The 56,891-nt window shown below is 73.8% G+C and carries 49 protein-coding genes (1 of these 49 running past the window's edge); 22 read left to right on the plus strand and 27 right to left on the minus strand.

The window, feature by feature from the left end; genetic code table 11:
- Positions 1 to 114: 114 nt before the first annotated feature.
- The 4 genes from AB0E98_RS30995 to AB0E98_RS31010 form a co-directional block, all read right to left on the minus strand.
- The gene (locus AB0E98_RS30995; protein ID WP_311606848.1) at positions 115 to 486 is read right to left on the minus strand and encodes a DUF937 domain-containing protein; all 372 of its coding nucleotides are present in this window, start codon (positions 484 to 486) and stop codon (positions 115 to 117) included.
- Between the two features lie 90 nt (positions 487 to 576).
- The gene (locus AB0E98_RS31000; RefSeq protein WP_361709117.1) at positions 577 to 1,866 is read right to left on the minus strand and encodes a benzoate/H(+) symporter BenE family transporter; all 1,290 of its coding nucleotides are present in this window, start codon (positions 1,864 to 1,866) and stop codon (positions 577 to 579) included.
- 150 nt (positions 1,867 to 2,016) lie between these two features.
- A complete protein-coding gene (locus AB0E98_RS31005; RefSeq protein ID WP_361709119.1) occupies positions 2,017 to 2,961 on the minus strand; it encodes an aminoglycoside phosphotransferase family protein in 945 nt (314 codons plus the stop codon).
- Between the two features lie 56 nt (positions 2,962 to 3,017).
- Positions 3,018 to 4,784 carry a fatty acid desaturase gene (locus AB0E98_RS31010; protein ID WP_361709121.1) on the minus strand — a complete coding sequence of 589 codons (1,767 nt, stop codon included), beginning with the start codon at positions 4,782 to 4,784 and terminating at the stop codon, positions 3,018 to 3,020.
- Positions 4,785 to 4,943: 159 nt separating this feature from the next.
- Here AB0E98_RS31010 and AB0E98_RS31015 point away from each other — a divergent pair, with 159 nt between their 5' ends.
- Positions 4,944 to 5,318 carry a metalloregulator ArsR/SmtB family transcription factor gene (locus AB0E98_RS31015; protein ID WP_361709123.1) on the plus strand — a complete coding sequence of 125 codons (375 nt, stop codon included), beginning with the start codon at positions 4,944 to 4,946 and terminating at the stop codon, positions 5,316 to 5,318.
- Positions 5,315 to 5,797, plus strand: coding sequence for an SRPBCC domain-containing protein (locus AB0E98_RS31020; protein ID WP_361709125.1), 483 nt, complete (start codon positions 5,315 to 5,317; stop codon positions 5,795 to 5,797). The genes AB0E98_RS31015 and AB0E98_RS31020 overlap by 4 nt, the downstream gene beginning before the upstream one ends.
- Before the next feature lie 131 nt (positions 5,798 to 5,928).
- Here the strand turns inward: AB0E98_RS31020 and AB0E98_RS31025 are convergent, their stop codons facing one another.
- The gene (locus AB0E98_RS31025; protein WP_361709128.1) at positions 5,929 to 7,332 is read right to left on the minus strand and encodes an amino acid permease; all 1,404 of its coding nucleotides are present in this window, start codon (positions 7,330 to 7,332) and stop codon (positions 5,929 to 5,931) included.
- 141 nt (positions 7,333 to 7,473) lie between these two features.
- On the opposite strand from AB0E98_RS31025, the gene AB0E98_RS31030 reads away from it, so the two are divergent.
- Together AB0E98_RS31030 and AB0E98_RS31035 are read left to right on the plus strand one after the other, a co-directional pair.
- Positions 7,474 to 7,833 carry an MmcQ/YjbR family DNA-binding protein gene (locus tag AB0E98_RS31030; RefSeq protein ID WP_361709129.1) on the plus strand — a complete coding sequence of 120 codons (360 nt, stop codon included), beginning with the start codon at positions 7,474 to 7,476 and terminating at the stop codon, positions 7,831 to 7,833.
- 26 nt (positions 7,834 to 7,859) lie between these two features.
- Positions 7,860 to 8,645, plus strand: a complete 786-nt coding sequence (locus AB0E98_RS31035; protein WP_361709131.1) for an alpha/beta fold hydrolase — start codon at positions 7,860 to 7,862, stop codon at positions 8,643 to 8,645.
- A 19-nt stretch (positions 8,646 to 8,664) separates the two neighbouring features.
- On the opposite strand, the gene AB0E98_RS31040 is transcribed toward AB0E98_RS31035, so the two are convergent.
- From AB0E98_RS31040 to AB0E98_RS31050, 3 genes are all read right to left on the minus strand, one after another.
- A complete protein-coding gene (locus AB0E98_RS31040) occupies positions 8,665 to 9,129 on the minus strand; it encodes a hypothetical protein (RefSeq protein WP_361709133.1) in 465 nt (154 codons plus the stop codon).
- A 124-nt stretch (positions 9,130 to 9,253) separates the two neighbouring features.
- A complete protein-coding gene (locus AB0E98_RS31045) occupies positions 9,254 to 9,955 on the minus strand; it encodes a GNAT family N-acetyltransferase (protein ID WP_361709136.1) in 702 nt (233 codons plus the stop codon).
- A gap of 232 nt (positions 9,956 to 10,187) precedes the next feature.
- Positions 10,188 to 10,661: a MarR family transcriptional regulator gene (locus tag AB0E98_RS31050; protein ID WP_361709138.1), complete on the minus strand. Its 474-nt coding sequence runs from the start codon at positions 10,659 to 10,661 to the stop codon at positions 10,188 to 10,190.
- A 94-nt stretch (positions 10,662 to 10,755) separates the two neighbouring features.
- Here AB0E98_RS31050 and AB0E98_RS31055 point away from each other — a divergent pair, with 94 nt between their 5' ends.
- A complete protein-coding gene (locus AB0E98_RS31055; RefSeq protein ID WP_361709139.1) occupies positions 10,756 to 12,288 on the plus strand; it encodes an FAD-dependent monooxygenase in 1,533 nt (510 codons plus the stop codon).
- 28 nt (positions 12,289 to 12,316) lie between these two features.
- Here the strand turns inward: AB0E98_RS31055 and AB0E98_RS31060 are convergent, their stop codons facing one another.
- The 3 genes from AB0E98_RS31060 to AB0E98_RS31070 form a co-directional block, all read right to left on the minus strand.
- Positions 12,317 to 12,700: a hypothetical protein gene (locus tag AB0E98_RS31060; RefSeq protein WP_361709141.1), complete on the minus strand. Its 384-nt coding sequence runs from the start codon at positions 12,698 to 12,700 to the stop codon at positions 12,317 to 12,319.
- A gap of 136 nt (positions 12,701 to 12,836) precedes the next feature.
- Positions 12,837 to 13,865, minus strand: a complete 1,029-nt coding sequence (locus tag AB0E98_RS31065) for an aldo/keto reductase (protein WP_361709144.1) — start codon at positions 13,863 to 13,865, stop codon at positions 12,837 to 12,839.
- A gap of 48 nt (positions 13,866 to 13,913) precedes the next feature.
- A complete protein-coding gene (locus AB0E98_RS31070) occupies positions 13,914 to 15,200 on the minus strand; it encodes an alpha/beta hydrolase (protein ID WP_361709147.1) in 1,287 nt (428 codons plus the stop codon).
- Between the two features lie 128 nt (positions 15,201 to 15,328).
- On the opposite strand from AB0E98_RS31070, the gene AB0E98_RS31075 reads away from it, so the two are divergent.
- From AB0E98_RS31075 to AB0E98_RS31100, 6 genes are all read left to right on the plus strand, one after another.
- Positions 15,329 to 16,321, plus strand: coding sequence for a winged helix-turn-helix domain-containing protein (locus AB0E98_RS31075; RefSeq protein WP_361709150.1), 993 nt, complete (start codon positions 15,329 to 15,331; stop codon positions 16,319 to 16,321).
- Between the two features lie 207 nt (positions 16,322 to 16,528).
- Positions 16,529 to 17,770, plus strand: a complete 1,242-nt coding sequence (hemA, locus tag AB0E98_RS31080; protein ID WP_361709152.1) for a 5-aminolevulinate synthase — start codon at positions 16,529 to 16,531, stop codon at positions 17,768 to 17,770.
- 56 nt (positions 17,771 to 17,826) lie between these two features.
- A complete protein-coding gene (locus tag AB0E98_RS31085) occupies positions 17,827 to 18,987 on the plus strand; it encodes an MFS transporter (protein WP_361709154.1) in 1,161 nt (386 codons plus the stop codon).
- A gap of 111 nt (positions 18,988 to 19,098) precedes the next feature.
- A complete protein-coding gene (locus tag AB0E98_RS31090) occupies positions 19,099 to 20,472 on the plus strand; it encodes an MBL fold metallo-hydrolase (RefSeq protein WP_361709155.1) in 1,374 nt (457 codons plus the stop codon).
- A 31-nt stretch (positions 20,473 to 20,503) separates the two neighbouring features.
- Entirely contained in the window at positions 20,504 to 20,671 is a 168-nt protein-coding gene (locus AB0E98_RS31095) for a hypothetical protein (protein ID WP_361709157.1), read from the plus strand.
- The gene (locus AB0E98_RS31100; RefSeq protein WP_361709160.1) at positions 20,668 to 21,555 is read left to right on the plus strand and encodes a sulfite exporter TauE/SafE family protein; all 888 of its coding nucleotides are present in this window, start codon (positions 20,668 to 20,670) and stop codon (positions 21,553 to 21,555) included. Before AB0E98_RS31095 ends, AB0E98_RS31100 begins: the two co-directional genes overlap by 4 nt.
- Positions 21,556 to 21,596: 41 nt before the next feature.
- Here the strand turns inward: AB0E98_RS31100 and AB0E98_RS31105 are convergent, their stop codons facing one another.
- Positions 21,597 to 21,878 carry a metal-sensitive transcriptional regulator gene (locus AB0E98_RS31105; protein WP_361709161.1) on the minus strand — a complete coding sequence of 94 codons (282 nt, stop codon included), beginning with the start codon at positions 21,876 to 21,878 and terminating at the stop codon, positions 21,597 to 21,599.
- A gap of 114 nt (positions 21,879 to 21,992) precedes the next feature.
- On the opposite strand from AB0E98_RS31105, the gene AB0E98_RS31110 reads away from it, so the two are divergent.
- Complete coding sequence (locus AB0E98_RS31110) at positions 21,993 to 22,562, plus strand: NUDIX hydrolase (protein ID WP_361709164.1); 570 nt, start codon at positions 21,993 to 21,995, stop codon at positions 22,560 to 22,562.
- On the opposite strand, the gene AB0E98_RS31115 is transcribed toward AB0E98_RS31110, so the two are convergent.
- The 6 genes from AB0E98_RS31115 to AB0E98_RS31140 all read right to left on the minus strand — a co-directional run bounded on the left by AB0E98_RS31115 (position 22,498) and on the right by AB0E98_RS31140 (position 27,924).
- Positions 22,498 to 22,788, minus strand: coding sequence for a hypothetical protein (locus AB0E98_RS31115; protein ID WP_361709167.1), 291 nt, complete (start codon positions 22,786 to 22,788; stop codon positions 22,498 to 22,500). The two genes, AB0E98_RS31110 and AB0E98_RS31115, sit on opposite strands and share 65 nt — an antisense overlap.
- Positions 22,764 to 24,017: a hypothetical protein gene (locus AB0E98_RS31120; protein WP_361709170.1), complete on the minus strand. Its 1,254-nt coding sequence runs from the start codon at positions 24,015 to 24,017 to the stop codon at positions 22,764 to 22,766. Before AB0E98_RS31120 ends, AB0E98_RS31115 begins: the two co-directional genes overlap by 25 nt.
- A gap of 51 nt (positions 24,018 to 24,068) precedes the next feature.
- A complete protein-coding gene (locus tag AB0E98_RS31125; protein ID WP_361709173.1) occupies positions 24,069 to 24,677 on the minus strand; it encodes a hypothetical protein in 609 nt (202 codons plus the stop codon).
- Positions 24,678 to 24,717: 40 nt separating this feature from the next.
- Positions 24,718 to 25,683 carry an AraC family transcriptional regulator gene (locus AB0E98_RS31130; protein WP_361709174.1) on the minus strand — a complete coding sequence of 322 codons (966 nt, stop codon included), beginning with the start codon at positions 25,681 to 25,683 and terminating at the stop codon, positions 24,718 to 24,720.
- A gap of 45 nt (positions 25,684 to 25,728) precedes the next feature.
- The gene (locus tag AB0E98_RS31135) at positions 25,729 to 26,670 is read right to left on the minus strand and encodes an NADP-dependent oxidoreductase (protein WP_361709176.1); all 942 of its coding nucleotides are present in this window, start codon (positions 26,668 to 26,670) and stop codon (positions 25,729 to 25,731) included.
- Between the two features lie 105 nt (positions 26,671 to 26,775).
- Positions 26,776 to 27,924, minus strand: coding sequence for a diaminopropionate ammonia-lyase (locus tag AB0E98_RS31140; RefSeq protein ID WP_361709178.1), 1,149 nt, complete (start codon positions 27,922 to 27,924; stop codon positions 26,776 to 26,778).
- Positions 27,925 to 28,022: 98 nt separating this feature from the next.
- Between AB0E98_RS31140 and AB0E98_RS31145 the strand changes: the two genes are divergently transcribed.
- The 4 genes from AB0E98_RS31145 to AB0E98_RS31160 all read left to right on the plus strand — a co-directional run bounded on the left by AB0E98_RS31145 (position 28,023) and on the right by AB0E98_RS31160 (position 39,114).
- Positions 28,023 to 28,922 carry a LysR substrate-binding domain-containing protein gene (locus AB0E98_RS31145; protein WP_361709181.1) on the plus strand — a complete coding sequence of 300 codons (900 nt, stop codon included), beginning with the start codon at positions 28,023 to 28,025 and terminating at the stop codon, positions 28,920 to 28,922.
- A gap of 232 nt (positions 28,923 to 29,154) precedes the next feature.
- Positions 29,155 to 35,223, plus strand: a complete 6,069-nt coding sequence (locus AB0E98_RS31150; protein ID WP_361709182.1) for a beta-ketoacyl synthase N-terminal-like domain-containing protein — start codon at positions 29,155 to 29,157, stop codon at positions 35,221 to 35,223.
- A gap of 16 nt (positions 35,224 to 35,239) precedes the next feature.
- The gene (locus AB0E98_RS31155) at positions 35,240 to 37,525 is read left to right on the plus strand and encodes a 3-hydroxyacyl-ACP dehydratase (RefSeq protein ID WP_361709185.1); all 2,286 of its coding nucleotides are present in this window, start codon (positions 35,240 to 35,242) and stop codon (positions 37,523 to 37,525) included.
- Between the two features lie 23 nt (positions 37,526 to 37,548).
- Entirely contained in the window at positions 37,549 to 39,114 is a 1,566-nt protein-coding gene (locus AB0E98_RS31160) for a PfaD family polyunsaturated fatty acid/polyketide biosynthesis protein (RefSeq protein ID WP_361709188.1), read from the plus strand.
- Between the two features lie 27 nt (positions 39,115 to 39,141).
- Here AB0E98_RS31160 and AB0E98_RS31165 read toward each other — a convergent pair whose 3' ends face one another.
- On the minus strand, positions 39,142 to 39,999 hold the full coding sequence (locus tag AB0E98_RS31165; protein WP_361709189.1) for a maleylpyruvate isomerase N-terminal domain-containing protein: 858 nt from the start codon (positions 39,997 to 39,999) through the stop codon (positions 39,142 to 39,144).
- Positions 40,000 to 40,079: 80 nt separating this feature from the next.
- Positions 40,080 to 40,595, minus strand: a complete 516-nt coding sequence (locus tag AB0E98_RS31170; RefSeq protein ID WP_361709192.1) for a DUF6314 family protein — start codon at positions 40,593 to 40,595, stop codon at positions 40,080 to 40,082.
- A 169-nt stretch (positions 40,596 to 40,764) separates the two neighbouring features.
- On the opposite strand from AB0E98_RS31170, the gene AB0E98_RS31175 reads away from it, so the two are divergent.
- Genes AB0E98_RS31175 through AB0E98_RS31185 form a run of 3 tightly spaced genes read left to right on the plus strand, consistent with a single transcriptional unit; the run spans position 40,765 to position 43,651 of the window.
- Positions 40,765 to 41,826, plus strand: a complete 1,062-nt coding sequence (locus tag AB0E98_RS31175) for an NAD-dependent epimerase/dehydratase family protein (RefSeq protein ID WP_361709193.1) — start codon at positions 40,765 to 40,767, stop codon at positions 41,824 to 41,826.
- Between the two features lie 40 nt (positions 41,827 to 41,866).
- The gene (locus AB0E98_RS31180; protein WP_361709195.1) at positions 41,867 to 42,235 is read left to right on the plus strand and encodes a VOC family protein; all 369 of its coding nucleotides are present in this window, start codon (positions 41,867 to 41,869) and stop codon (positions 42,233 to 42,235) included.
- A 51-nt stretch (positions 42,236 to 42,286) separates the two neighbouring features.
- Entirely contained in the window at positions 42,287 to 43,651 is a 1,365-nt protein-coding gene (locus AB0E98_RS31185; RefSeq protein WP_361709197.1) for an OFA family MFS transporter, read from the plus strand.
- 492 nt (positions 43,652 to 44,143) lie between these two features.
- Here the strand turns inward: AB0E98_RS31185 and AB0E98_RS31190 are convergent, their stop codons facing one another.
- From AB0E98_RS31190 to AB0E98_RS31210, 5 genes are all read right to left on the minus strand, one after another.
- On the minus strand, positions 44,144 to 45,088 hold the full coding sequence (locus AB0E98_RS31190; RefSeq protein ID WP_361709199.1) for an alpha/beta hydrolase: 945 nt from the start codon (positions 45,086 to 45,088) through the stop codon (positions 44,144 to 44,146).
- A 267-nt stretch (positions 45,089 to 45,355) separates the two neighbouring features.
- Positions 45,356 to 45,772 carry a hypothetical protein gene (locus AB0E98_RS31195; RefSeq protein ID WP_361709202.1) on the minus strand — a complete coding sequence of 139 codons (417 nt, stop codon included), beginning with the start codon at positions 45,770 to 45,772 and terminating at the stop codon, positions 45,356 to 45,358.
- Between the two features lie 260 nt (positions 45,773 to 46,032).
- On the minus strand, positions 46,033 to 47,880 hold the full coding sequence (locus AB0E98_RS31200) for a hypothetical protein (protein ID WP_361709204.1): 1,848 nt from the start codon (positions 47,878 to 47,880) through the stop codon (positions 46,033 to 46,035).
- 270 nt (positions 47,881 to 48,150) lie between these two features.
- Positions 48,151 to 49,287: a class I SAM-dependent methyltransferase gene (locus AB0E98_RS31205; RefSeq protein ID WP_361709206.1), complete on the minus strand. Its 1,137-nt coding sequence runs from the start codon at positions 49,285 to 49,287 to the stop codon at positions 48,151 to 48,153.
- 201 nt (positions 49,288 to 49,488) lie between these two features.
- A complete protein-coding gene (locus AB0E98_RS31210) occupies positions 49,489 to 50,382 on the minus strand; it encodes a CPBP family intramembrane glutamic endopeptidase (RefSeq protein ID WP_361709207.1) in 894 nt (297 codons plus the stop codon).
- A gap of 169 nt (positions 50,383 to 50,551) precedes the next feature.
- On the opposite strand from AB0E98_RS31210, the gene AB0E98_RS31215 reads away from it, so the two are divergent.
- The gene (locus AB0E98_RS31215; RefSeq protein ID WP_361709209.1) at positions 50,552 to 51,808 is read left to right on the plus strand and encodes a histidine kinase; all 1,257 of its coding nucleotides are present in this window, start codon (positions 50,552 to 50,554) and stop codon (positions 51,806 to 51,808) included.
- A complete protein-coding gene (locus tag AB0E98_RS31220) occupies positions 51,805 to 52,539 on the plus strand; it encodes a response regulator transcription factor (RefSeq protein ID WP_361709211.1) in 735 nt (244 codons plus the stop codon). The genes AB0E98_RS31215 and AB0E98_RS31220 overlap by 4 nt, the downstream gene beginning before the upstream one ends.
- Here AB0E98_RS31220 and AB0E98_RS31225 read toward each other — a convergent pair.
- Positions 52,475 to 54,058, minus strand: coding sequence for an FAD-binding protein (locus AB0E98_RS31225; RefSeq protein ID WP_361709243.1), 1,584 nt, complete (start codon positions 54,056 to 54,058; stop codon positions 52,475 to 52,477). The genes AB0E98_RS31220 and AB0E98_RS31225 overlap by 65 nt on opposite strands.
- A 167-nt stretch (positions 54,059 to 54,225) precedes the next feature.
- Positions 54,226 to 55,602, minus strand: a complete 1,377-nt coding sequence (locus tag AB0E98_RS31230; RefSeq protein WP_361709214.1) for an erythromycin esterase family protein — start codon at positions 55,600 to 55,602, stop codon at positions 54,226 to 54,228.
- Positions 55,603 to 55,757: 155 nt separating this feature from the next.
- Between AB0E98_RS31230 and AB0E98_RS31235 the strand changes: the two genes are divergently transcribed.
- A protein-coding gene (locus AB0E98_RS31235) for an erythromycin esterase family protein (RefSeq protein ID WP_361709216.1) crosses the window boundary here: on the plus strand, positions 55,758 to 56,891 show its 5' portion. 237 nt of this gene lie beyond the right edge of the window; the window shows 1,134 of its 1,371 coding nt (coding positions 1-1,134); its start codon is at positions 55,758 to 55,760; its stop codon lies beyond the right edge, outside the window.

Consider the following 56,891-nt stretch of genomic DNA (forward strand, 5'->3'; position numbering starts at 1 on the left):
GCGCGCTGGCTTGCGTTGATGGCGTAAAGTAATAAATTTACCTTTACAACCCCTGTGCCCGGACCGGCCGCCCGGGAACGGGCGGCCTCTCGGCTTTGTGCGTGAGGGTGCGCGTCAGCGCTTCCGGCGCTTCGCGATGGTCGTCATCACCACGGGGAGCAGCAGCTCCAGCGCCTTGGCGACGGTGGCGGGCGGCAGCCCGGTCCGCTTCGCGACGGCCTCGGCCACCGGTCGTGTGATCTTGCCGATGACGCCGGACATCAGCCCGCCGCCCAGGCCGCCCGCCAGACCGCCGCCGAGCCCGCCGAGACCCAGGGCCCCGCCGGGCGGCCCGCCCCCGGTCAGCTCGGCGGGGAGCTCGTCGACCGTGGCCGCCACGACCTGTTTGGCGCCCTCGGTGTCGGTGCCGAGCTCCTGGGCCAGCTCCTCGATCCGGTCGTCCCCCAGCTCGTCGAGCACGTCGGCTCGCAGCGAGTCATCTGCCATGCCGTCGACACTACGCTGGCCCGTCGGCCTCGGTACCCAACGCGCTACCCGCCAAGCCGGTGACGCCCGGGCCCGGGCGTCACGTACGGATCAGGCGCCCGCCGGCGCCCGCTTCCCGCGCCCGAGCGTCAGCAGCACATGGGTGGCGACGCCGAGGACCAGCCCCCAGAAGGCCGAGCCGATGCCGAGGAGGGTGACACCGGAGGCGCTGGCCAGGAAGGTGACCAGCGCGGCCTCCCGGTCCCGCTCCTCCTTGACCGCGCCCGCCAGGCCGCCCGCGAGGGCCCCGAAGAGGGCGACTCCGGCGATCGCGGCGACGAGCTCCTTCGGCAGGCCGGCGAAGAACGCCACGAGGGTCGTGCCGAAGGACCCGACGAGGAGGTAGAAGGCGCCGCACGCGACTCCGGCGACGTAGCGGCGCCGCGGGTCGCGGTGGGCCTCGGGGCCGGTGCAGATGGCGGCGGTGATGGCCGCGAGGTTGACGGCGTGCGAACCGAAGGGCGCGAGGAGCGTCGACGCGATGCCGGTGGAGCCGATCAGCAGCCGGTCCTTCGGCCGGTAGCCCGACGCGGTGAGCACCGCCATGCCGGGCGCGTTCTGCGAGGCCAGTGTCGCCAGGGTCAGGGGCACCGCGATCCCGATCAGGGAGGCGACGGAGAAGGCGGGCGTGGTGAACACCGGCCGGGCCAGCTCGATGTGGTCCAGCCGGATGTGGACGCGCGAGGTGGCCGTGGCGCACAGCGCCCCCGCGGCGAGCGCGAGGAGCACCGCGTACCGGGGGAGCCACCGCTTGCCCAGCAGATAGGCGAGCAGCACGGCGCCGGCGATCCAGGGCGCGGTCCGCAGGGAGGTGAACACACCGGTGCCGAAGGAGAAGAGGATGCCCGCGAGCATGGCCGAGACCACCGCCGTGGGCACCTGCCGCATCAGCCGTCCGAACACCCCGGTCAGCCCGATCAGGCTGATGACCAGGCCCGTGACAACGAACGCCCCGACCGCCTCCGCGTACGAGTAGGCGCCGAGGCTGGTGACGAGCAGGGCCGCGCCCGGGGTCGAGAAGGCCGTGATGACCGGCATCCTCGTGTACAGGCTGAGGGCCGTGCAGGTCAGGCCGCTGCCTATGGATATGGCCCAGATCCAGGAGCCGGTCTGCGCCGTGTCCAGGTGTCCCGCCGACGCGGCGGCGAGCACGATGACGAGGGGGCCGGAGTAGGAGACGACGACGGCCACGAACCCCGCGAGGACGGCGGACAGCGAGATGTCGCGCGAGAGCCGCGGTCGGACTTCCGCCGCTCTGGCGACCGGTGGTGACGTGGCGTCAGGTGCGTCAGGTGCGTCAGGTGCGTCAAGGGTGCCGGTGTCACGGGATTCGGTGCTCACGAGATGTCCTCCGTCGCGCGGTTCCGCTGATTGCCCGGGCCTGTGGCGACCGTCGCACGGCAGCGTAGCGTCACGAACGGCTCCAGCCGGGGTTGTGATCGTTACGTCCGGGGGTTAGGTCCGGGGGTTACGTCCCGGGACGGCCCGGGCTCACCCCACTCGCCGGGCCAGCCACCTCAGCGTCGCCGCACCCTGGGCGGCCTGGAAGGCCCGGAGGGTCGGCAGGCCGGGTGGGTCGGGGAGGAGCGACTGGCGGACGAAGTACCCGGCCAGCGCGGCGAGCACCGCGGTCACGCCCTCCGGGTCGGCGGCCCGGCCCAGGGGGTGCGTGGTGAAGACGGCCTCCGGGTCGGGTCCGCCCTGGGCCGCCACGCTGGGGAGCATCACCAGCAGGTCGAACCAGGGGGCGGCCCGCAGCGCGTGGGGCCAGTCGACAAACACCACCCGGTCGTCGGTGAGCAGGATGTTGTCGGCGCGCAGGTCGCCGTGGGCGAGGCTGTCGCCGGTGGCGGGCTCCGCCCAGCCGGACTCCAGGCCGGCCAGCAGCGCGAGCCGGTCGGCCGCCCATGGGTCGAGGCGCGCGGTGTCGCCCGCGGCGAGCAGGGTCCGCCAGCCCGTGAACGCCTCCGCTTCGCTCTCGGCCACGGCGGGCACCTCGAAGGGGGCCGGGGTCATGGCCCGGCTCAGCCCGTCGACGGCGGCGAGGACCCGGTCCAGTTCGGCGGGGAGCCAGGGGACGCGGGGCTGATGGCCCGCGACGTCCTCGAGGAGCAGGGCGACCCAGGTCCCGTCGTCGTAGGTGCCCAGCAGCCGTGGCGTGGGGGCGCCGGGCGGCATGGCGGCGGTGTTGCGGGCCTCGGCGCGGTGCAGCCGGGGGCTGTGGGCGTTCGTCTCGGCGCTGACGGCCTTGACGAAGGCGCGCCGGCCGTCGGCGAGCCGGAGCCGGGCGGCGACGCCCGGTGAGAAACCGCCGCTCTGGCTGTGCGCCTCGACGACGCGCCCGCCGAGGACGTCCTCCAGGGCGCGGCGGACGTCAGGCGGCAGGTCGGCCCAGGGCCGGCGGACACCGGAGGCCGGGGGTGCGGTCGTCTTCATCCTCGTATGGTTGGCCACGGGGCGGGCGCGAGCCAACGGGTTTTCCTTCCGGCCGCTCAGCCGGCGGGGCGGCCGGGGTCCTTGGCAGCTGTGGCGACGGCGGTCAGGGGGAGCAGGGGCGGGCCGGTCCGCCGGTACGGCCGGGCCCGCAGGAACGACGGCACGGTGTGCGCGATGTGCCAGCCGGCCGGCCGCAGCCCCGAGGCGCGCAGCAGGGCCTCGACCTCGCGCCGGGTGCGCATACGGCCGCGCTTGCGCGCCACGGCGAAGAAGGGCCGCAGCCAGCCGACGGCGAAGTGGTCGGCGATGACGGCGCACCCGTTCGCCCGGAGCACGCGGTGAATCTCCGTCAGCCCCTGCCGCTGGTCCGCCCAGTGGTGGAAGGAGAGGGTGCTGAGGACCAGGTCGAAGGAGGCGTCGGGGAACGGGAGCCGCTCGGCGCGGCCCACCACGTAGTGCTCCCGGCCGGTGGCATGGGCGATGCGCACCATCGACGGCGCGGGGTCGACGCCGGTGAGGGCACTGTCCGGGAAGCGGGCACGGGCCCCGCGCAGCAGTGCTCCGGTGCCGCAGCCGATGTCCAGGACGCTCGGCGGGCGGGTCGCGAGGGACCGCGCGTGGTCGAGGACCACGTGCCGGACGGGGTGGAAGTAGCGTTTCTGGAGCATGCTCGCGTCGTACGTGGGCGCCCAGGACTCGAAGTACCCCACGTCCTTGTCGGCGGGGGAGACGTTCGCCCGGGCCGGGTCGCCTCCGTAGTGGGCGACGACCTTGGGGTCCATCACCCGCCGCCACAGCGGCGGGAACCACGCGAGCGGGATCATGGACAGATATCCGGCGGGCAGTTGCAGGGCCTCGTCGACGTGACACAGCGTCTGGTAGTGGCGTCCGGGGGCGACGTGGTGGTGGGAGTGCCGTGGCGCGTTGCACAGGAGGATGTTGCCGACGAGGGCGTTGCTGTTCCAGCTGTGCCGCAGGGCGGGGCGTTCGTGGCGCCCCGTCGGCCCGGCCCGCCTGAGCAGCCCGTAGTGCTGGATGTAGGAGGCGCTCTCCTGGACGATCAGCGCCAAGGCCGCTTGAACGACCAGGTAGGGCACGGGCCGGGACCCGAAGGCCGCGACGAGGCAGGCGTACAGGACCACGGTCGGCGCCCATGACCGGAAGAGCTCGTTGCGGACGTGCCAGGGCCCCCGGCCCTGACGGGCGAGCCGCAGGGCCTCCGACCGCCACCCCGCGCGGACCCGGCCCGCGAGGACCCGGGGGAGGAAGGCCCAGAAGCCCTCGCCGAGCCGGGCGCTGGAAGGGTCCTCGGGGGTGGCGACGAGCGCGTGGTGGACCCGGCCATGCTCGACGTAGTAGTGCCCGTACGCGAAGGGGGCGACGAGCAGCCTGCCCGCCCACCGCTCCACGCGGAGCCGGCCGTGCCCGAGCTCGTGCGACACGGTGAACGCCACCCCGCCGGCCCAGCCCACGGCCAGCGCCAGACCGAGCCCGTCCGGGATGGGGAGCCCGGGGGCCGCCCACCGGGAGCACGACCAGACCAGGGCGCCGAAGTACACGGGAACGTAGGCGTACAGGACCGCGCGGTGGTACGGGCCGCGGTCGAGCAGCGCGTGGACGGAGTGCCGTGGGCCGGACGCGTCGGCGCCCACCAGCGCCTCCAGGACGGCCGCCCCCACGACGGCCGCCTGGGGTGCCCACCAGCCGTAGCGGCCGAACCCGGCGGCGACGGCCGGGCCGGCGAGGAAGGGCAGGGCCGGTCCGAGCAGGAGGAGGGGCCAGAGGAGTTCCCTCGCTACCGGAGGCAGCCGCGTCCTGTCCACGCTCACCTCCCCGTACGACACCGGGACACGATTGGGCTACCCGCGGTGAAGGGCCGGAATCGCCCTTGATGTCAACGTCCTGTCGTGATTCCGGGGAGGGACGCCGGAGATCCTTGATCGAAGTGACGGGTAGGAAATTTCCTACCTATAGTGGGCTTCATGAACACCACCCACACCCGTTCCGCCTGGACCGAGGTCGCGACCGGGACACCGGAGGGCCGTGTTTTCGCGGCCCTGGCCAGCCCCGTGCGCCGTGAGGTGCTGCGGCTGCTGCGGGAGCGCGGGCCGCGGCCCGTCGCGGAGCTGGCGGGCCACTTCGACATGGCCAGACCCAGCTTCTCCGAGCACCTGCGGGTGCTGCGCGAGTGCGGGCTGGTGAGCGAGAACAAGGTGGGGCGCCAACGCTTCTACGAGCTGGAGGCCGCGCCCCTCTTCGAGGTGCAGGAGTGGCTGCATCCGTACGAGCGCTTCTGGCGCGACAAGCTGTCCGCCCTGCGGACGGTGCTCGACGAAATGGAGGACGAGAAGTCATGAACGAGCGAGGACTCATGAACGAGCACGACGACCTGACCGCGGTACGGGTGGACGAGTTCCTGCCGCACCCGCCCGCCAAGGTGTGGCGGGCCCTGACCGAACCCGAGCTGCTCGCCCAGTGGCTGATGCCCGGCGACTTCCGCCTGGAGGTCGGCCACCGGTACACCATGCGGGCCGTCGCCATGCCCGCCACGGGCTTCTCCGGCACCATCGCGGCCGAGGTCCTGGCCTTCGAGGACGGGAAGATGCTACGGATCGGCTGGCAGGACGCCGATCCGGAGAACGGCGTCGAGGTCGACTGGACGATCACCTGGACCCTTCAGCCGGAGGGCCGGGGCACCCGGCTCTTCCTGGACCACGAGGGCTTCGACCCGGACAACCCGATCCAGCAGAAGGCCCGCGCCATCATGAGCGGCGGCTGGCGCAGCCACGTCATGCGCTCCCTCCGGTCCTGCCTCGACGGTATGGAGGCCGCCTAGTCCGCGATACCGGCGATACCCGCCATACCCGCCGTACCCGCCGGAAAGACCCGAGGCCGGTTCCCGTGCGAAACGGGAACCGGCCTCGGACGTACGGGCGGTGAAAGCGGTGAAAGGCGTGGCGGCCGCGGTCAGCGCGCCGCGACGGCCCGCTGACGCGTGTAGCCCACGACGGCCAGGGCCACCGCCAGGCCACCGGTGAAGTACAGCTGCACCCGGGTGTCGGCGTCGAGGGCCATGAGGGCCAGCGCCCCGGCCACTCCGGCCAGCGTCACCCACGTCAGATACGGGAAGCCCCACATCCGCACCACCAGACGCTCGGGCGCCTCGCGCTCCAGGCGGCGGCGCAGCAGCAGCTGGGAGACGGCGATGAAGCCCCACACCACCAGCACGACCCCGCCGACCATGTTCAGCAACCAGGCGAAGACCGTGGTGGGGTACCAGTACGACAGCAGCACGGCGAAGAAGCCGAACGCGGACGACGCGAGCACCGCGCGCCGCGGCACACCGCCCGAGACCTTGCCCAGCGCCTTGGGGCCCTGGCCGCGCGCGACCAGCGAGTAGGCCATGCGCGAGGAGCCGTAGATGTTGGCGTTCATGGCCGACAGCAGCGCGATCAGCACGACCACGTTCATGATCTGGCCGCCGCCGGGGACGCCCAGGCGCTCGAGCACGGCGGCGTACGGGCCGTCCTCGGTGACGGCCTTGTCGTTCCACGGGATGAGCGTGACGATGGCGAGCATCGAGCCGACGTAGACGATGCCGATGCGCCACATCGTCGTCCGCACGGCCTTGGCCACGCCGCGCACCGGGTCCTCCGACTCGGCGGCGGCGATGGTCACCGTCTCCAGGCCGCCGTACGCGGCGAGCGAGGCCAGCAGGCCGATGAGCAGCCCGTTCATGCCCGTGGGCAGGAACCCGCCGTCGCCGGTGAGGTGCGCCGCGCCGGGGGAGTCAGTGCCGGGCAGGACGCCCAGGACGGCGAGGGTGCCGAGGATCAGGAAGAGCGCGATGGCGCCGATCTTCAGGGCGGCGAACCAGAACTCGAACTCGCCGAAGTGCGCGACCGCGCCCAGGTTGGCGCCGCAGAACAGCGCCATGAAGAGCAGGACCCACAGCCAGGACGGGGTGCCCGGCAGCCAGCCCTGCACGATGTGGGCGGCGCCGATCGCCTCGATCGCCACGCCCACGACCAGCAGGATCCAGAACATCCAGCCCGCGGTGAAGCCGGCCCACGGGCCGATCGCCCGGTCGGCGTGCACGGAGAAGGACCCGGAGGCCGGATTGGCGGCGGACATCTCGCCGAGCATCCGCATCACGAACATCACGAGCAGACCGGACGCGGCGTACGCGAGCACGATCGACGGGCCGGCGGCGGCGATGCCGGCGCCCGAGCCGACGAAGAGGCCCGCGCCGATGACGCCACCGAGGGCGATCATCGAGAGGTGCCGCTGCTTGAGCCCGTTCGACAGCGGGGAGCCCTGCTGAGGGGGGCTCTCCACCGGCGGGGGAGGAGACGGGAGTGTCCGGCTCATGGTCGCTACCTGTCCAATATCCGAGATTGAGGAGTCTCGAGTATGGAGAAGCGGGCGAGGGCCCGGTCGGCGCGTCCGATATCCGGACGGTCGCTTCACACAGGGTGATCGTCGGACAGCGCGCGCATTAATGTGGGGACCATGATCGATGCTGATGACATCCGCCGTATCGCGTTGTCCCTGCCGGAAACCGTGGAGAAGGAGGCGTGGAGCATGCCCACCTTCCGCGTCGCGGGAAAGATGTACATCACGATCCCCGACGACCAGACCTCCTTCGCCGTCCGCTGCCCCAGACACGAGCGGAGCGAACTGATCGCGGCCGAGCCGGAGAAGTTCTGGGTGCCGCCGCACGAGGCGAGCTCCTCATGGGTGCGCGTGCGCCTCGCCGCCCTGGAGGGCATGGACGAGCTGCGCGACATCCTCGTGGACTCCTGGAAGCAGGCGGCGCCCGAGCGACTGCTGGAGACCCTGCCCGCCGCCCTGCGCTCCGGCGACGCCTGACCGGGCCCAGGGGGGAGGGAAACACCATGCGGTACGCCAAGAGCGCCGACGGAGCCCGGATCGCCTACCAGGTACGGGGAGCGGGCGAGCCCCTGCTCCTGCTGGCCGGACAGGGCAACACCCACCACTGGTGGGACGGCGTCATCGACGACTTCGCCACCGCCCACCGCGTCATCACGCTCGACTACCGGGGATCCGGCGAGAGCGACCGACCCGACGAGCCCTACAGCACCGAGGGGTTCGCCCGGGACGCGATCGCGGTGCTCGACGACCTCGGCGTCGAGCGGGCCCATGTCTACGGCACGTCCATGGGCGGCCGCGTCGCCCAGTGGCTCGCCGTCCGCCGGCCGGACCGCGTCCGGGCCCTCGTGCTCGGCTGTACGTCACCCGGCGGACCGCACGCGGTCGACCGCGGCGACGACGTGCGCCGGTCGCTGGCCCGGCCCGCCCCCGAGGGCCTGCGAGCCCTGCTGGACCTGATGTACACACCGGGCCGGCTCGCCACCCACACCGGCCCGTACCACACGCTCGGCGACCCCACCATGACGCCGAAGGACCGGCTGCGGCACCTGGTCGCCAGCGAGCGGCACGACGCGTGGGACGTGCTCCCCGGCATCCAGGCGCCCACGCTCGTGGTGCACGGCGACGACGACCTGCTCAACCCCACCGCGAACGCCGCCCTGCTCGCGGAGCGCGTGCCCGGCGCCCGGCTGTGCCTGATCCCCGGGGCGCGGCACGCCTACTTCGAGGAGTTCCGGTCCGTCGCGGGCCCGCTCGTCCTGGACTTCCTCCGGGAGCACGAGCGGGCCTGACGGATCGCGAGGACGTGGGTTACCGCTTGGGGGCGGCCATCGGTCCGCTCTTCGGGCTGCCGCTCTTGAGCCTGGGCTTGGCCTTGCCGTGCCAGGGGCGGTGGCCCTTGGGGTGACCACTCTTCGGGTGGTGGCCCTTGGGGTGGTGGACCTTCGGCCCGCCGCTCTTCGGGCCCGTGCCCTTGGGGTCGGTGCTCTTGGGGTTCGCGCCCTTGGGGTTCGTGCTCTGCGCCGCGTTGTCCTGGGCGGTCGGGGGCTTGATCCAGCCCTTCTTCACCAACTGGTCGCAGTGCCACTTGGCGTGGTCGGCGTTCTCCTTGTGCTGCTTGACTGCCGCGTCGATGCAGTCCTTGTAGGGCCAGGGCGGGTCGGCGCGCAGCTGGGCCCGATGGTGCGTCTCCCGGTCGACCTGGGCGGCGGCCGCCGGTGTGCTCATGACGCCGACCGTGGCCACCGCGGCCAGAGCGATGCTCATCCAGCGCACAGCGCTTCTCCTTTTCCTCGTTTCCCCGGGGTTCGGGGTGCGGATCGCTCTCGCACAACGAGCCCGGGCGACTGAGGAAACGGGATGGAAGAAAACGGGGGCAAGGGGACGAAGGCGGCGCCCGTTACGCCGAGACGAGCGGGCGCGCCCGCTCCGGGGCGTGGTGGTGCCCCGTCCCGGCCCGGTGCTCGGCCCGGTGCTCGAGCCCGGCCCGTACGCCGGGCCACTCCTCGTCGAGGATCGAGTAGAAGGCCGTGCCCCGGACCATGCCGTCGAGGCCACGGGTGTGGGCGCGGTGGACGCCTTCGAGGGCCGCGCCGAGGCGTTCGATGGCCGCGCGCGAGCGTGCGTTGCGGGAGTCCGCGCGCAGGGACACGCGCCGGACGCCCCAGGTCTCGAAGGCGTGGCGCAGCATCAGGAGCTTGGTCTCGGTGTTGATGCCGGTGCCCTGGGCGTGCGCGGAGAGCCAGGTTCCGCCGATCTCCACCGCGTCGGGTATCGCGGTGAGGGGATCGCCGAGCGGGCCGCGCGGGGCCGGAGGCCACTGCACCGGGCCCTGCCAGTAGTCCAGCTCGCAGAACCGCGTCGAGCCCATGACCAGGCCGTCCGCGATCCGCACGGTGGCGAAGGGCAGTGCCCGGCCCGCGGCACGGGCCGCGAGGGCCTCGGCCACATAGCGAGCCGTGGCCTCCGGGCCGTGCGGCACGGGAGTGAAGGCGTAGCTGCTGCGGTCCTCGGCCGCCGCGGCGGCCAGGCCCTCGATGTGGTGCTCGCCGAGCGGTTCCAGCCGCACGGTGCGGCCGTGGAGGAAAACGGGTACGGGCACGGCGCCGGGATCCTTCAGCGATGGGGGTGACGACAGAGAAAGGGGGGGGCGTCCTGCTGCTTCCGGCACGGTGGTTCTCACGCTCACCGTGGGGCTTGCGGGACGGGTGTCGTCAGTATGGGGTGGGGATACCCCCGCGCGAAGGGCGGAAAGGTAAACAGAGGGAAACGGAACGGTAAATCCGCCGTGCCACCCATGCCTTGTCCGCTATAGGGCCTTCCCCCCGCCCCCGTCAGGCCTTTCGGCTGTCGGTGAGCTCCTCCGTGGCCTCGTGGGCGGCCCGGGTGAGGCGGCGCGTCACCTCCAGCAGGAAGGCGAGCCGCTCGTCGTCGTAGTCGTCCAGGACGTCCAGCACCGTCCTGCCGAATCCGGCGAAGACCTCCTGCATCTCGGCGTCGTGCCGGCCGGTGGCGACCACGACGACCTTGCGCCGGTCGGTCGTGGAGCGCTGTCGCTCGATGAAGCCGCGCCGCTCCAGGCGGTCGAGCAGGGCGGTGACGGCGGAGGTGCTCAGCCCGGTGGCCGTCGCGATCCTCCCGGCAGTCAATTCACCCTCGTGACGGGCCAGGTCGAGGCATTTGAGGTCCGTGAAGTTCAGCCCGAACCGTTCGGCGATCGCGCCGTGGAGCATCAGCCCGCGACCCGCCTGGTCGCGCATGGCCTTCACCAGATCGGCGATCAGCTCGGACCTGTTCTCGGTTGACACGGCACACCTCGGCAGATATATCTCGATGCGATGGATATTTCGATTGATAGGAATATCCGCTTCCTGGGATTAGTCTAGGCTCCTGGAGGGCATCGTGCACACCCGGTCCACCCCTGTCCTGATCGTCGGAGCGGGCCTCGGCGGCCTGTCCACCGCGCTCTTCCTCGGGCTGCACGGCGTGCCCGCGCTGGTGGTCGAGCGCCACCCCGGTACATCGCTGGAGCCGAAGGCCCGCGGCCAGATGCCCGCCACCATGGAGGCGCTCCGCGCCGCCGGCCTGGAGCGGGCCTTCCTCGACGCGGCGCCGCCCGGGCGGCCCGAGATGACCATCGTCATCGCGGAGAGCGTGACCGGGCGGGTGTTCCACAGCATCACCGAGACCATGCCGGACTTCGAGCAGTACTCGCCCGCCCCCACCGGCATGGTCAGCCAGGAGCGCGCCGAGCCGCTGCTGGCCGCGCGCGCCGCCGAGCTCGGCGCGGACATACGGTTCTCCACCCGCCTGGAGTCCTTCACCGACGGACCGGACGGGATCACCGCCGTCCTGCGCGACCTGGCCACCGGCGAGGCCTACGAGGTCGAGGCCGCCCACCTGGTGGGCGCCGACGGCCATCGCGGCGGGATCCGCGAGGCGGCCGGCATCGGCTTCCACGGGCGCGGCGTCATCGGCGAGAACACCAGCCTGCTTTTCGAGGCCGGCCTGGAGGTGTCCCTCGACGGCGCGGCCGTGCAGATGCACTACCTCCAGAACCCCGCGCTGCCCGGCGGGTCGGGCGCGTTCGTCTCCACCGACACGCCCGGCAGGTTCGTGGCCGCCGTCGGGGCGACCGGGGACGACGAGCACGCCCGTGAGATCGTCCGGCTGGTCGCGGGCCTTCCGGAGCTGGAGGTGAACCTGCTCGGCGCGACGACGTGGTCGACCGCCTGCCGGGTCGCGGACCGCTTCTCGTCCGGCAGGGTGCACCTGGTGGGCGACGCGGCCCATGTGATGCCGCCGACCGGCGGCCAGGGCGGCAACACCGCCCTGATGGACGGCCACCACCTCGCCTGGAAGCTCGCCGCGGTCGTCCGCGGCCAGGCCGGCCCCGGGCTGCTGGACAGCCACGACGCCGAACGCAGGCCCTTCGCCGAGTGCCTCGTCGAGCAGCAGTACGCGAACATGGTGCACCGGATGTCACCGGACCTGGCCGACGACACCGTGGCCGAGCGGATCGACCCGGCCCGCCTGCTGTTCGGCTACCGTTGCCCGGCGGGCGCGTTCGTCCCCGAGGCGACGGCCCCCTCGGACGACGTCCTCTTCGAGGACCCGGCCATCCCCAGCGGCCGCCCCGGCACGCGGGCACCGCACGTACCCCTGGGCGACGGGTCCACGCGTGACCTGTACGGCCGCGGCTTCGTGCTCCTCACCGACGACCCGGGATGGCGGGCCGGAGCGGAACGGGCCGCCGAGCGCCTCGGCGTCCCCGTCGCCGTCCCGGCCCTGCACGGGGACTGGGCGGCGGCGCACGGCGTCACCCCGTCCGGGGCGGTGCTCGTCCGGCCCGACGGCCTGATCGCCTGGCGCGGGAGGGCGCAGGGCGACCCGGCGGAGGTCGAGCGGGCCCTGCGGACGGTGCTGGACCGGTGACCGGGCGGCCGGTGGCCGCCCGGCCGGGTCAGCCGTCCTCGATGTCCGAGATGAGCTTGGTGCTCAGATCGCTCTGCACCGCCAGCCGGGTGTGCCCGGCGTCCGGGCCGGTGCCCCAGGTGAGCGTGACCGTGGTGAACAGGTGCCCGGCACCGGAGTCGTGGTAGCGGACCTCCCAGCGGGTGGGCACGTCCTGGGCGCGCAGCACGCCGTCGGCGTGATTGGCCTCCTCCCAGGCGGCCAATCGCTGCCGGAGATCCTCCGTGAGGTAGTGGGCGCGAAGCTCCGCGCCCAGGTCGTCGGTTCCGTCATCGACGGCGTCGATGTAGGCGCCGTAGAAGTCGGCCACCCGGTCGACCGCCGAGTCCGGGCTTCCGCCGCGGACCGCGTCACCTGCCTGATCGTCCGTCATGAATTCCCCCTGAGAGCAATGGTGTTCAGTTCACGCCCTTGATGGCAATCTGCCCCTCTTCTTATGGAAGCAGTCCTTTCAAGTGACATGTCGCTGAACGTGACGGTCTGGCCCCCGGCTAAGTCCCGGGGGAGGGCTACCGCCCCGGTAGCAACCCCGCCGTCTCCAGGTCCCGCCACAGCTCCGGCGGGATCCTGGTGCCCGCCAGTGCGACGTCCGCCCCGACCTCCCCCGCGCTGCGCATCCCCACCAGCACGGACGCCACCGCCGGGTGCCGGGCGGGCCAGGCCAGGGCCGCCGCGGGCAGGGGTACGCCGTGGCGCTCGCACACGGCGGCCAGCCGCCGGGCGCGGGCCACCGTCGGGGCCGGTGCCCGGGCGTAGTCGTAGTACGGGTCCGTGTCCGGGTCGGCCAGGACGCCGCTGTTGAAGACACCGGCGGCCACCACCGCAACCCCCCTCCGCTCGCACAGCGGGAACAGCCCGCGCTGCGCGCCGCCGTCCAGCAGGCTGCACCGGCCGGCGCACAGCACCACGTCCAGGTCGGTCTCGGCGACGAAACGGGCGAGCATCGCCGTCTGGTTCATCCCGGCCCCGATCGCGCCCACGACCCCCTCGTCCCGCAGCCGCGCCAGCGCGGGGAACGCCTCGCCGGCCGCTTGCTCCCAGTGCTCGTCCGGATCGTGGAGGTACAGCACGTCCACCCGGTCCAGGCCGAGTCTGCGCAGGCTCGCCTCGACGCTCCGCAGCACGCCGTCCCGGCTGTAGTCGCGCACCCGGAGCCGGCCCGGGGCGCCGGTGAACTCCGCGCCGTCCCCACCCGGTGACAGGCCCCCGGGCCCGTCGGCGAGCAGCCGGCCCACCTTGGTGGAGACCGTGAACTCCCGGCGGGGAAGCCCCCGCAGGGCGGCGCCGAGCCGTTCCTCGGAGAGACCGGCGCCGTAGTGCGGGGCGGTGTCGAAGTAGCGGACGCCCGTGTCCCAGGCCGCGCGTACGGCCTCCACCGCGTCGTCGGCCGTCACCGGGCGGAACAGCCCGCCGAGCGCCGCGCCGCCGAAGCCCAGCCGGGTGACCGGCACCCCCGACCGGCCGAGCAGGGCCCGTCCGGCGGGACCGCCGGGCAGGGCGAACGGCGAACCGTCATGATCTGATGTGTCGTCAATCATGCGACGATTCCGGCAGGTTCGGAGATGCCGGCGCCAGACGGTTCCCGGTCAGCGCGCCGGCAGGTGCCGGGCGAAGAACGAGCGCACATGGTGACGTACCCACGGCACCGACACGGCGGGGTCGACCGCGCCGACCAGCCGGACCCGGTCCTCGGTGGTCAGCAGTCCCGCCGACCGCAACCGGGGTACGAAGGCGGCGTAGTCGGTGAACACCCCGTGCGCGGCCCGGTCGAGCCGCCGCCGGTCCGTGCGCCAGCCCGGGTGGGCGAGCATGGCCGACCAGGACCGTTCGAGCCGCCGTCGGTCGGGGAAGCCGTCGGTGCCCAGCAGGAGCAGCGGCCGGCCCACCCCGTGGCGGGCGACCGGATACAGCTCTCCCACGCGCCCGGGGCCCTTGGCCGGGTGGTCGAGATAGCCCTCCATGTCGACGGCCGCGTGGACGCGCCGGTCCTCGTACATGACCTCGGCGGCGGCGGTGCCGCCCGCCGAGTGGCCGTACGCGCCGACGCGGCGCGGGTCCAGCGCGAGGCCGAGCCCCTCCGGCAGCGGCCGTCCCGCCGCGTCCGGGTTCCGCCCCGCCGCCAGTGCCTCCAGCGCGTCCAGGATGAAACGCGCGTCCGCGACCCGGGCGTCGATCATGGTGCGGAAGAGCGGCGGGTCCATGCGGGGATCACCCCGGAAGACGGTCTCGCGCCAGGGCTCGGGACGGTGGGCCGTCGTGCCGGGGAACTCGACCACGCCGGCGTCGCCGGGATGATCGACGGTCACCACCGCGTAGCCGTGGCTCGCGAGTTCCTCGGCGAGCCCGGTGCCCATGGTGCGCGGATCGCCGCCGCCCGGGCTGTACAGCAGCACCGGCCGCCGCCCGGCGAGCGCGGGGGCGTCGGCGTACGAGTGGGTCATGGTGGCCGCCCAGTCCACCCCGCTCGTGGGCAGGCCGGGGTGGACGGCGGGGGCGGTCTCCGGGAACCTCGCCGCGGCGACGGCGGACATCTGCGGTGCGACGGACCGGCCGTGGACCGCGCGGGCGGGGTAGGTTACCGAGACCATCAGCTCCCGCTCCGGAATCGAGGGCGTCAAGGGGTCGGGCCGGGAACGGTCGACCAGATACAGCGTGGTGACCCCGGTCCGGTACGGGCCGGTCGGCCCCGGCAGGCGCAGGGCGACGCCGGCCGCGGCACGCGACCGCTGCCGCGCCCGCGCCGGTGCCGCGCCTCCCGAGAGCAGCAGCGCGGCACCCGCCAGTACGGCCGACCCGGCGACGCCCCGCCGGGTCGGCCCGGCGGTCGTTCCCCCGCCGTCGGTCCCCTCGTGAAACGTTCCTGTAAGGAACATGGATCTCCCCTTACCTCTCCGTGAACGCGGCCCTTATGACGCGGCCCTTATGCTGCGGCCCGGAGAGGAGCGGGGGCGAAGGTTCAGGCCCTGACCGAAATGATGGCGCGCCGTGGCCGAGGAGAGCAGTGATCAGGATCCACCTCACGGCCGCCGACTTCGCCGGGATCCGCTTCGCGCCCCGGGCGGCCCCGCTGCTGGAGTTGAACACGGCCCTGATGAAGCTGCTGACCCCCGGCGACGAACTGCTCTTCGGCCGCTGGCGGAGACGGTCGCTCCGCTCCTTGCCGGTCGCCGTCGAGGCACTGGGGGACCTGGTTCCCGCCGGCCGGGCGCCGGGCTTCCTCGACGTGTTCGACGACTCCCTGGAGGAGGGGCTCGACGCCGTCCGGGAGTGGCGCCCCGACGAGGTCCGTTCGGAGATCGAGCGGGTCTACGCCGGGCACCCGGCCCCGCCTCCGCTCTGGGTCCGCGATCTGCACCGCGGCGAAGCCGGCGCCTGGCGCGTCCTGCGCCGCGCCCAGCACGCGGCGTTCGACAGCGTGCTGCGCCCCGTGTGGCCCGTGGTGCGGGACCTCCACCAGCGGGAGTTCACCCGCCACGCCCTGGCGGTGGCCGAGTACGGCCTCGGCGCCGCGCTCGCCGGACTCGTGCCGGGTGCGCGGCTGCGGGGGAGCGTCTGGGAGCTGCCCGGGGCCCGGGAGCGGGACGTCGAGCCCGGCGGACGCGGCCTGGTGCTGCGGCCCACCTTCCACTGGAACGGGCACCCGCTCGTCTCCGACCTGCCGGGCCGCCCGGTGCATGTGACCTTTCCCGCCGGGCCGGGCCTGCCGATCGCCCCGTCCGGGCCGGACGACCCGGACCGCCCGGAGGAGGCGCTGGCGCGGGTGCTCGGGCGCACGCGCTGCGAGATGCTGATCCTCCTCGCGGAGGAGCACACCACGAGCGGCCTCGCCCGGCGGCTGGGCGTGAGCAACGCCACGGCCTCCGCCCATGCCACCGCCCTGCGTGGGGCAGGGCTCGTCACCACGGTCCGCGCAGGGCGGGCGGTCCTCCACCGGCGCACCGCCATGGGAAGCCTCCTGGCCGGGCGGGAAAGGAAATGGGGACACAAGCCGTAGATCGTCGGCATCGTGCTGGGGGCGGTCTTCGCCGCGGCCTTCTCTCCTCCGCCGGCCTGATGCCTCCGTCCGGGGGATGCCCCGTCAGGAGGAGCGTGTCCGATACCCGGTGACGATGCGGCGGAGCGGGCCTCGCGCCATTCTGATTAGGCACGCTAAGCGAGTCGGGCACGGACGACCGTGTCCCTCAACGGGGGTTCGCGAAAAGTGTTTGATTACGTCGGTCACTTCGCCGATCGCATGGAGAAGCTCAAGGAATCCGGGCAGTACCGCACGTTCGTCGAGATCGAACGGCTCGCCGGTCGCTTCCCACAAGCCCTGCACCACGGGTCCCAGGGGACCCGGGAGGTCACCGTCTGGTGCAGCAACGACCATCTGGGCATGGGCCAGCACCCCGACGTGCTGGCCGCGATGCGCAGGACGCTCGACACCTCCGGCGCCGCGGCCGGCGGGTCGCGGAACATCTCCGGGACCACCCCGCACCACGTCGCCCTGGAACGGGAGGTCGCCGACCTCCACGGCAAGGAGAGCGCGCTGACCTTCATCACCGGCTACGCGGCCAACGACGCCGCCCTGTACGTCCTGGGGAAGACCCTCCCCGACTGTGTGTTCTTCTCCGACCGGTTCAACCACGCATCGATGATCATGGCGATGCGGGCCAGCGGCGCCGAGCGCCACGTCTTCGACCACAACGACCCCGCCGACCTCAACCGGCGGCTGAACGACGTGAGTCCCGGGCGCCCGAAGGTCGTGGCCTTCGAGTCCGTCTACTCCATGGACGGCGACGCCGCCCCCATGGCCGAGCTCTGCGCGGTCGCCCAGCGGCACGACGCGTTCGTGTACGTCGACGAGGCGCACACGGTCGGCATGTACGGGCCCGAGGGCGCGGGCATGGCCGCCCAGCTCGGCGTCGGCGACGAGGTCACGCTCCTGATGGGCACGTTCGCCAAGGGATACGGCACCGCCGGCGGTTATGTGGCGGGCCCCGGGCCCGTCGTCGACGCCGTCCGCAGTCTCGCGCCCGCCTTCATCTTCACCCTGTCCATGCCGCCGGCGCTGGCCGCCGGAGCACTGGTCAGCGTGCGGCACCTGCGACGCAGCGACATCGAACGCCAAGGGCTCCACGAGCGGGCCCGGCTGCTGAAGACCCTGCTGCGCGACGCCCGCATCCCGCTGGTGAGCGAACAGAGCCACATCGTGCCCGTGCTCGTCGGGGACCCGGCCCGCTGCCGCGAACTGGCGCGGATCCTGCTGGAACGGCACCGGATGTACGCCCAGCCGATCAACTTCCCCAGCGTGCCAAAGGGCACCGAGCGCCTGCGCATCAACCCGTCCCCGGTCCACCAGCCGCTGGAGGTCCACCGGTTCGCCGACGCGCTCCGCCGCTGCTGGGACGAGCTGGACCTGCCCCGCACCGCACCGGCGCGCGTACGCGCCCGGTCGGCGTGACCGGCTCCGGCCCGGCGACCGGCCTCGCCCCCCGCCTTCCGGCAGGGGGCGAGGCCGTGGTCACCCCATGGGCCCGCTGCGCGCTGCTGTACCTCTTCCTCTTCCTTATGGGGGCCGAGACCTTCCTGGTCTCCCCGCTGCTGCCCACGATCGCCGCCGACCTGCGCGTGGGCACCGGAGCCGCGGCGCAGGTCGTCACCGCCTACGTCCTGACCTACGCGGTGGCGGCCCCCCTGCTCGGCGGCGTCTCCGACCGGTTCCCGCGCCGCTTCCTCATCACCGCGGGAGGCGCGCTCTTCGTCGGCGGCAATCTGCTGTGCGCCACGGCGGACAGCCTCACCGCCCTGACCGCCGCCCGCGCCCTCACCGGACTCGGCGGGGCGACGGCCGCCCCCGCCATGTGGGCCTACCTCTCCGAATCCGCCGCCGGCCACCAGCGCGGCCGCGCCGTCGCCATGGGCGTCTCCTGCTACGCCCTGGGGCAGGTCCTCGGCGTGCCGCTCGGCGGGTTCCTCTCGGACGCGGCGGGCTGGCCGTGGGTGTTCGCGGCCGTCGGCGCGGGGCTGGCCCCGGTCGTGCTGCTCATAGGGTGGCGCCTGAAGGGCCCCCGCCCCCCGGCCGCGTCCGTCTCCCTACTGGCCGGTTTCGCGGTATGGCGGCAGCGGCGCCTGGCGGTGCCCCTGCTCTCCACCGGCTTCCTCCAGGCAGGCCGGCTCGGCGCGTACACGTTCGTCGGCGCGCTCTTCGCGGAGCGCTACTCCTACGACAAGGCGCGCCTCGGGCTCATCGGCCTGCTCGTGGGGGCGGGTTCGCTGACCGGCTCGGTGCTTCTCGGCCAGGTGAGCGACCGGGCGCGGCGGCGCGGCATCGGCGAGAACGCGCTGTCGGCGGGCTGCGCGCTGGTGTTCGTGGGAGCGAGCGCCGTCGCGCTGGTCAGCACGGTCGCGGCGGTCAGCCTGGCCGCGGTGTTCGTGTGGATGATGGCCGGGGGCGCCTTCTACACCAGCCAGCAGACGTACCTCGGCGGCGCCGATCCGGCGCGGCGCGCGAGTGTCATCTCCTGGAACGGCACGCTCGACCACCTGGGTGTGGCCCTGGGAACGGCCCTGCTCAGCCCGTGGGCCGTCGCGGGCCCCGGCTTCGTCGCCGTCACGGCCGCCCTGGGGCTGACGGCGGCCGCGCTCTCGGTGGTGGCGGCGCGAAGGGCGGCCGGATAGGTTCCGCACGGCCTTCAGGAATACCCCTGGGGGTATTACGGTGGAAGGGAGCTCCGAAACTACCCCCGGGGTGCGTCGACCGGTGAGGTCGACCGGTGAGGAGTCGCCGCCGTGCATGCCGTCGAGACCCTCGAACTGGAAGGCCTGGGCAACCGCAGCTATCTGGCGGGCGGTGCCGCCGTCGCCGTGGCGGTCGACCCGCCCCGCGACATCGACCGGGTCATCGCGGCCGCCGCCCGGCGCGGGGTGCGGATCGGCCTCGTCGCGGAGACCCATGTGCACAACGACTACATATCCGGAGGGCTGGAGCTCGCCCGCGTCACCGGCGCCCGGTACCTGGTGCCCGCGGCCGCCGCGGTCTTCTTCGCCCGTACCCCGGTCGCCGACGGCGACACGATCCCGGTGGACGACGGCCTGGCCCTCCGGGCCCTGGCCACCCCCGGCCACACCCCCCATCACACCTCCTACGTCCTTGAGGAGCACGGCCGGCCCGTCGCCGTCTTCACCGGCGGCTCGCTCCTCATCGGCACCGTCGGCCGGCCGGACCTGGTCGAGCCCCGGCTGACCGAGCGCCTGGCCCGCGCCCAGCACGCCTCCGCCCACCGGCTGGCCGACGAGCTCGACGACGACGTGCCCGTCCTGCCCACCCACGGCTTCGGCAGCTTCTGCTCCTCCTCCCCGGCCCGGGGCGGCGCCACGACGATCGGCGCCGAACGCGGGACCAACGCCGCCCTGACCGAGGACGTGGACACCTTCGTCACCGGACTCCTCGCCGGCCTGGACGACATCCCCGCCTACTACGCCCACATGGGCCCGGTCAACGCCGCCGGGCCCGCGCCCGTCGACCTCACCCCGCCCCGGCGGGCCGACGCGACCGGGATCGCCGCGCGGCTGGCGGCGGGGGAGTGGGTGGTGGACCTGCGCCGGCGCGTCGCCTTCGCCGAGGGGCACGTCGCCGGCTCGTTGAACTTCGAGGGCGACGGGCGGCTCGCCACGTATCTCGCGTGGCTGATCCCCTGGGGCAAGCCCCTCACCCTGCTCGCCGCCGGCCCCGAGGAGCTCGCCGCCGCGCAGCGGGAGCTGGTGCGCGTGGGCATCGACCGGCCGGCCGCGGCCGCCACCGGCACCCCCGCCTCCTGGGTCCGCCCGGGAGAGGCGCTACGCTCCTTCCGCCGTGCCACCTTCGCCGACCTCGCGGCCGCCCGCGCGGCCGGCGACCGGATGGTGGTGCTGGACGTGCGCCGGGACTCCGAGCGCGCGGCGGGCTTCGTCAGCGGCTCGGCGCACATCCCCGTCCACCGGTTGCGCGACCGCGTCGGGGAGGTGCCACCGGGAGTGGTGTGGGCGCACTGCGCGGGCGGGGCGCGCGCGGCGATCGCCGCGTCCCTGCTGGACGCCGCGGGACGGAACGTCGTCGCCGTGGACGACGTCTTCGACGCCGCCACGGCCGTGGGGCTCACCGTCCCGGGGCGCGGCGCCGCCTGACCGTTCCCGTCCCATAGGAAGTGATCGAACGATGCTCCCGCAGTCCCTCCACGGCTTCGGCTGTCCCGGCCCGGTGCGCACCCGGCCACAGGAACGCGTCCGCCGCGACCTCGCCACGACGGCCCGGGCCAGGGAAGGAGGGACCGGGAGCGGACTGCCGGCCGCCGGCGGAAGCCTCGGCGACGGCGTCATAGCGTGAGCGCCCTCATACTCGCCCTCGCCGCAGGAGCGGCGGTCGGGCTGGCACTGGGCGCGCTCGGCGGAGGCGGCAGCGTTCTGGCCGTACCCGCGCTGATCTATCTGCTCGGCTTCACCCCGGCGGCGGCCACCACCGCCAGCCTTCTCATCGTCGCGGCGACCTCCGCGACCGCCCTGTACGCGCACGCCCGCTCCGGGAACGTCCGCTGGAGGACCGGCGCGCTGTTCGCGGCCTCGGGGCTCCTCCCCGCCGCGGCGGCCGGAGCCCTGGCGGCCCATCTGCCCCAGCGGGCACTGACCGCGGCCTTCGCGGCGATAGCCACCCTCGCGGCGGTGATGATGCTGCTCGCGACCCGCGAGAGACCCGCCGGGAAGGAACCTGCCGGGAGGAAACCCGCCGAGGAGATACCCGGCGGGGAGGGACCGGCCGACGACGCACGGACCGACGGCACACGAGGCGGCGTACCGGAACGACCGGAGCGGCGTCAAGACCGGGAACCGGAGCCGTCGCGCCGCGCCCCCGCCGGGGTCAAGGCCGCCGGGACCGGGGCCGGTCTGGGCGCGCTCACCGGACTGCTCGGCGTGGGCGGCGGCTTCCTCGTCGTCCCGACGCTCGTCGCGGTGCTGGCCTTCGAGATGCAGGCCGCCGTCGGTACCAGCCTGCTCGTCATCACGACCAACTCCCTGGCCTCCCTGGCCACACGAGGCGCCACCGCCTCGGGCCTCGACTGGTCGGTCATCGCCCCGTTCGCCGCGACCGCGATCCTGGGCGCCTGGGACGGCAAACGACTGGCCGCCAAGGTGTCCGGCACCGTACTGCGCCGCGCGTTCGCGGTGGCTCTGCTGGCCGTGGCCGGCTTCATGCTCGTCGACGCCCTGACGTGAACCGTGCCTCTCCCTGCCGTACGTGTCGGTCACGACGGGTACTACGCCAGGGAGAGGAACAGCTTCTCCAGCCGGTCCCGCATCTTCTCCGCGTCCCCGTCGGCGGCCGTGCCCGCCTCGCCGACGCAGCGCTGGAGGCCCGTGGCGATGATTGCGAACCCGGCCTTGTCGAGCGCCCGGGACGCCGCCGCGAGCTGTGTCACCACGTCCTCGCAGTCCCGCCCCTCCTCGATCATCCTGATCACCCCGGCGATCTGCCCCTGCGCCCGCCGGAGCCGGTTGACCACCGACTTCAGCTCCTTCTCCGCCAACGCCAGTTCCACGGCCCGCTCCTTCGCATACCCCCGCGGGTATGCTACGGCGCCGCGTGGGCGCAACGCTTCCCCCGTTCCGGCGTTACCCACAGCGGCGCGCACCGACGAGGAACGGCGGGGAAGATGGCCCACGACATCCAGGAGTCCTTGCGGGGCTGGAGCAGACTGAGCTCCCATGTCGTCCACCAGGGAGGTCATCTGACCCTGCATCACGATCGAGTCCTGCAACCCGACGGCACGGAAGGGACGTACGACCGCGTCACCGTCGCCGACGGCGCCAGGACCGTCGCCGTCGACGCCCGGGGGCGCGTCGCGCTGGTGGAGGACGCCTGCTACCCGCTGGGGCGACGCCTGCTCCACGTCCCCGGCGGTGCGATCGCCGAGGGCGAGTGCCCGGGGGAAGCGGCGCGGCGCGAGTGCGAGGAGGAGACGGGCCTGCGCCCCGGCACGCTCCGCCCCCTCACCGCCTACCACCCCCTGCCGACCCGCACGTCCGCCGTGACGCACCTGTACCTCGGCACGGACCTGCGCCCGGGAGCCGGGCCCCACCGGGACCCGACCGAAGCCGGTATGACGGTGCGGTGGATCCCCCTCGACGACGCGGTGGCCGCCGTCCGGGCCGGGGAGATCACCGAAGCCGGAAGCGCCATCGGGCTGCTCTTGGCGGTCTCCGCCCTGGCCCGTCAGGAGTGACGCCCCGCCCCAGGAAGAAGCGCAACAGCCGGACCTTGTCCTCGCCCAGGACGGGCACGGCCCGTTCGACCAGCGCGTCCAGCCGGGCGCGCTCGTCGGCGGGCAGCGCCGCGTACGCGCTGCGGGCGTCGGCCGGGCCCCAGCGCAGGACGGCGGTACGGGCTTGCTCGCGAAGGCGGTGGTCGGCGTCGTCCAGCAGGGTCAGAAAGCACCGGAGCTGGAACATCCCGCGCTGCGTGGCGAGCAGCCGGAAGGCCGCCGCCCGGACGTGCCGGGGCCGGCCGGACGCGAGCCGTTCCCACAGCCATGGCTCGGGGAGCCGGTCCCCCGAGGAGAGGAGCGCGGCGGACACCTCACGGGTGACCGCCGCCGAGGGGCTGTCCAGCAACGGCCGCAGGCGCTCGGCGTCGACCGCGCCCAGGGCGCGCAGCGCGGCGACCGCCTGGGTGCGCACCCGTGCGACCGGGTGCGCGAGCAGCGGGTGGAGCAGGGCGGCGTCCCCACGGGTGCCGCACTCGCCCAGACCGGCGGCCGCACCCGGCGGGACGTCCGCCAAGGGGCCGGCGCACAGCTCGCGTAGTACGGCAGCGGGTCGGTGCCCTGCTGCCGCAGCACCCAGCGCGCGCAGGCGCGGACGATGCCCGTGCGGTCGGTGAGGAACACCGTGGCCTCGGCCGAGCGCCCGGTCCGGTGGAGCGCGGTCACCCCGGACGCGCGCACCCGCGCCGTCCGGGCGCGCAACAGCGGTTCGAGGAGCTCACCGTGCCGGCCGTCCTTCGTGTGGGCGAGGACGGCGTCGGCGCAGACGTCCTGGACGACCACGTCGGAGTCCGTGGCCGCGATACGGGCGAGCCGGGCGGGGGAGAAGTGGTTCCGGCGGACGGCGATCCGGTGGCCGAGCCGCCGGGTGGCCGGGTCGCGGCTGTCCAGCAGAGTGTCCGTCAGCTCGGCGTCGGCGTTCTCAAGGATCTCCACGAGCAGGGCGTGGGCGTAGACGCCGTGCTGTCGCGCCGCCGTGCGCAGCACGACAGAGGAGATGAGGGCGACGGTGCGCGGCGCCGCGCCGGCCAGTCCGGCGCGCAGCAGGGACCGGGCCAGGTCGCGGACCGGTCCCACCCAGTCCGAGCAGCGCACGGCCACCAGCGGCAGCAGCGCCGGGTACCCGGCGGCACGCTCCAGGGCGGCCTGGCGTATGCGTCCGTCGGGGTGGCACAGGGCGATGGCCAGGACCGGTTCGTCGGCGGGCGGTTCGCCCGTCCGCAGCCAGACCATGGAGGGCAGGCCGGACGGCCAGTACCAGTTGAGCCGCCGCACTCCGAGGTCGAGAGTGACCCACCGCCCGGGGTCACCGGTGTCGAGAAGCGACTCCAGCGTCGTCCTCTCCTTTCCCTGGCGTTGGGCGGCGGTGGCGACCGCCAGGGCCAAACCGTCGACGTCGGCGCGCCGGGTGTCCATAAGGGGCATTCCTCAGAGAGCAAGGGTGAAAGGGTCATCCTTCACCGGACATCACCCAGTGACCAAATGCTTTCCTTCGCCGTCGGCGGTGACCGGCGGGCGTACCTCAAGGACGACGGCCGTGCCGGCCACGGGCCGTTGCTCGTGCATGGTGAACGGTTGACCGGGCCGGAGATGTCCCCAGAGCGAGGGGGTGAGGGGCGCGATCCGTATGGTGGCGCGTCCGCCGGGCTCCAGGGCGTCCTTGCCCTCGACCCAGAGCGAGGCGATGGCGAACGCCGTCTCACCGGTGGGCGTGCGGTGCCCGATGTCCCACAGCGGCCGCAGCACCCCGGCGCCGGGGACGGGCGTCCGGCGCTGGGGGTCCTCGGCCAGGGCCAGTTCCGCCCGGATGACGCCGTTGCGGGTCTCGTACGCGCGCCACCGGCACCAGGCCGTGCTCCGCTCCATCCGCAGCCGCCCGGCGGCGTCCGCGAGCGTCTCCCAGAAGGCGAGGGGCAGAGCGGGCCCGCCGCGGTGCTCCTCCAGCAGGTTGAGGGCGAACTCCCAGTCGTCCCGGACGAGGCAGTCCCAGACGTCCCGCACCGTGAGGTCGTCGTCGGTGGCGGTGCTCTCGGGCACCAGCAGGGAGGCGGCTTCCAGCAGCCCGGGAACGTCCATCCGCCGATTGTCGTCGATCCGTGAACGAACCGGGGGGCCGTCAGGAGTGCCGCCCCGCGAACGGCATGGGCGTGGCCGCCGCGTGGCGGCGGTAGCCGCCGGGAGGAAGGCCGTACGCGCGCTTGAACGCCTTGGCGAAGGCGAACTCGGAGCCGTAGCCGGTCCGGGCGGCGACGACGCTCAGGGGATGGTCGGCCTCCCGCAGGAGCCGGGCCGCCGTCGTCATCCGCCAGCGGGTCAGATAGGCCAGCGGAGGCTCCCCGACGAGGGTGTGGAACCGGCGGGCGAAGGTGGCCCGGGACGTCCCGGCGCGGGAGGCCAGGGACTCCACGCTCCACCGGGCCGCGGGGTCCTCGTGGATGGCCGTGAGCGCCGGGGCGATCACCGGGTCCCGGAGGGCGGCGGACCAGCCCGCCACCGCCGTCGCCGGCTGCTCCTCCAGCCACGCCCGCAGCACGTACAGCAGCAGCGCGTCGATCAGCGCGGGCACGATGCCGGCCGCGCCGGCCCGTTCCTCCTCCAGCTCGGCGCGCAGGAGCCCGACGGCGCCGGAGAGTTCGGGGTGCCGTCCGTGCCGGGTCTCCAGGTGGACGACCTCGGGCAGTTGACGGACCAGCGGGTGCGGCCGCCCCTGGTCCAGGTGGTAGGCGCCGCAGAGCAGCGTGGTGCGCGGGCCGTCCCCGCCCAGGGAGAGCGCGCCGATCGGCGAACCGGGGCGGAACCGCGCCGGGCCGGCCGCGGCGGCGGGTGTGCCGGGGTCGTCGGCGAGGACGTGGCTGTGGTTGTCCTGGAGGAAGACCACGTCACCGGCGTTCAGGGGGACCGGCTCGTGGCGGGGCGCGGCGCCGTCCGGGGAGAGGAGCCAGCAGCTCCCGCGCAGGACGACGTGGAATCCCGCACCGGCCACCGGCGGCAGGCGCATCCCCCAGGGGGCGCGCCCCTCGGTGCGGACCGAGGCCGGGCGTCCCGTGCGCATCGATCCGAGCACTTCGGTGAGGATGTCCATGTGTGCGGCCCCCGTCCGTCTTCCGCGAATTCCCGCGTGATCGTCTCAGACGGCGGTCTCGTCCCGGACGGTGAGGACGATCTTTCCCTGGGTGCGGCCCGTGCCGAGCAGTTCGTGCGCCTTGGACACGTCCTCCAGGGGGAAGGCCGCGGCGATGTGCGGACGGACGTGCCCGGCGTCGACGAGCGCGGCGATCCCGGCCAGGCCCTCGGCGTCCGGTTCGACGGACACCCCGGCGAAGCGCCGCCCGGCGGCCCGGACGCGAGCGGCGAGCTCCTGGTCGCGGTGCTGCATGATGCTGACGAGTATGCCGCCGGGGCGCAGGACGCGGAGCGAACGGTCGCCCTCGGCGGAGGAGTCGAGGACCACGTCGAGGTCCTCGAACACCTCGCTGAAGTCGGTGGTGCGGTAGTCGACGACCTCGTCGGCGCCGAGGCCGCGTACGAAGTCGTGCTTGGCCCCGCTCGCCAGCGCGATGACATGGGCGCCGCGCGCCTTCGCGATCTGCACCGCGAGGTGGCCGACGCCGCCGGCCGCGCGGTGGATCAGGACCCGGTCACCGGCCTTCACCTCGGCCGCGCCCACCAGGGACTGCCAGGCGGTGAGCCCGGCGAGCGGCAGCGCCGCCGTGTGCGTGTGGTCGAGCGAGGCGGGCCGCCGGGCGAGATGGCCGGACGGCACGGCCACGTACTCGGCGTACCCACCGGCGGCGCGCGGGAAGAGCGGCATGCCGTAGACCTCGTCGCCTACCGCGAACCCCGCGCCCTCGGCGGCCTCCTCGACGACGCCGGAGACGTCCCAGCCGATGCCGAAGGGCGGCTCGCCGAGCAGCGGGAGGAAGCCGGACCTGACGGCGGTGTCCACGGGGTTCAGGGCGGCGGCGTGGACCCGGACGAGTACCTCGCCGGCCTGCGGACGCGGTCGCCCGGTCTCCACCACCTCCAGGACCTCGGGGCCTCCGAAAGCGTTCTGGGTGACGGCGCGCATGGGGTTTCTCCTTGATCGGACGTTGACCGGACCTTGATCGGATCGGCTTGATGGTCCAACCGTAGAGAGATCAAAAGAGACGGAGAATGGCTTTCTGTCTCTCTCTTATGTCCGATCGTCTTGATGTGGGGTGGCGCTGCCGGACACGGTGTGTGGATTGGCAGCCGGGCCCTCGGTGCTCAGCAGGACGAGCACCGACGCCGGTCCGAGCCCCAGCGCGGCACGCCGCGCGTCCGCGCCGGCGCCGGTGAGCGCCGCGCGGACGCCCGCGAGGGAGGCGGCGCCGCAGGGGCCGGAGGGGACACCGAGGGACGCCAGGTCGGCGGCCGCGCGGGCACTGCCGGCGTCCGTGACGGTGACCGCCGCGTCCAGGCCGTCCCGGAGCACCGGCCAGGCGAGATGGGAGACGGTGCCGCAGTTGAGGCCGGCCATGGTGGTCCCGCCGGTGGCGACGGTGACGGGCCGCCCCGCCGCGAGGCTCGCGGCGAGGCCGGCCGCGGCCTCCGGCTCCACCGCCAGCAGCGCCGGGGCCCGCCCGTCCCGGCGGCTCCGGTAGTGGGTGACGACGGCCTGGGCCAGCGAGCCCACGCCCACGGGCACGGCCACGAGCCCGGGCGCCCCCGCCCGGGCGAGCGCGAGCTGGGCGTCGATCTCGGCGCAGAGCGTGGCGTATCCCTCGACGATCCACGCGGGGATCCGCTCGTAGCCGGGCCAGGCGGTGTCCTGCACCAGGACCGCGTCCGGCGCGGCGGCCGCCCCGGCCGCCCGGCGCACCGCCTCGTCGTAGGTCCCCGCGACCCGGGTGACCTCCGCTCCCTCGGCCGCGATGGCCGCCACGGCCTCCGGGTGGACGCCGTGCGCGACGAAGACGTGGGCGCGCTGCCCGAGCAGCCGGGACATCCGGGCCACGGCCCGCCCGTGATTGCCGTCCGTGGCGGTCACCAGCGTCACCGGGGCCGACGCCCCCCGCTCCTCCGTCATCCGCTCGGCGAGGACCCGGCGCACCGCCCAGGACGCGCCCAACGCCTTGAACGCCGGCAGCCCCAGCCGGGACGACTCGTCCTTGACGAACACCCGGCCCACCCCCAACTCGACGGCCAAGGCGGGAAGTTCGGTCAGTGGGGTCGGGGCGTAGCCGGGCAGGGAGGTGTGGAAGCCCCGCGCGTCGGCGGGCGCGGGCTCGCACGTCCAGGACCGGGCGGCAGGGCGGACGAACCACGACGGAGTGCGGGAAGAGGCGAAGTTCTCGGGCATGCCACCAGCGTGCGGCCGACCCCTTCGCACGGTCCAGCGCATGTTTCCCACCTATATTCATCAGAAAAACCGAATGTTCCGGAGGGACCGCGCCACCCATGTTCGACCTCCACCGACTGCGCCTGCTGCGCGAACTCAAGCATCGCGGCACCCTCGCGGCCGTGGCCGCCGCCCTCTCCTACAGCCCGTCCTCCGTCTCGCAGCAGCTCTCCCAACTGGAGTCGGAGGTGGGCGTCCCGCTGCTCGAACCCGTGGGGCGGCGGGTGCGGCTCACCCCGCAGGCGGAGATCCTCGTCGCCCACACCGAAGCGGTCATGGAACGCCTGGAACGGGCCGAGGCGGACATCGCCACCTCCCTCACCGACCTCACCGGCACCCTGCGCGTCGCCGCGTTCCAGACGGCCGCGCTCACCCTGGTGCCGGTCATGCTGGGCCTCCTCCGCGAGGCCCACCCCCGGCTGCGGGTCCACGTCACGCAGATGGAACCGGAACGAGCCCTCCTGGCGCTCCAGGCCCGCGACTTCGACCTGGTCGTCGCCGAGGAGTACCCCGGCCACCCCACGCCCCGGCCCGCCGGCCTCGAACAGGAACACCTGCTCGACGACCCCCTGCGCCTCGCCCTCCCCGCACCACCGGAGGTCGCCGGCGGCCCCACGGCGACCCTGCGCGCCCTCGCGGAACGGCCCTGGGTGATGGAGCCCGAGGGCAGCGCCGCCCGGCACTGGGCCACCACGCTGTGCCGCGCGGCCGGCTTCGAACCCGACGTACGGTTCGAGAGCACCGACCTGCTCCTCCACCTCCGGCTCGTCGAGGAGGGCCACGCCGCGGCCTTCCTGCCCGACCTCGTATGGAACGGCCGTCCCCCGACCGTCGCGCTCCGCCGGCTCCCCCGTGGCCGGGGCGCGCGCACGATCCTCACCGCGGCGCGCCGGGGCGGCGGCCGCCACCCGGCCGTCGAGGCCTGCCGCGACGCCCTCCGGCAGGCCGCCGGGGCGTGAGACGACGCCGACGGCGGCCGGAAGCGGGCAGGGGCGCCTCCTGTCATACGGCGTGACACCAGTGCCTCCACGCGCCCGCACCGCCCGGAGCGGACCGGTTTGTCCGGTGGGGAGATATGAGTACGGGTCCGCCGTCGCACGCCTCGAACGGGTCGTCGGCACCGGGGCCCGAGCCGGGACGGCGGGCGCCGGCCGCCGCGCCGCCGCTCGCCGACGGGAACGAGGTGACCGGGTGCGTACCACCATCGAGGACTCCGGCGACCCGGACCGCCGGCTGGGCTCCGACCCCGTCGCGATCGTCGGCCTGTCCGGGCGGTTCCCCAAGGCCCGCGACATCAGGGAGTTCTGGGACAACATCGTGGCGGGCCGCGACTGCTCGGACACCGTGCCCGAGAGCTGGTGGCGCCCGGACCGGTACTACGACCCCGACCCCTTCGCCGAGGACAAGACGTACTGCCGTCGCGGAGGCTTCCTCACCCCCGAGATCTTCGACCCGCTCGAATTCGCGATGCCGCCGAACACGATGGACTCCACCGGACTCGTGCAACTGCTGAGCCTGGTGGTGGCCAAGGAGACACTGAACGACGCGCGGCGCGGCAGGGACGACTGGTGCGCCCCGTCCCGCACCGGCGTGGTCCTGGGCGTGTGCGGCACCAACTCCACCCTGATCCCGCTCGCCGCCCGCCTCCTGGTCCCCGAGATGATGGAGACCATGCTCGCCATGGGCGTCACGGAGGAACGGGCGAAGGAGATCGTCCGGGCCCGGCTCGCGGCCCTGCCGCCCTGGACCGAGGACTCCTTCCCCGGCATCCTCGCCAACGTCGTCTCCGGACGCGTCGCCAACCGCCTCGACCTCGGCGCCGCCAACCACACCGTCGACGCCGCCTGCGCCAGCTCCCTGGCCGCCGTCCGCTGCGCCGTGGACGAACTGATCTCCCGCCGCGCCGATGTGATGCTCACCGGCGGCTGCGACGCCGACAACTCGATCGTCTCCTTCATGTGCTTCAGCAAGACCCCCGCCCTCTCCCTCACCGGCACGGTCCGCCCCTTCGACACCGAGGCCGACGGCACACTGGTCGGCGAGGGCATCGGCATGCTGGCCCTGCGCCGCCTGGCCGACGCCGAGCGCGACGGCGACCGGATCTACGCCGTCCTCAAGGGCCTGGGCGGCTCCAGCGACGGCAACGCGCAGAGCATCTACGCCCCCTGCGGCGCCGGGCAGACCGCCGCGCTGCGCCGCGCCTACGCCGACGCCGGCTGCCCACCCGCCACCGTGGGCCTGATCGAGGCGCACGGCACCGGCACCCCCACCGGAGACGAGGTCGAACTCGCCGCGCTCAACGACCTCCTGGCCACCCCCGACGACCGGCACTTCGTGGCCGTCGGCAGCGTCAAGTCGCAGATCGGGCACACCAAGGCCGCCGCCGGCGCGGCCGGGCTCATCAAGGCCGCGCTCGCCCTCCACCACAAGGTGCTGCCCCCCACCATCAACGTCACCACACCCCACGCACAGGCCGCCCGCCAGGACGGCGCCCTCTACGTGAACACCACGGCCCGGCCCTGGGTGCGCGACCCCTCCGGCACGGCCCGACGGGCCGGGGTCTCGGCGTTCGGCTTCGGTGGCGTCAACTACCACGCCGTCCTCGAAGAACACCAAGGCCCCCCGGCAGAGCGGGAGTACGCTCTCCACGACACCCCCTCCGCGTACCTCTGGCACGCCCCCGACGGAGCGGAACTGCTGCGACGCCTGGAGCGCGGCGACCCACCCGATCCCGGACCGGCCCCCGCACCGCACGCCCGCCTCGGCTTCGTCGCCACAGGACGACCGGAGTACGAGGAACTGCTCGCCCTCGCCGTCGCCCGATCGCGCGACCACCCCGGCGACGAAACCTGGCACCACCCGCGCGGCATCCACTACCGCACCCGGGCCCTGCCCCCCGGCACCAGAACAGCGGCGCTGTTCGCGGGACAGGGAAGCCAGTACCCCGACATGGGCCTGCGCGCCGCCCTCGCCCTGCCCCCGGTGCGCGCCGCCTTCGACGCCGCCAACGCCCGTTTCCCCGCCGCCGACAACCTGGCCCGCGCGGTCTTCCCCCCACCGGGAACCGGTGACGCCACCCTCCACGGCGAACGACTCCGCCGCACCTCCCACGCCCAGCCGGCCATCGGCGCGCTCTCCACGGGCCAGTACCGCTACCTGCGCGAGCTGGGCTTCACCCCGCACGGACTGCTCGGCCACAGCTTCGGGGAGCTGACCGCCCTGTGGGCCGCCGGCGTACTCGACGACGACACCTTCACGGCCCTGGCCCACGCCCGCGGCCAGGCCATGGCACAGCCACCCCGCCCCGGCCACGACCCCGGCGCCATGGCCGCCGCACGCATGAGCCGCGACGCGCTCGGTGAACTCCTCGCCACACACCCTCAACTGATGGTGTGCAACCACAACGCCCCCGACGAACAGGCCGTCGGCGGCCCGACCGCCGCCGTACGGCACTTCACCGACGAGTGCGCCGCACGCGGCCTGCCCGTACGGCTCCTGCCGGTCGCGGCCGCCTTCCACACCCCGCACATCGCCCACGCCGCCCAGGAGTTCGCGGCGGCCTGCGCCGAGGCCGCCTTCGCCCCGCCCACGCTGCCCGTCCACGCCAATACGGCCGGGGCGTCCTACGGCGACGACCCGGACGCCAACCGCCGCACCCTGGTCGACCAGATGCTGCGCCCCGTCGACTTCGCCGCCCGCCTGGAGGAGATGTACGCCGACGGCATCCGGGTCTTCGTCGAGTTCGGCCCCCGGCGGATCCTCACCGGGCTCGTCGAACGGACCCTCGGGGCCGACCGGGTGGAAGCCGTCGCCTGCGACGCCGGGCCCGGCACGGACGCCTGCGCGGCGCTCAAGCGAGCCGCCGTACACCTGGCCGTCCTGGGCCTGCCCCTCACCGGCGTCGACCGCTACACGGCCCCGCCCCGCCCGGAGCGCCGGACGCCCTCCAAGGTGGCCCGCCGCCTGGACGGCCCGTTCTTCGCCGTGGAGAGGCTGCGCGGCGCCTACGAGGAACTGCCGACCCGGCACTCCGCCGCCAGGGAGCGGGCGGAGCCGGAGAGCGCGCCCGCCCCGTACGCGCCGGCGGCCCGGGCCGAGGAGACCGACCCGCTGACCCGCGCCGCCACCGACCACCTGGCCGCGCACGCCCGCTACATGGACAGCGAGGTCCGCACCACCGGACAACTCGGCGCGCTCCTCGCCCGGGGCGCGGCGGCCGGCCGGGTGGACGCGTCACTGCTCGCGGCGATCCAGGCGGTCGCCGACCACAGCATGGCCCTGGGCGAGACGCACGCCCGCGCGGCCGAAGCGCTCTCCGGCCTCCTGCGCCCACCGGAACAGGGCGACGACCCACCCGTGCTCGTACCGGCGGTGGCCGATGTCGCGGTGGCGGCACCCGGCCCGGACGCCGTACCGCGAGAAGGGAGCCCGCACGCCGAGAGCAGGTCGGCGCTCGCCGAGCTGTGGGCGGCCCAGCAGGGGGAGGCCGCGGCGACCGGCACGACGGACATCGCCACGCTCGACCCCGACGAGGTCGAACGGGTCTTCCGGGCCGTGATCGCCGAAAAGACCGGCTACGACGTCGACATGATCGAGCCCGACATGGACATCCAGGCGGACCTCGGCATCGACTCCCTGAAGCAGGTCGAGATCGGCGCCGAGATGTGGCGCCGCTACCCGGTGATCGCCCGCAGCGATATGTACCGGTTCGGCGAGGCCCGGACGGTGCGCGAGCTGACGGCCATCGCCCAGGAGATCATCACCGACCCCAAGCCCCGGCTGATCTCACCGATGGTGGGCACCGCCCTCGGCAGCGCCTGGGTGACCCCCGAGGACCTGCCCGCCGTCGACGTCCGGGACGGCGCCTACCCGGAGCGGCCCCACGCCCTGCTGATCGACGACGCGGGCGGGCTCGGCCGCCTCCTCACCGACGCCCTCACCACCCGGGGCTGGAGCGTCAGCCGACTGGCCCTCCCCGACGCCGGCACGGAAGCGCCCTGTCTGACGGACTGGGAGGAGGACACCCTGACCGCCCGCCTCGCCGAGCTCCTGGCGGACGGGACGCGTCTCGACCTGTGCGTCCTGCCCGTCAGCCGGGGGACGGATGCCGGCACCGCCGCCGACCGGGTCGTCACCCGCCTCCGCCACGCGATCCTGGTGGCCAAGCACACCCGCCCCGCCCTGGAGGCGGCCGCCCGGACCGGCACCCGTGCCGGCCTGGTGGCCGTCACCAGGCTCGACGGGGCGCTCGGCTACGCCGGTTCGGGCGGCGACACCGCGGCCGCCCTCGCGGGCGGACTCGGCGGACTGGTGAAGGCCCTCGCCCTGGAGGCGACGACCCTGTTCTGCCGCGCCCTGGACCTCGCCCCCGGGCTGTCCGACGAGGAGGCCGGAGCGGCCTTCGCCGCCGAGCTCGCCGACCTCGCCGGCGACGTACGCGAGGTCGGCGTGGACGCGACCGGCCGCCGCACGCCCCGGGTGTCCCGCACCCCGTGGCCCCGGACCCCGGTGGCCGCCGCCGATGTCGAACTCACCGAGAACGACGTCCTGTTGGTCACCGGTGGTGCCGGAGGCATCACCGCCTGGTGCGTCGAGGAACTGGTGCGCGCCCACCGCTGCGGCTGCGTCCTGCTCGGCCGTACACCCCTGGCGGACGAGCCCGACCGGGCCGCCGCGCTCAGCGGCCCGGAAGAGCTGCGCGCCGGCCTGGAGGCCCGGGCGCGCGACTTGGGGGAGGACCCCGGCGAGGAACCGGCGCGCACCCGTATCGAGGACGACCTCGGCCTGCTCGTCCGGCAGCGCGGCATCCGCGCGTTCCTGGACACCCTGCGCTCGTACGGCGCCGAGGCCGAGTACGTGGCGGCCGATGTCCGCGACCCGGACGCGGTGGCCACGGCCCTGGCCCCGTACGCCGACCGGATCACCGGCGTCCTGCACGGCGCGGGCGTCCTCCGGGACCGGCCGCTGGCCGAGGCGGACCCGGACGGCGTCGCCGCGGTCGTGGGCACCAAACCGACCGGCCTGCTGAACGTGCTCGCGACCCTGGACGCCGCACGCCTGCGGCACCTGGTGCTCTTCACCTCCGTCGCCGGCATCTGGGGCAACCTGCGGCAGGCGGACTACGCCCTGGCCAACGAGGCGCTCAACCGCTTCGGCTGCGCCTGGCAGGCCGCCCACCCCCACTGCCGCGTCGTGCCGGTCGCCTTCGGGCCCTGGACCGAGGGGATGGCCGCGGACCTCCACCGGCTCTTCACCGAGGTCGGCGTGCCCGTGCTCTCCAGGGAGGAAGGGTGCGCGCGGTTCCTGGAGCTGATGGCTCCCGGCGGGGGCGGCGGGGTGGCGCTCGTCGGCCCGACCGTGCCGCTCTTCCAGCGGGCCGACCCGCTCCCCGACGCCGGCCTCACCGCGCACCGCATGCTGACGGGGCTCGGCGAGGAGCCCGTCCTGCGGGCGCATCGCGTGGCCGGGGTGCCCATCCTGCCCATGACGGCCGCCGTGGGCTGGGCCCTTGGCACTGTGGAGCGCGTCCACGGGGGAGCCCTGCCGGTCGTCGAGTGCCGGGACGTCAGGATCGCGCATGCGATCACCTTCCCGCCCGGGCACCCCGAGCGGTTCCGCGTCCGGCTGGCCCGGGACGCGCGTCCGGCGGTCGTGCCGTTCGTCCACGTGAGCGTCGACGACGCGGGAGACCAGGGGAAACCGCGCTTCGAGGGCCGCTTCCGGCCGGCGGACGCGCCGGGCGAGGCACCCGTGACGAGCCTGCCGCCGTACACGTTCACCGACGAGCCGCACCCCGGCTACCGCGACGGCCGGCTCTTCCACGGCGCGGCCCTCAACGGACTGCGCGACGTCCTGGACGAGGCGCCCGGCCATCTGGTGATCACCGCCAGGATGCCCGACCCGGCGTTCGCCCACGGCGCGTTCGCGGGACGGCTGTACAGCCCCGCCCTCGCCGACCTGCTGATGCAGGGTGCCCTGCTGACCCTGCTGGCGCTGGCCGACGGCGGGGAGATTCCCGTACCCGTCTCCGTCGAGCGCCTGGAGCTGTTCGGCCCGCTCCCCGACGACGAGCCCTTCGTCATCACCGTCGACGTCGACGAGGCCCCGTCCCCGACGACGCTCTTCTCCCAGTGCGCGCTGACCGCCTGCGCGCCCGACGGCCGGATCCACCAGAGGTGGAGCGGCGTCCGCACGGTGTGGGTGGAGCCGACCGCCCTGGCCGACGGCATTGCCAACCGGGGCGCGGCGGGCCGGGAATGACCAAGGAGGAATCCTCATGGACGAACTCGGATTCGAGGGGATTCCGCTGCCACGACCGGCTGATGCTCCGGCCGTCGCTCCGGCTCCCGGGCCGGAGACCGTCGTTCCGGCGCCCGCTCCGGAGGCCGTCGGCCAGGACGCCGCGTCGTCGCTCACGGCGCGGCTCGCCGAGCGCCTCCAGCACACTCACGCCCACGTCCTGACGGCCCATCAGACCATCATCGCCTGGCAGCTCGCCCGCGCCGTACGCCCGGCGTGCCTCTCCCCGGCCCCCGCCCCGCCCGTACAGCCGCCTGTGCACCCACCCGTACACCCGCCCGTGCCCCGGCCCGCACCGGACCAGCCCGGTGACGCCGTGGCGACGATCCTGTCCGCCGCGGCCCGCGCGCTCCGGGCCGCGGGCACCTGCCCGTACCCGGGGAGCGCGGTGATCACCTGGCTGGACGAAGCGCCCGAACTCCCGGACACCGCGCCGCGCGTCGAGCGCGACGGCCGGGAGTGGCGGATCGGCGACGCCGAGCGGACCTTCGCCGTCCTGGCGCCGCACGGGCCCCAGGACCCCTGGCCCGAGCCTCCGGTCCGGCGCTTCCCGCCCGACCCCCGCCCGCTGGCCCGTGCCACGGTGACCCGGCTGACCGCCGCCGACCTCGACGCGCTCGCCGCCGGTGACATCGCCCGCGTCCTCGGGGCCGCCTTCGACCAGAGCGGCCGGCCATCCGCCGTCCTGCCCGCGCCCTGGCCCGCCCGGCTGCTGGACACGGTCACCCTCGTCGACCCGCGCGGCGGCCGGAGCGCGCAGGGCCTGCTGTACGCCACCACCCGGCTGCCCGACCGCGCCGGGGAGGCCTGGCCCCACTGCGTGGCGGCGGCTCTGGAACTCCTCCGCGTCCACGCCTTCCACCAGGGCTTCCACCTGTGCCTGCCCGGCGCCCGCGCCACCCTCCCGGCCCGGCGGCCCGTCCTGGTGGACGTCCGCGACACCCCCGTCCCGCCCGGCGCGGAACTCCGGCTGGAGGCCGAGCTCACCGCGACCGGCATGCTGCCCAGGCCGTATGTGACCGCCGACTGCGAGGTCACCGTGGCCGGCCATCCCCTGGCACGGCTGCGGGACGTGGGCGTCGTACTCAAGGAGGGGCCGGGACAGGACGCCCTGGACCCCGGCCGGCCCAGCCTCCGCACCAGTACCACCGGCCGGCGCGTGGTCGCCGACGAACTGCACACCGCGATCTTCGCCGAGGGCGACCTGGGCACCGTGCCGCTCCCCGGGAGCACCACACGGGTCACCGGCCGGGTCCGGCCCCGGCTGCCCCGAGGGGACTTCCGCATGCTGGACCGCGTCGTCGACGGGCACGGGGAGTGGGGCGAATACCGCCCCGGCAGCTGGGGCCTCGCCGAGTACGACGTCCCGGCCGACCCCTGGTACGTACGGGAGAACGGCGGGACGATGCCGCAACTGGCCCTCATGGAGACCGCGCTCCAGGCGGCGGGGCTGTTCAGCGGCGTGCTCGGGGTCGCGGGCGCGTACCCCGACGGGCACCTCTCCTGCCGCAACCTCGACGGCAGGGCACGGCTGCTCCGGCCGGTCGACACACCGGGCACCACCGTGGAGCAGCACGTCACCCTGCGGTCGCACTCGCCCCTGCCCGGCGGCGTCATGCACCGCTACGACTTCCGGCTCCGCGCGGACGGCGAGCCCTTCTACGCGGGGGAGGCCGTCCACGGCTTCTTCACCCCCGAGCTGCTGGCCGAGCAACAAGGGCTGGACGGCGGCACGTACCGGCCCCCCTGGCTGGAACGCCACCCGCCCGCCCCCGCCGACGTCCGCCGGCTGGACCTGCGCCGGGACCTCCGGCTCGGGCGCGGCCGCCTCGCGCTGCTGGAGGACGTGACGCTCGTACCCGGCGGCGGCGACCACGGCGCCGGATACGTCCTGTGCGACAAACCCGTGCGGCGCGACGACTGGTTCTTCCACCACCACTTCTTCCAGGACCCCGTGATGCCGGGCTCCGCCGGGGTGCAGATGCTCTACCAGGCCGTGCACGCCTACGCCCTCCACACCGGCCTGCTCGACCACCTCGTCCGCCCCCGCTCGCACATCGCCGTCGGCGAGGAGCTCCACTGGTCGTACCGGGGGCAGATCCTGCGCGAACACCGGCGGGTGCGCGGCGAAGCGCACATCCGCGAGGTTCGCCGGGAGGACCGGCGGGTCCTGCTGCGCGCCGACGGCAGTGTCTGGCGCGACGACCTGCGCATCTACCAGGTGGACAACATCGCGGCCGACATCCGCGGGGAGGCCGCGTGACCACGCGGGGGAGGGGAGCGACGATGACACCCGCTCAGGTGCGGTACGACACCGACGGCGTCCACGCGGTCCTGGCCGACCTGGACCGCCCCTGCTACATCGTCGGCGGCGGCGGCCGCGTGGGCGCCACGAACGCGCCGCCCGTCCCCGGTGACGGCCTCGCCGTCCTGGCCGCCGTCGCCCCGCAGCACCCCGACCGGCTCGGCTCCGCCGAGTTCCGCCACCACCACGGCGTCCGCTACGCCTATATGACCGGCGCGATGGCCGGTGGCATCGCCTGCGAGGAGTTGGTCGTCGCCGCCGCCCGGGCCGGGCACCTCGCCTCCTTCGGAGCCGCCGGACTCCCCGAAGCCCGCGTCGACACGGCCCTGGAACGGCTGGAACGCGCCCTGGGCTCCGCCGGGGTTCCGTACGCGTGCAATCTCATCCACAGCCCCATGGCACCCGGCCAGGAACGCGCCTGCGTCGACGCCTGCCTGCGCCACCGAGTGCACTGCGTGGAGGCCTCCGCGTTCGTCCAGCTCACCCCCGACCTGGTGCGCTACCGCCTCGCCGGGCTCCACCGCGACCCGGGCCCCTCCGGGGTACGGGCCGAGCACCGGGTCGTCGCCAAGGTCTCCCGCCCGGAGACCGCCGAACTGTTCCTCCGCCCGGCCCCCGGGGAGCTGACGGCCGCCCTGGTGGCCGGCGGGCACGTCACCGCCGAACAGGCCGCGCTGGCCCGCACGGTGCCGCTCGCCGACGACATCACCGTCGAGGCCGACTCCGGCGGCCACACCGACCGCCGCCCCCTCGCCGTCCTGCTGCCCGTCGTCATCCGCCTGCGCGACCGCGTCGCCCGCGAGTACCCCGCCACCGCGCGGGTGCGCGTCGGCGCGGCGGGCGGCATCGGCACCCCGGAGGCCGTGGTGGCGGCCCTCGCGCTGGGCGCCGCGTACGTCGTCACCGGCTCGGTCAACCAGGCCGCCACCGAGGCCGGCACCTCACCGGCCGTCAAACGACTGCTGGCGGACGCGGGCCTGGCCGACTGCGTCATGGCCCCGGCCGCCGACCTGTTCGAACAGGGCGTGACCGTCCAGGTCCTCGCCCGGGGCACCATGTTCCCCGGCCACGCCAGCCGGCTGTACCGCCTCTACCGCGACCACGACGGCCTGGCCGCCCTGCCGCCCGAGGAACGCCGCTACCTGGAACAACGCGTCCTGCGCCGCCCCCTCGACGAGGTCTGGCGCGACACGGCGGGCCATCTGGCGGCCCACCACCCGCCGTGGCGCGAGCGCGCCGAGCGGGATGCCAAGTTCCGGATGGCGATGGTCTTCCGCTGGTACCTGGCCATGGCCTCGCGCTGGGCCGTCACCGGAGAGGCCGGACGCAAGGGGGACTGGCAGATCTGGTGCGGGCCCGCCATGGGCGCCTTCAACGCCTGGACGGCCGGCAGTGCCCTGGCCGATCCCGCCCGGCGCCAGGTCACCGCCATCGCCCACCACCTCCTCCACGGCGCCGCCTTCCACGCGCGCGTCACCCAGCTCCGGCTGGCGGGCGTAAGGTTGCCGGCCGCCTGCGCGGAGTACCGGCTGCCCGGGGGGACGTGAGAACACCGTCGTCGTGCTCGTCAGGGACTAGGGACTGACGAAGAAGCCGCTGAACCGCGGGGCGAGCCACGGCCTGCGGCCGCCGGGACGCATCGCACCGCGGACGACCGCCTTCCAGAGAGGGATACGGCGGAAGGCGATCAGCAGGAGGGTCCTCGGGTCGGTCGTGATCCGGCAGTCGTAGGCGCGCGGCGGCGCGTCGCGGGTGACCGTCGCGACCCCGTCGTCGACGACGACCGCCAGCCGCGGCCCGCCCTCGACGGCGAGGTCGTAGGCGATCCGGACGCCCCGCGCCCGCGCCGCGTCGACGGCGAACGGCATCATCGTCGGCATCGACTGCCCGAGCACCAGACGCGCGTCGTCCGGCGCGATCGCCCAGGGCAGCCGGGCGCCACGAGCGATGTCGAGGCCGTGCAGAAGGGTCTCGCTGAGCATCATGCCGGTGGCCGCGGCCAGGGTGATGGCGACGTCCGGCCCGTACCAGGGCGTCGTGACGGGCGCGTCCGGCGCAAGCCCCTCGGTGACCCGCAGGAACGTCTCGCCCCGTTCCAGTACCAGCGCGTCGAGACACGTGCGCGCCTCCTCGCCGATCAGGCCGAGGGCCTTGGCGTTGACCGAGGTGACCCGCTCGGCGAAGGTGCGCTCACCCACCGGCAGCACGCTGTCCCAGTCCTGGAACTCATGCGTGAACGCGGAGCCGTACGCCACGTAGACGGCGCACACATGCGCACCGACGTCGCCCACCGTCCACGGCGGCACCCCCGAGGGCACCCCCGGGTCGGCGACATCACGCAGCAACCCCGCCAGCCGGGCCACCGCGGCCCGCAACGCCGCACGGGCCCTCTCGTGCTCGGCCCCGGCATCGAACCGGCCGGCAGTACCCATGGCCCACCCCTTCGGCGACGGACGGCCCGCAGGGTACCGCGAGGCTCGTGGTCATGACAGAGGAAGCGCGACGGAACGGCTCAAACGCCCGCGCCGCTCCCGCCCTGACGCCGGTAGACGGAGTGCTGGACGTGTTCCTTGGCCGGGCCGGCCGTCCGCCAGCGCACCCGCCATTCGAGGGGAGAGACGACCGTGAAGGTGCCGTCGTAGAGGTCGGCGCCGCACGGGTGGCGCGTGTGCCAGAGGCCCGTGCGGAGGTCCAGGTCGTGGAAGGGACGGCCGTCGGCGAAGGTCACCTCGGCGGTGCCGTCCGGGCCGGGCAGGAGCCCGAGCGTACGGCCGGCGCGGTTGACCGTACCGTTCCAGTCCAGCTCGCCGTCCTCGACGTGGAGCAGACGGGCGCCGTCGCCGTCCGCCCGGAACTCGGCCGTGCCCTGGTACGTCCCGGCCGCCCCAGTGGCCAGGTCGGTGAGCGTACGGTCGACCGTCCAGCGGCCGGTCAGGAACACCAGGACGTCGGGGACCGGGAACACGGCGGACGGCCCTGTCGGCCCTGTCGGCCCGGACGGGGGAGCGGTGGCGGCGGCGGAGCTCATGCCCTCAGTATCCGCCGCCCGGGCGGTCGGCTCGCCCAGGGCGGCCGCCGCTCCGCATGACCGGCCGGCGGGACCGCCCGCCCCCGCTCCCCGTTCGCCCGTGGCGCAACCGGTCCGCTCCTGGCGTACTCCTGTTCCCTCAGCGGCCTCCGCGCGCAGACTCAGCCGCATGAGACTTCTGGTGATCGGTGGATCCGTGTTCCTGGGAAGGGCTTTCGTCGAGGAGGCGCTGCGGCGCGGCTGGGAGGTGACGGTCTTCAACCGGGGCAGGACCCAAGCCGACCCGGACGGCGTCCGGGTGATCCGGGGCGACCGCGAGCGCCCCGAGGACCTCGCCCGGCTCGCCGGGGAGGGCCCCTGGGACGCGGTCGTGGACGTCTGCGGGTACGTCCCCCGCGTCGTGAAGGCCTCGGTCGAGGCGCTGGCCGGGTCGGCGGCCGCATATCTGTACGTGTCCTCCGTCAACGCCCGCCCCGGCTGGCCCGCCGAGCCCGTGGACGAGAGCTCGCCCCGGCACGACTGCGCCCCGGACGCGGGCCCCGACGACGGCGACTACGGCAAGCTCAAGGTCGGCTGCGAACGGGCCGTGGAGGAGGGCTTCCCCGGGCGCGCGCTGATCCTCGAACCCGGCCTGATCATCGGGCCGCACGACCTCGCGCGCCGCCTCACCTGGTGGCTGCGCCGGGCCGCGGCCGGCGGCCGGATGGTCGCGCCGGGCGCGCCCGGCCGCGGGATGCAGCTCGTCGACGCCCGTGACATCGCCGTGTTCGGCCTGGACCGGATCCTGGCCGAGGACGCCGGGACGTACCTGGTCAGCGGTACGCCCGCGAACACGACCTGGGGTGAGTTCCTGGGCACGTGCGTGGCCGTGACCGGCGGCGGGGCGGAGCTGGTGTGGGTGGGCGACGAGACCCTGCTGGAGCACGAGGTCGCCGTCTGGAGCGAACTCCCGCTGTGGGCACCGGAGCACGGGGAGACGGCAGCGGTCTGGCGGCCCAGCTCGGCCAAGGCCGTCGCCGCGGGGCTGCGCTGCCGTCCCGTCGAGGAGTCCATCCGCGACACCGCCGCCTGGCTGTTCGGTCCCGGCGGCCTCGACGAGGCGTTCGGCCCCGACCGTACGGGCCGGGAGGCGCGGCCCATCACACCCGAACGGGAGCAGGCCCTGCTGGCGGCCGCCGGCCGGCCACGCCCGCTCCCCGGAAGCGATCAAGATCGGCGGAATATCGAATAACACCGGGGGAGTTCACGCCTGTTATGCCAAGCTGACGTTCATGCTCGATCACATAGCGATCCAGGTACGGGACGTCGCCGCGAGCGCGCGGTTCTACGACGTCGCCCTCGCGCCGCTCGGCGGCGGGCGCACCAAGACCTTCGGGGAGAACGTCGGCTTCGGCACCACCGGCCACACCCTGTGGCTCGTCCCGGCCGACGGCGACGACGGCCCGGCCCGTGAACTGCACGTCGCCTTCACGGCGCCCGACCGCGCGGCCGTCGACGCGTTCCACGCCGCCGCCGTCGCGGCCGGAGCCGAGTCCCTGCACGCCCCACGGGTGTGGCCGGAATACCACGCGTCGTACTACGGGGCGTTCGTGCGCGACCCCGACGGCAACAACGTCGAGGCCGTCTGCCACACCCCGTAGCCCGGAGCCGCGCTCTTCCGGCGCGGCTCCGGCGGGCTGTACGTTCCGTGCATGCTCGCCCGATCCCGTACCGTCGCGCCGCCCGGGTGGAGTCGCTGGCTCGTGCCGCCCGCCGCGCTCTCCATCCATCTCGCCATCGGTCAGGTCTACGCCTGGAGCGTGTTCAAACCACCGCTGGAGGCCTCGTTGGGTCTCTCCGGCACCGCGTCGGCGCTGCCGTTCCAGGTGGCGATCGTCATGCTCGGCCTGTCCGCCGCGTTCGGCGGCACGCTGGTGGAGCGCAACGGGCCGCGCTGGGCCATGGCCGTGTCGGCCCTCTGCTTCTGCGCCGGGTTCCTGGTGGCCGCGTGCGGAGCGGGCACGCGGCAGTACTGGCTCGTGGTGGCGGGCTACGGCCTCATCGGCGGCACCGGCCTCGGTATCGGCTACATCTCGCCCGTCTCCACCCTCATCAAGTGGTTCCCCGACCGGCCGGGACTCGCCTCCGGCATCGCCATCATGGGTTTCGGCGGCGGCGCCCTCATCGCCTCGCCCTGGTCCACCGCGCTGCTGTCCGCCTTCGGCGAGGACACGGCGGGCATCGCGAAGACGTTCCTGGTCATGGGCCTCGCCTACGGCGTCTTCATGACGCTCGGCGTCCTGCTGATCCGGGTGCCACCGGACGGGGCCGGGGAGGGCGCGGGTGCGGGCGCCGCACCGGCCCGCCCGGCGGCGGCCGCCACGGGCGAGGTGTCGGCCCGTACCGCCCTGCGCACCCCGCAGTTCTGGTGCCTGTGGGTGGTCCTGTGCGCCAACGTCACCGCGGGCATCGGCATCCTGGAGAAGGCCGCACCGATGATCATGGACTTCTTCGCCGAGTCGTCCTCGCCCGTCACGGCCACCGCGGCCGCCGGGTTCGTCGGCCTGCTCTCGCTCGCCAACATGCTCGGCCGGATCCTGTGGTCCTCCGTCTCCGACGTCGCCGGCAGGAAGAACGTCTACCGGCTCTACCTCGGCGCCGGCGCGCTGATGTATCTGCTGATCGCGCTGACCGGCGGCTCCTCCAAGCCCGTGCTCATCGTCTGCGCGGCCGTCATCCTCTCCTTCTACGGCGGCGGCTTCGCCACCGTGCCCGCCTACCTCAAGGACCTCTTCGGCACCTACCAGGTCGGCGCGATCCACGGCCGGCTGCTCACCGCCTGGTCCACCGCCGGCATCCTCGGCCCCCTCATCGTCAACGCCATCGCCGACGCGGGGAAGTCCGCCGGCCACACCGGGCCCGGCCTGTACACCACGTCCTTCTTCGTCATGATCGGGGTGCTGGCCCTCGGGTTCGCCGCGAACGAGTTCGTACGCCCCGTCCACCCCCGCCACCATGAACCGGCGGGTGCGGAAGGACGTGCCGCCGTCGCACCGGACGAGGGAGTCGCGCTGTGACCACCGGCCGTAAGGCACTGTTCGTCCTCAGCTGGCTGTGGGTGGGAGCCCCCTTCGCCTACGGCGTCTACGAACTCACCCTCAAGCTACGGCAGTTGTTCTCCGGCTGAGCATCGCTCACCGTGTGCCCCCGCGACCCGCCCGCCGAGCAGGCACCGCCATCACAGGTCCGGCCGCGGGGCGACGCTGGATGCCCCTGCGACAGTCGGACTCTCGGGTGCCACCTCGCTTTCCTGAGTGGCCGCCCGGTCCCGGCGGCAAACACCCCGAGCGGTCGTTCACGCGTTCGGCGGCAGGAGACGTCGGAGGCCTTGGACCGGCCGCTGCGCGGCGTGCCCGTGCTGTTCCGTCGGTCGCTGCCCATGGACCACCGGCACGGCACGAAGACCGACCGTGCCGCACCGGCCCGCGGGGCGTCCGCCCGGCTCGGGTGAACGGGTGGCCCTGGTGGCGGTCGGCCGGCCGGCTCGCGTGGGCGGCCGCGGACCGCCGTCAGGCCGCGCCGTCCAGCCGGCGCTTGAGCCGCGTGAACAGCTCGCCGACGGCGGCGTCCGCGGCGGCGGACACCGGGAACAGGTTCAGGAAGCCGTGGATCAGCCCTGCGTAGGAGTGGACGAACACGTTCACACCGGCGTCCTGGAGGGCCCGCGCGTAGGCCAGGCCCTCGTCGCGCAGCGGGTCGTACTCGGCGGTGCCGATGATCGCTGGAGCCAGTCCGGCGAGGCTCCGGGCCCGTAGCGGCGACACCCGCGACGATCCGCGCACGGCCGGGTCGTCGCCCGCGTAGAGGTGCTGGATGTCGGCGATGTTCCCGCTGGTGAGCAGGTATCCGGAGCCGTTCTCGGCGCGCGAGGGGTATTCGCCGTCGAAGTCGGTCGCCGGGTAGGCGAGCAGCTGGGCCGCCAGCGGACGGCCCTCGTCCCGGAAGGTCTGGGCGATCACGGCGGCGAGGTTGCCGCCCGCGCTGTCCCCGGCCACGGCGACGCGATCGCGCCGCGCCCCGTACTCCTTGACGTGGTCGGCGACGTGGCGTGCCACGGCGAGGCAGTCCTCGTAGGGGGCGGGGAAGGGGTCTTCGGGCGCCCGGCGGTAGTGGACGGCGACGACGACCGCGCCGGTGTCCCGGCACAGCCGGCGGGTCACGTGGTCGTGGCTGTCGAGGTCGCCGGTGATCCAGCCGCCGCCGTGGAAGTAGACCACCGTGGGGACCGGGCCCTCGTCCGTCGGCCAGTAGATCCGCACGGGGACGTCCCCGGCGGGCCCGGGCACCGCGCCGTTCTGTACGGAACCGACCGCGATGGGCTCGGCCGGCGCCGTCGAGGCGGACAGCCGCCGCTCGGCCTCGCGCAGCGTCTCGGGGTCGGTCGTCCGGACGGGGGCGGCGGCGACGGCGTTGGCCCGGTCGAGGAGGCCGGCGAGATCCGGGTCGAGGGGCATGGACGGTGCCCTTTCCTTCGGACGGGTGAAATGGACGGGCCCGTCCGGAGGAAATTTCCCGGGCCGGCGGCCGCCGGCCCGGGAAGGCGCGGACGCGGCGCATGCCGCCATGATGAACGGCGATCACCCCACGGGCCACTCGTGCGGTCCCGATGGCCCATCACCCCGCGCTTCCGCGCGGCCTTTCGGGGAAATAAAAAAAGGCGACCCCCGGTCGAGTGGTCGCCTTTACGGGCCAGGCGCGCGGCCGGTGCCCCGCCCGAGTCCTTACGCGATGCCGTCGGCGGTCGCCTTGGGGGCCTTGGCGCGACGCTTCTTGGCCTGCTGCGGGAGGGGCTGGGCCTCGCGGGAAGCGTCCAGGAACGGCTTCAGGGCCTCCAGGAGCTTCTCCATGGACTCCTTGCCGAGGTCCACCTCACGCCGCTCGTGGGTCATGCACGGACGGGTGGCCAGCTTGTGGCTGCCGTCCTCGTTCACCTCGTCGGTCTCGTATTCCTCGGTGCCCATGACCGGGGCCAGGATCTCGGCGGTGAAGATGTCCTCCGTCACCTCGGGATCGAGGTCGTCGTGGAAAATACGCCGCCAGTACGTTGTGATTTCCTGCCCGCCGACCGGAACGGAGACCGGCTCGACGCCCGGCGCTTCCTTTTCGGATTCTTCAACCTGCTCGAACTTGACTGCCATTGGGCACTCCTTTTTCGCGGTGTCAGCCCCAAACGATATAAGAAACAGGCGTGTTGAGCCAATCGGCAAGGCGGGCGGAACCTTTGGGGTGAAGGGGGAATTTCGCCGCTCCCGGGAGGCCTGCCGGGAGCCGGATCCGCCGCCCCGGTGCCGTGTCCGGCCGGGGCGACGGTGCGTCTCATCTCCTATGCGCGAGGCCGTATGACGGGCCGACAGACGCGCCGGGGTCGCGTCGGCGGCGCGGGACCGTTCCCGGCCGGTCAGCCCTGCTTCCGCTCCCGTTCCAGCGAGACGCGCACCCGGTCGACCCCGAGGCCGATCTCGTTCTCGTGCGGCACGGGCGGCGGCGTGTCGCGCAGCAGGTTCACCACCGCGTCGAGGTACTTCTGCCGTTCCTCGCGGGACTGCCGAGGCCCGGCCACCCCGGACTGCCAGGAGTCCTCCTTCCAGCGCTCGATGTCCACCTGCTGCTTGACGAACTCCTCGTTGTACTGCTTGGCCCGCTCCACCAGGGCGTCCCGGATCGCCTTGTCGTAGTGCCGCCGGAGCTGCTCCGGCAATTTCTCGACGCGCTCCCGGGCCCGCTTCTCGATGCTCCAGGTGAGGATCCTGGAATTGGCCGACACCCGCTCGCGGTCCGCGTCGGTGGCCGCGTCGGCGCGCGGCCCGGCGAAGCGGCGCTCCACCGCGGCGATCTCCTCGGCGGCGTCGTGGAGGATCACGGCCTTCTCGGCCTCCAGCTGTTCCCGCTCGGTCGTGAGGGCCGACTTGACGAGCCGTTCGAAGCCGTCGGCGCGGAACGCCTGGAAGGCCTCCTCCCACGCCTTGTCCCGCGTCTGCTGGAAGACCGTCACCGAGGGGATCTGCGCCTCCTGCCACTTCTGGCTGAAGTAGCGCGCGCCGTGGACCGTCAGCCCCAGCGGCCACAGCGGCGACACCGTCAGCGCGTCGCCGCCGAGGCAGGCGATGGTGTCCCCGGCATCCGCCCGGCCGTGCTCGGCGTCGGCCCCGGCCTGTGTCCCGCAGCCCACGAACGGCACGATCGCCGTGATGGCCGCGGCCTTGTCGAGGCTGGTGGTGTCCTGCGCGAACGCGTCGTGCACGCCCTTCGCCCACAGCGCGGCCCCGGTCACCAGGAGCGCCCCCTTGGCGGTGCCGCCGGCGCTCTTCAGCTTCGCCCGGACGGTGGCCTTCGCCGCGGGTGACAGGCTGGTGTAGCCGCGGATACGGGTGTGCACGTCGGCGGGCGTGAGCTTCCGGCCGCTTGCCCCGGCCACGTTCAGGGAGTACTTGGCGGCGAGCCGGGCGAAGGCCTCCTCCACCTGTCGGGCCTCCAGCGCCTCCGTGCTCTCGGGAGTGCCGGCCCCGGGCCGCTCCCGGTCCACGGGCGGCTTCGCCGCGTCCTCGCCGGGCGGGGTCCCTTCCGGACGGGTGCCGTCCGGCTCGCCCCTCTCGCACGCACTCACCGAACGCTTCGACCGGCCGCCGGACGGGCCGGTCTCGCAGACGCCATGGCCCTCGGGCCACCCCTTGCCGGCCAGCCAGTCGCCCATTCCGGGATTCCGGGGGTCGTCGACCCCCACGATGAACAGGTATTTGCGCGGGATGTCGCCCTCGTGGGCCCAGGCTCCATTGGTGGACTTACCACCGAGCTTCCCGTTGTCGCCCTTGAGATTGCCGCGGCCCAGCAGACCGCCCTGTTCCTTGAGCTCGTTCCACCGGATCTTCACACGTACGGCGCTGCCGCGCGCCTCGATCTCGTTGGCTCCCTCGATGCCCTTCGGGGTGGTCGAGTCCCACATGAACACATGCCGGTGGTGGTCGAGTTTCACGCTGCCCGGCGCCAGCTGGACACCGAGGTGCTCCGCGGTCCGGAGACCGCTTTCATGAAGTGTCCGCCTGAGACCGTCGAGCCCCGTTCCCTGTTTGTCCACGGCTATGTGCACGTATTCGGGAGCCATGACCTGCCGGCTCGTGCCCCCGTTCTCCGGCCCCGCCGGCGGGGCCGCCTCGGCGACGGCCGCACCGGTCATCGTGAGGACCACGGCCGTCGCCACCGCCGTCATCGCCGTACGACGCGGGGCGAAACGCCCCATCCGATTGTTCATCGTTCCCCTTCTTCAGTCCACGACAGCGGCACCGGAATCCTTTTCGTCGGGCCCCCGTCCTTCCGGGGACACCGAGGCAGGAAAGGGCCCACGACGGCCATGGCAGGCGGCCGTCGTGGAATTCCCGGTGCGGACTTCAGAATTCATGCCGGGTGTGACCGGCGGTAACGGCCGAATGGCCAATGCTCGGATACGACCCAGGGCCCATTTCCCCCGCCGGTCGGCGGGGGTCCCGACACCGATGGGGGGATACGGGGCGACGCCTCGTGCTCACGCGACGGTCAGCCGCCAGAGCGAGGTGACCTCCCCGGCGCGCGCGGCGTGGAAGGGGTCCGCCGTGTCCCGCGCGCGGGGATGCCGGGGCCGGGTGCCGGTCCGCTCCACCACCCTCAGCCCCGCGTCCTCGATACGGGCGAGCAGCTCGCCCCGCGTCCTGAGCCCCAGCCGCTCGGCCAGGTCGGACAGGACGAGCCACCCCTCCCCGCCGGGTACCAGGTGGGAGGCGAGCCCGTCCAGGAAGGCGTGGAGCATTCCGCTGCCCGGGTCGTAGACGCCCTGCTCGACGGCCGAGGCGGGCCGGCCCGGAAGCCACGGAGGGTTGCAGACGACGAGCCCGGCACGGCCGTCCGGGAACAGCCCCGGGGCGCCCATGACCTCGACGCGCCCGGCGAGCCCGAGCCGGTGGGCGTTCTCGCGGGCGCAGGCCAGCGCGCGCGGGCTGTTGTCCGTGGCCACGACCCGCTCGACGCCCCGGCGCGCCAGAACGGCGGCGAGCACACCCGTCCCCGTACCGAGGTCGAACGCCGCCGGCCCGCCGGCCCGTCCACGCGCCGGGGCCGGGAGCGGCGCCCGCGCGACCAGGTCGACGTACTCGCCCCTGACGGGCGCGAACACCCCGTAGTGCGGATGGACGCGCGCGTCGAGCGCCGGTACCTCCACCCCGCTCCGGCGCCACTGCCGGGCACCGAGCACGCCCAGCAACTCCGTGAGGGAGACCGCCGTCGCCCCGCGCGGCGGCCCGTACGCCTCCGCGCACGCCTGACGCGTGTCGGGAGCCCTGCGCAGGCTCAGCGAGTGGTCGTCCTCCAGCAGCACGAGCAGCCTGCCGAGCACCCGGGCCCGGTGTCCGCGGGCCCGGCGGTGCAGGAGGAACGACCGGGCGGGGCTGTCGCCCGGCCGGGGAGGCTTCCGGTCGACGCGGCGGCCCATGGCTTGCAGCAACTGGCGGGCGTTGTGGAAGTCACCGCGCCACAGCAGTGCCGTGCCTTCGCAGGCCAGCCGGTGGGCGGTGTCCGCTGTCATCCGGTCGTCCGCGACCACGACCCGGCCGGGCGGCGGGGTCGCGTTCTCGGAGTGCCAGCGGGCGGAGAAGGGCGTGCGGTACTCGGTCCAGTGGATCGTGGACACGGGGGACTCCTCGTGATCGAACGCGCAAGGGGCACGAAGAGCACTTCGACGAGGAGCGGGAGGAGAACGGCCCGTGCGGGGGCACGGGCGGTCGTGTCAGGGCAGGCCGGGCTACCGCTCCCGCGTCGAAGCGCGAGAGGGGACGTCGCCGAGAACCATGCCGAGTGTCACGAGCAGCCCTTTTCTGTGACTGAGGGGTCGTCAGAGGTTCGCACGGCCGTCCGCCCGCGGGCAAGTGACTTTGCCCGCCGACGCCCGTCGGCGCGCGCCGACGGCGATCACGGCACAGGCCAGGGCCATCGGAGCCGTCGTCAGCAGCGTCACGGTGTTCACGCCGAGACCGGCTCGTTCACCGAGGAGGAAGCCGCAGAGCAGGGAGAGCACCATGTTGTTCCCGCCGTGCGCCAGGGACACCACCCATACGCTGCCGCTGCGGTCGTAGAGCCAGCCGAGCAGCGTCTCCTGGAACAGGAACGACACAGTCCAGACGGCCAGCCCGAGGGGAGCGTCGGAGAACTCGATGTAGTCGGTGAACGCCAACGGATAGTGCCACACCGCCCAGATCAGCCCGGTCGCCAGCGTGGCCCGCACCGGACGCCCCGGGAACAGCCGCTGCCGCAGAAAAGGGACCCAGCCGAACTCCTCTCCCCAGTAGACGGGCGTCAGGAGCGGGACGACCGCCATGAGCAGCGGGACGAACGCCCAAGCGGGCAGCCCGCCGGAGAGGTCCGCGAGCGCGGAGGGACCGGGTATCCGCCACCCCAGCGCTCCCGCCAGCCCCACGGCCAGGGCGGCGAAGACCAGCGGCCCCAGCCACGCGGCGAGGTAGTACGGCCACGCGCTCCGGAACCGGAACCTCAGCCCGGCCCCGGCGAAGCCCTCCCGGGTCACCCGGCGCCGCACCACCACCGCGGCGAGCGCGGGCATGAAACCGAAGGGCAGTTGGACGAACGGGCTGACCAGCGACAGCCCCCACAGCGAATGAGCGGCGTACAGATAGAGCCAGCTCCCCGTGAAACAGATGACCAGAAAGGCCACCACGCCGTTCCGGCCACCCGAATCACCACCCGGCCCCACCTCGCTCGTCGTGCTCACCGCTGCGATCCGCGATGCCATCAAAGAACCCCCGTCTCACGAAGCCGATGCCGAAATCCCGGCAAGCCTCGTGCGCCGGACCGGCCGGCACATCCCGTCGGCGGGGGAGCACACGTATCGCTCGCGCGGGGGAGGCGGGCCGCCGGAAGCCACTGCGATACTCCCGGGCGTGCGTCTCCTGATACGTCCGTTCCGCCCGCCCACGAGCGGCGACACCCTTCGAACCTGGCTCCACGGGCTGCTCGGCGCCGCCGGTGGTCTCCTGCCGCTCGCCGCCGCGTCGCTCGTGGCCGCGGCGGCCCCGCGCGACTGGCCGGCACCGGCCCGGACCACCGTGCTCCTGGCCGTGTGGGTCGCCTTCACCGTCGCCGTCGCCGCCGGCTGCCCGCGCCCGGCGCGGAGCGCCTCCGTCCGCCTGGCCAACGGCCTGCTGGGCACGGGCCTTCCCGCCCCCGTCGCGGCGGCGCGCCCACGCGGCGCCGACCGGCTCCGTACGGGGACGTGGCTCGTCCTGCACACGGTGGCGGGCAGCGCGCTGACGGTCGTGACCGCCCTCGCGCTGGGCACGGCCGTCGCCCTGCCCGCCGTATGGCTGAACGGCGGCGACCGGATCACGGTGGTCCGCCCCCTGGACGTTCCCGGTGGAGCGAGCGGGCTCTGGACGCTCCCGGCGGCGGCCGCGCTCCTCCTCCTGGCCGGCCACGCCTGCGCCGCCGTCTCCGCCCTCTTCCGGCGCGCCGCCCCCGCCCTCCTCGGCCACGGCCCAGCCGAACAACTCGCAGCGCTCGAGTCGCAGATGCGGCGGATGGCCCGGCGCAACCGGCTGGCACAGGAGTTGCACGACTCGATCGGCCACACCCTGACGGCGTCCACCATCCAGGCGGCGGTGGCCAGAAGGCTCATGGACACCGACCCGGCCGCCGCTCGTCGTGCCCTCACCGGCCTGGAGGAGGCCTCCCGCGCCGCCATGGACGACCTCGACCACGCCCTGGGCATCCTCCGCGAGGAGCGCGCGGCCACCGCCCCGCCGCTCACCCTGGCCGACCTCCACACGCTGGCCGACCGGGTCCGCCGGACGGGGACCGACGTCCACGCGGACGTCACCGGCGACCCGGCGGGCATCCCCGCGACCGTGTCCCGGGAGGCCTACCGCATCGTCCAGGAAGGGCTCACCAACGCCCTCAAACACGGCGACCGTTCCCCGGTCCGCCTGCGCGTGACGGTCACACCCGCCCTTCTGGAGCTGGAGATCGCCAACCCGGTCCCGGGCCGCGCCCGGCCGGCCCGCGGAGCACGACGTGGCAGGGGCCTCACCGGCATCCTGGAACGCGTGGACCTCCTCAAGGGCGAGGCCGTCGCGGGCCCGGACCCCGCCGGCACGGGCTGGCTGCTCACCGTGCGCGTCCCGCTGAGGCAGGCGCCGTGACCACGACCGTCACCGTCCTCGTCGCGGACGACGAGGAACTCACCCGTACCGGCCTGCGCACCCTGCTCTCGGCGCTGCCCGGGCTCGACGTCGTCGGCGAGGCTGCCGACGGCCATCAGGCCCTGGCCCTCGCCGAGGAACTGCGGCCGGACGTCGTCCTGATGGACGTCCGGATGCCCGGCATCGACGGTATCGAGGCCACGCGACGGCTCCAGACCGCCCTGCCCGCGCCGCCGAAGGTCGTGGTGATCACGACCTTCGAGAACGACGCGTACGTCTACGACGCCCTGCGCGCGGGCGCGGCGGGCTTCGTCCTCAAACGCGCCCCGTCCGAACAGATCGCCCACGCCCTGCGCCTGGTCGCCACGACCGACTCCCTCCTCTTCCCGGACCGCGTCCGCGGGCTCGTCGCCGCCCGCCCCGGGCCGCCGCCCCGGCCGCCGCGCGGCACCCCCGCCCTCACCGCCCGTGAACGGGAGATCCTCCGTCTGATGGCGAGGGGCCTGGCCAACACCGATATCGCCGGGGCTCTGGTAGTCGGCCTGGAGACGGTCAAGACCCACGTCAGCAACCTCCTCGCCAAACTCGGCGCCCGCAACCGCACCCAGGCCGTGATCCTGGCCTACGAATACGGGTACGTCGTCGCGGGCGCCGGTGACGGACCGGTCAGTGGGGCGGACGGATGGACAGCGCGTGCCGGAACTCGTTCCTCGGGTCCCAGTGCGCCTTGACGCGCTGGAGCCGCGCGTAGTGGCCCTTGTAGTAGAGGGTGTGCCACGGCGTCCCGGACGTGTTGAGCGCGGGGTCGGCGAGGTCGGCGTCGGGGTAGTTGATGAAACTCCCGTCGCTGTCGGTGCCGGGCGCGGGCACGCCGCCGCTGTCGGCGTACACGGCCTTGTAGAGGTCGCGCACCCAGGCGAGCTCCGCCGCGCCGTCGTGCTTCGGGTCCTTCCAGCCCGTCATATAGACCGCCTTGAGGATGGAGTCCCGCTGCGCGACGGCCGTCGCGTCCACCGGGACGGTGTTGACCTTCCCGCCGTAGGAGACCAGCCACAGCGAACCGTCGAGTTCGTCGCCCGCCTTGCCGGTGAGGTGCTCGTGGAGCACCCCGATCTGACGGTCCGTGAAGCGGCGGCGCAGATATCCGGACTTGACCTTGAAGGGCGTCGGCGCCGACTCGGAGACGTTCGCGTGGGCTTCGAGCCAGGGCTGGGTCTGCTGGTTCACCGTGGGCCGGGACCCGATGCCCTGGTCGATCGCGGCCACGTAGTCGTCCATGAGCCGCCGCGCTCCGGGGCCGGTGGAGTCCAGCCGGCCGACCAGGTCGAGGGTGCCGATCTTGCGGGTGTTCAGCATCATCACACTGAACAGCCCCGCGTAGGGCGAGCCGGGCGCGCTGTTGTTCTCGTACCAGGTGCCGTGGTTGCGCACCAGCCGGGCGAAGGAGCGCTCGTCCAGGTCCTTCCACGACCAGGAGGCGGTGAAGGTGAGGACCGACGCGGGCGGGCGGGGCAGCAGACGGGCGGGGTCCGACCCGGTGGCAGCCGGGTCCCGGAACCAGTAGCGGGTGACGATGCCGAAGTTGCCGCCTCCGCCGCCGGTGTGCGCCCACCACAGCTCGCGCAGGGGGCCGGACGAGTCCCGGGTGGCGACGACGTTCGACGCCTTGCCGGAGGCGTCCACGACCACGACCTCGACGCCGTACAGGTGGTCGACGGACAGTCCGTACCGGCGCGACAGGGCACCGTACCCGCCCCCGAGCACATGCCCGCCGACCCCCACCTCGGCGGTGGCCCCCGCCGGGATGGCCACACCCCACTCGGTGAACAGCCGCCGGTACACCTGGCCGAGCAGGGCGCCCGGCTCGACCGCGAACGCTCGCCGCGACGCGTCGTAATGAACGGCGTTCATGGAGGAGAGGTCGATGAGCGCCTTGACGGAGGGGTCGTCGACGAAGTTCTCGAAGCAGTGCCCGCCACTGCGCACGGCGATGCGTCTGCCCTCGCGCACGGCCTGCTGCACGGCCTCGACGACCTGCCCGGTGGTGTCGGCCACCCGGATGTAGTCGGGCTTGCCGACGAAGCGGGCGTTGCTGCCGCGCAGGATGAGCGACGGGTAGCGCGTGTCGTCGGGGCCGACGGTGGCCGGGCCGGACCGGGCCGGCGCGGCGGCGACCGCCTCCGGCGCGGACAGCCCGGCGGCCGTGGCCCCTAACGCCGCCGTGCCCGCGAGCACTCCGCGTCGTGTCACGTCCGTCAAGGCATGCTCCTGTCATTGTTGGATGCGGGGAAACGGCGCATGGCTCAACAGTGGTGGATCCGAGGGGGAGATGACATCGTCCCGGGGGAGTAGGGGGACACCACTACCGGCACGAGGGGGGGAGGGGCGACGCTCGCCGCCGCTCCCCCCGTCGGCCGCTACGGCCGTGCCACCGGGACGGATGCCCGTACGTCGTGCAGGTGCATGACGATGTCGTAGCCCCGGCCCAGCGCGAGCGGCCACGCCGTCCGGTAGGGGTACCGGCCGGGGATCACAAAGGTCGGCCGGGCCGTGTCCAGCCACCCGGCCAGGGCCGGATCGCGGCGCGCCTCGCGCAGGTCGACGTAGAAGTCGCGGTGGCGCACCTGGTCGAGGACGTACTCGTTGCTGCCCGGCGCGGCCGGGCCGAAGGGGAACGCCCCCACGCCGTTCGTCGCCGTGCGGGCCCGGTAGGCGCCGCCGTACGCGGTCGTGCCGACGGCGAGGTACTTCTTGCCGACGAGTTCGCGCAGGTCCGCGCCCATGGTGACGGGGTAGACGTGCGGCAGGGCCGTGTCGTAGGAGATGTGCCCGTCGTGTGCCGAGACGACGATCCGGCCGCCGGTGTTCCGCTGCCACCAGACGGCGTTCTCGGCCATGGTCCGGTCACGGTACCGGTTGGCCGCGAGGGCCTGGGCCGGGTCGTCGCTGTCGAAGGCGTTGGACGTGGCCATCTGCGAGACTACCCGGGCGTCCTGGAGCACCCGGGCGTCCCGCTTGCCGGCCCCCTCCAGCAGCCGGTACGCGGCCCCGGCGTCCTCGGCGATCTTCTTGCGCCCGGCGAGCGGGAGGGCGCCGTACGCGGCCAGCCGCTCGGCGACCCCGCCGCGCACGGCGCGGAGCGCCGCGTACCGCTCGCGCAGTTCGGGGACGAGGGCGGGTGTGTTCTTCCCGGCCCAGGAGAGGATGCCGTCGTACTGCTCCGGGTCGACGTCGGAGAAGTCCATGCCGACGATCCGGACCTGGTGCGCGCCGGTGCGGTTGTGCTCGCGCACCCAGCCGAACAGCCGCAGGTACTCCTCCGTGTCGTCCAGGCCGTACGCGTCCTGGAACTCGTCGCGCATGATCTGCCGCAGATCGCCCTCGCCGGTGCGGACGTAGGCGTCCAGCTTGGCGGCGGCGGACCAGTTGATCTCCATGGCGAAGGCGGAGAACCCCTCGCGCGTCACCAGGTGCCGCAGCAGCCGGTCCTTGAGGGCGAAGACGTCCCCCGAGCCGTGCGAGACCTCGCCGAGCCCGACGACGGAGGCGCCCCGGGTCGCCTTCCCGAAGGCCTCCAGATCCGCGCCGGACCCGCCCGGCCGGACGCCGCGCAGCCGGTGGGCGTACCGGTCCAGTCCGGCGACCACCTCACGGTCCGGCGTCGTGGTCGCGGCAGCGGTGGCGGACGGCGCGGCCTGCGGTCGCGCGACCGCGGTGGCGGCGGTCGCCGGGCCCAGGAGCGCGGTGACGGCGAGGGCCAGGGACGCGGAACGGCGTAAGGTCATGTGTCTCATGCACGCTGTTATACAGGTTGACTTTCGCGGCTATTGGGACAGCTGATGCGTGCGTGCCCGGACGGTGAAGGTGGGGCCAGCCCTACCCGGAAGACGGGGACGTGCCCGATGGCCCCGGCCCCTCCCCGGAGCGGACGCTGGGACGCGTGAAACGAATGAGACATCGTCAAGCGACCGCCCTCCTGACCCTCTTCCTCTGCCTGGGCACTGCCGCGGCCACCACCCCGGCCATCGCGAACACCGGCCCTGACGACGACGGCGTCGTCAGGGCCGTCGAGCGCGTCGCGCACCCGCTGCGGTCCACCGAGCCGTCCGGCCCCTCGGACGACCTGCGGCCCCTGGACCGTATGGTGGGCGACGCGCGCGTCGTGGGAATGGGCGAGGCCACCCACAGCTCCCATGAGTTCTTCACCCTCAAACAGCGCGTCTTCCGCCACCTGGTGCGGGACCGCGGCTTCCGGACCTACGCCCTGGAAGCCCCCTGGAGCACCGGCCTCAGGCTCAACGACTACGTCCTCCACGGAAAGGGCGACCCGGAGCGCGTCCTGCGCGAGGACTTCCAGGACGCCTATCTCTTCTGGAACACCCGGGAATACCTCTCCCTCGTCCAGTGGATGCGCTCCTGGAACGTAGCCCACCCCGGCGACCCCGTCCGGTTCATGGGCAACGACGTCTCCTACTCCGGCCCGGACCTCTACGACCGGGTCCTCGACTACGCCCGCGCCGCCCACCCCGCCCTGCTGCCCGAGCTCACCGGGCTCTACCGCGACCTGCGCCCGACGACGCCCACCGGCCCGTACATGCGCGCCTGTCTGGAGCAGCCGCTCGCCGAACGGCAGGAGAAGGCCGACCGAGCCCAGCGGGCCCTGGACCTGCTGCGGAAGCAGCGGCCGGGCCCGGGCCACGAGGCGGCTGAGGCATACCGATGGGCCGTGCGGAACGCGCTGACACTGCGGCAGACCGCCGAGCAGTACGCCTTCGACTTCGGCCGGCAGGACGGCGTCTCGGCGGCCATGCGCTTCCGTGACCAGGTCATGGCCGACAACACCGCCTGGTGGCAGCGGAACACCGGCGACAAGGTCCTGCTCTCCGCCCACAACGGGCACATCGGCTATGTCAGCAACGACCCCGTGAACTACCCGAAGTCCCAAGGGGCCGTCCTTCACGACCAGTTCGGGTCACGCTATGTCGCCGTCGGACTCTCCTTCGACCAGGGTTCGTTCAACGCGACGGGCCCCGATGACAAGCCGCTGGGGAAGAACGTCAAGAAGTTCGCCCTGGGGCCCGCC

It is taken from the genome of Streptomyces sp. NPDC037389 (assembly GCF_040636475.1).
GTDB classification, from domain to species: domain Bacteria; phylum Actinomycetota; class Actinomycetes; order Streptomycetales; family Streptomycetaceae; genus Streptomyces; species Streptomyces hesseae.

What these genes read in the sequence shown, in the direction of transcription:
- AB0E98_RS31015 (WP_361709123.1), top strand. Translation starts at nt 4,944, where the DNA reads ATGAACACCACCCACACCCGTTCCGCCTGGACCGAGGTCGCGACCGGG.
- AB0E98_RS31195 (WP_361709202.1), bottom strand. Translation starts at nt 45,772, where the DNA reads ATGGCAGTCAAGTTCGAGCAGGTTGAAGAATCCGAAAAGGAAGCGCCG.
- AB0E98_RS31095 (WP_361709157.1), top strand. Translation starts at nt 20,504, where the DNA reads ATGCTCCCGCAGTCCCTCCACGGCTTCGGCTGTCCCGGCCCGGTGCGC.
- AB0E98_RS31180 (WP_361709195.1), top strand. Translation starts at nt 41,867, where the DNA reads ATGCTCGATCACATAGCGATCCAGGTACGGGACGTCGCCGCGAGCGCG.
- AB0E98_RS31030 (WP_361709129.1), top strand. Translation starts at nt 7,474, where the DNA reads ATGATCGATGCTGATGACATCCGCCGTATCGCGTTGTCCCTGCCGGAA.
- AB0E98_RS31005 (WP_361709119.1), bottom strand. Translation starts at nt 2,961, where the DNA reads ATGAAGACGACCGCACCCCCGGCCTCCGGTGTCCGCCGGCCCTGGGCC.
- AB0E98_RS31175 (WP_361709193.1), top strand. Translation starts at nt 40,765, where the DNA reads ATGAGACTTCTGGTGATCGGTGGATCCGTGTTCCTGGGAAGGGCTTTC.
- AB0E98_RS31130 (WP_361709174.1), bottom strand. Translation starts at nt 25,683, where the DNA reads ATGGACATCCTCACCGAAGTGCTCGGATCGATGCGCACGGGACGCCCG.
- AB0E98_RS31020 (WP_361709125.1), top strand. Translation starts at nt 5,315, where the DNA reads ATGAACGAGCGAGGACTCATGAACGAGCACGACGACCTGACCGCGGTA.
- AB0E98_RS31165 (WP_361709189.1), bottom strand. Translation starts at nt 39,999, where the DNA reads ATGGGTACTGCCGGCCGGTTCGATGCCGGGGCCGAGCACGAGAGGGCC.
- AB0E98_RS31160 (WP_361709188.1), top strand. Translation starts at nt 37,549, where the DNA reads ATGACACCCGCTCAGGTGCGGTACGACACCGACGGCGTCCACGCGGTC.
- AB0E98_RS31120 (WP_361709170.1), bottom strand. Translation starts at nt 24,017, where the DNA reads ATGGACACCCGGCGCGCCGACGTCGACGGTTTGGCCCTGGCGGTCGCC.
- AB0E98_RS31185 (WP_361709197.1), top strand. Translation starts at nt 42,287, where the DNA reads ATGCTCGCCCGATCCCGTACCGTCGCGCCGCCCGGGTGGAGTCGCTGG.
- AB0E98_RS31070 (WP_361709147.1), bottom strand. Translation starts at nt 15,200, where the DNA reads ATGTTCCTTACAGGAACGTTTCACGAGGGGACCGACGGCGGGGGAACG.
- AB0E98_RS31155 (WP_361709185.1), top strand. Translation starts at nt 35,240, where the DNA reads ATGGACGAACTCGGATTCGAGGGGATTCCGCTGCCACGACCGGCTGAT.
- AB0E98_RS30995 (WP_311606848.1), bottom strand. Translation starts at nt 486, where the DNA reads ATGGCAGATGACTCGCTGCGAGCCGACGTGCTCGACGAGCTGGGGGAC.
- AB0E98_RS31170 (WP_361709192.1), bottom strand. Translation starts at nt 40,595, where the DNA reads ATGAGCTCCGCCGCCGCCACCGCTCCCCCGTCCGGGCCGACAGGGCCG.
- AB0E98_RS31125 (WP_361709173.1), bottom strand. Translation starts at nt 24,677, where the DNA reads ATGGACGTTCCCGGGCTGCTGGAAGCCGCCTCCCTGCTGGTGCCCGAG.
- AB0E98_RS31035 (WP_361709131.1), top strand. Translation starts at nt 7,860, where the DNA reads ATGCGGTACGCCAAGAGCGCCGACGGAGCCCGGATCGCCTACCAGGTA.
- AB0E98_RS31190 (WP_361709199.1), bottom strand. Translation starts at nt 45,088, where the DNA reads ATGCCCCTCGACCCGGATCTCGCCGGCCTCCTCGACCGGGCCAACGCC.
- AB0E98_RS31135 (WP_361709176.1), bottom strand. Translation starts at nt 26,670, where the DNA reads ATGCGCGCCGTCACCCAGAACGCTTTCGGAGGCCCCGAGGTCCTGGAG.
- AB0E98_RS31140 (WP_361709178.1), bottom strand. Translation starts at nt 27,924, where the DNA reads ATGCCCGAGAACTTCGCCTCTTCCCGCACTCCGTCGTGGTTCGTCCGC.
- AB0E98_RS31145 (WP_361709181.1), top strand. Translation starts at nt 28,023, where the DNA reads ATGTTCGACCTCCACCGACTGCGCCTGCTGCGCGAACTCAAGCATCGC.
- AB0E98_RS31115 (WP_361709167.1), bottom strand. Translation starts at nt 22,788, where the DNA reads ATGTTCCAGCTCCGGTGCTTTCTGACCCTGCTGGACGACGCCGACCAC.
- AB0E98_RS31110 (WP_361709164.1), top strand. Translation starts at nt 21,993, where the DNA reads ATGGCCCACGACATCCAGGAGTCCTTGCGGGGCTGGAGCAGACTGAGC.
- AB0E98_RS31200 (WP_361709204.1), bottom strand. Translation starts at nt 47,880, where the DNA reads ATGAACAATCGGATGGGGCGTTTCGCCCCGCGTCGTACGGCGATGACG.
- AB0E98_RS31065 (WP_361709144.1), bottom strand. Translation starts at nt 13,865, where the DNA reads ATGATTGACGACACATCAGATCATGACGGTTCGCCGTTCGCCCTGCCC.
- AB0E98_RS31060 (WP_361709141.1), bottom strand. Translation starts at nt 12,700, where the DNA reads ATGACGGACGATCAGGCAGGTGACGCGGTCCGCGGCGGAAGCCCGGAC.
- AB0E98_RS31230 (WP_361709214.1), bottom strand. Translation starts at nt 55,602, where the DNA reads ATGAGACACATGACCTTACGCCGTTCCGCGTCCCTGGCCCTCGCCGTC.
- AB0E98_RS31025 (WP_361709128.1), bottom strand. Translation starts at nt 7,332, where the DNA reads ATGAGCCGGACACTCCCGTCTCCTCCCCCGCCGGTGGAGAGCCCCCCT.